A 56584-nucleotide genomic window follows, 5' to 3' on the forward strand; every position below is an offset into this window, starting at 1 on the left:
TTGCTTCTTAAATTCATCAGTAAAGTTACGGCGATTCCTTGGGGTCATGTTTAGTCTCCTTGATTGAAATATTTAGTAAAGTGTAACTGACCTTAACGAAACTGTCCAAACAAGTGTAACCTTTCCAATTTCTCGAAATCAAACCTCCTATAAAACCCCCATATTATTGAAGAATTCTTTAATGTAATAAATATTAATCATGTTTTCTTGAAACCATAAAAAAATGGCCCTCCAAATTTGTTGGAAGGCCATTTTTTATGCAGCGGACGAGTGGCGCAGTCGTTTCTGCTCAATCCACGGTCGCAGCTTAATGAATAAAGGAACAAATAGAATCCCTACAATTATTCCTTTTAAAGCATTAAACGGTAAAATACCTGCTAATACTGTAAAACTTTTGACTTCAGCAGTCATTGATTCCCATCCCATGAACCAGCTGTAGGCTGGAAGAATCAAGAAATAGTTCAAGACGCTCATTCCAACAGCCATAATCACGGCGCCAGACACCAACCCGGAAATCAACCCTTTTGTACTTTTGAATTTATGATAGAGAATAGATACTGGCACAATGAAAAGAACTCCCGCTGAAAAATTCGCTGCTACCCCTACCGGGTCACCCGCTCCGGTATAAATCAGGTACAAAATATTCTTTAAAGCCTCTACGGCAATGCCCGCAGCCGGAGTGAATAAAATAGCTGCCAGCAATGCAGGAACTTCACTGAAATCGACCTTTAAATAAGGAGGCAGCATAGGAAGCGGAAAATTCAAAAACATAAGCACCATGGAAATACTCCCGAACAGCGCTAAAATAATCAATTTTGACAGATTGGATACTCGACTTTGGTTCAATGTGGTTCCTCCTTCATCTTTTCTATCGATTCAGAATCCCAGATGAAGGTAAGCTTACTCAAAAAGGAAAAATTAAAACCCCTGAAGCAGATAAAACGCTCCAGGGGTTGTTTATGCACTCATTGAGAATTAAAGATAGTAATGTGCTACTACCTTTCTTGCGCTCATGATCTTCTCCCATCCAGACTTTAACTGTCGGTCCCGGAATCTCACCAGGTCAACCGCAAAGCTTTTACACAAAGCGGGTCACGGACTTAGAGTGTACTGACACACTCCTTACCGTCGGTCGGGAATTGCACCCTGCCCCGAAGATTTGAATCGATATCGAATTGTAATTTAATTCTATTCGATTCCATCCAATTGTTCAAGTTATTTAATCTTCTAAAGGGTTCAAATTTTCCTGACCACTCATGTTTTCGATCAGGTGGACTAGCAGTTCGATTTCTTCCTCAATATCTTGCAGACTGGCTGTTTCAACAGGCGAATGCATATACCTAAGCGGCAGAGAAACCAAACTGACCGGCACTCCTTTACCCGTGAGCCGCATACGGTCAGCATCAGTGCCTGTCGAACGTGAAGTCAACTCATATTGGACGTCCATATCCAGTGTTTTGGCACTTGTTTCTAACAATTTGTTGATCTTTCGGTTGATAGGAGCACCCTTCGCCAGCACTGGACCACCATCCAGGGTGATGTCTCCGTATTTATTCTTATTCACTCCGGGATAGTCTGTTGCAAAAGTCACATCACAGGCAATTGCCATAGTTGGTTCAACCCCTGCAGCGGCAAAATATGCCCCACCCATATTTGTTTCTTCGTTCACCGTGCTTGCCGCATAAAGTCCGACCTTCAATTCCTTTTTAGACAGCCTGCGCACTACTTCCCCTACTATGAATTGTCCTGTACGATTATCAAGTCCCCGACCTGAGATGTATCGATCCATAAGAATTTCAGGTTCTCTCTTATATACCGCCAAGTCCCCAATTTTTATGAATTCTGAGATTTCTTCTTTAGATTTAGCTCCGCAGTCTATAAAAAGATCGTCCAGGCCAAAATCACCCTTTAATCCCCCGTGGTGCTGGGCGTTCACACCGATCACTCCGGAGAAGTTTTTTTCTTCACCAAGTACGGTGACTTTCATCCCTACGGCTGCCTTAGGATTGATTCCACCCATTTTATCAAAATGCAAATATCCCTGTTCATCGATTCTGTTGATGACTAAAGCGATCTCATCACAATGTCCAGCTAACAGAACTTTGAATTCAGCTTCGGGATTCAGGACGGCTATTGCGTTACCAGCGTGATCTGTACGGATTTCATCAGCATAACTTTTCATTTCCTTCATCCAACGCTTTTGGATTTCCATTTCCATGCTTGAAGGTGACGGAATAGTTAATAGTTCCATAAGGAATTGCTTTGCTTCTTTTTCCATATGTAATAAACCTCCTCTTTATTTTCAACAATAAAATTATACCACCATTAGCAATCATTTTTAAAAACACGCTTAATCTAATATGATTTAGGGAACTCTCAATGAGTATGTAGTTATTGAGGAGGAGTTGCTATGGAACTAAACGAGTGGTTCGAAAAAGGAATTACCGCCCAGGAATATGTGGATTCTATGAGTCAGCATCAGCAGGGCTTCGTTTATATTTACGAACATTTTAAAGTACCAACAGAGGACGAACCTCTCCTTGCACAACTTAGAGGAAAGAACCTCAGGGCGATTATATTGACGGAAGACTGGTGCGGAGATGCAATGCTTAATATACCCGTTTTCCTTCGTATTGCAGAAATAAGCAGAATTGATACTCACTTTTTACTGAGAGATGAGAACTTAACGTTAATGGACCAATATTTAACTAATAAAACGTCAAGATCGATTCCGAAGATTATCATCATTGATCGTGAAGGGAACGAATTATTTAATTGGGGACCCCGTGCACCAGAGTTACAGCATTTTATAGAAAGCTCAAGCGCCAACTTACCTGCAGAGAGTGATGAGCAGTTTAAAGAGAAGCAAAACGAGATGTTCCAATTTATCACAAAAGCTTATCGTGACAATGAAGATTTTCGTTCCTACGTATACAACGACTTAAAGAAAGCCTTGACGTCATGATCAAAGTGCCTCTTTCATTTCTAAAGAGGCACTTTTTTTATGTTTGAAGCCGCTGTGTTAGAGACATACTAAGGAAAAAAAGAGGAGCTCTGTCATGCAGCAATGGCTTCGTCTATACTTTCAACTGCCCGTATTCTTGCGCTTATTAGGGACAGTCCTATTATTCATGGTTTTCTATGGAGTAGTCATCCATACGATTGAACCTGGCACTTTCCCTACCGTATTCGATGGAATCTGGTGGGCTTTTATTACTGGGGCAACAGTCGGTTATGGAGATTATGTCCCTTTAACTACGGCTGGCCGAATAATCACTATTTTATTGATATTGACTGGAGGCGGCCTTTTAACTTTTTATATGGCTACTTTATCTTCAGCTACCGTCCAGCACGAACGTGATTTATCTAGAGGAAGAGTCCAATATAAAGGTAAACACCATATTGTTATCATCGGCTGGAATGAACGCACGCGTCAACTGATCGATATGATGGAGGAGAATAACAGCGAAGAATATATAGTATTAATTGATCGATCCATGAAACGGCTTTATGAAAACCATTCTAACGTCCATTTCGTTCAAGGAGATGCGACAATGGAAGAGACTCTGGAAAAAGCTAACTTGAAAGAAGCTAAAACAGCTATCATAACAGCCGATCCTTCAAAAGCAGAACACTCTGCTGATCAGTCTGTAATCCACCAGACCGTAGCACTGAAAGGTCACCACCCCTCCCTCTTCATCATTGCCGAAGTGTTGACAGATAAGCAAAAGATTAATGCAGAGCGGGCAGGAGCAAATACCGTCATCCGATCGAATGATTTCATGAGCAGCTTGATATATCACGAACTATACCATACCGATCCTGTTGAGCCTTTCCAATTGTTGCTCGAATTACTGACATCAAGACAATTCCACGAAGAATCTGTCCCTTTAGTTCTTAAAGATCAATCTATGAAGGAGGCGGTGATCCATTATCTCGAACAAGGGTCGGTCATTGTAGGCTATCGCCAGAACAAAAAATTATATTTTGTGATCGACCATCTTATTCCATTAGAAAAAGTACAGTCGTTAATTTTGCTCATTCCGCTGCGCACGTAACGCCTGCTCAGCATCTAGTAAGGCTTGCATTCCTACAGGGATAAGATGTTCAGGAAATTCACCATCTTTATCTTTTGGTTCCTGGAACTGATCGAACGATGCTCTGAAGTTCCCCTCTCTTACATGGTCATCTATGCCATCCTGATAGTAATGTGCCAATAGATAGGGCTCTTTCACTTTTACTAAAGTAGCATCTGAAGGGTTATCCAGAAACTGTCCTTCTATAACTTCTACTGGAAGACGGAGAAATTGGTAACCTGAAGCTTCGTTATCAATTTTATAATCCAAATAACCATGATCGTACTCCCAGTTGTCTGCTAATTTAAAACCAAGCGGTTGAAGCGCCTGTTCCATTTCATGAAAAACAAACAACTTATTCGTTAGTTCTGACTCTAAAGTAATCATACTCAGCACCTCCTTTAGAGATTAGCTTACCCAAAAAAACCACCTCCGATTAACCAATAATTGGAGGTGGTTTTCATTTATCTTATAGACGTTTTTCTAATTCTTCTTTTTCTTTTTCAAAGCCAGGCTTGCCTAATAAGGCAAACATGTTCTTCTTATATGCTTCTACCCCTGGCTGATCGAAAGGATTTACTCCTAGGAGATAGCCACTGACAGCGCATGCTTTTTCAAAGAAATAGGCAAGATAACCGAAAGTATAAGCATCAAGCTTCGGTACGTGAACGATTAAGTTCGGAACTTGACCATCTGTGTGAGCAAGCATCGTTCCCTCATAGGCTTTCTCGTTGACGTAATCAACTGTTTCACCAGCCAAATAGTTGAGCCCGTCTAAGTTTTGTTGATCTTCTTCAATCGTGTAATCAGATTTAGGTGTTTCTACATGTAAAACTGTTTCGAATAAATCTCTTCGACCGTCCTGCACGTACTGTCCTAAGGAGTGTAAATCTGTTGAGAAATTCGCGGAAGACGGATAAATACCTTTTTGATCCTTTCCTTCACTTTCACCGAACAGCTGCTTCCACCATTCAGAAAAATATTGTAAGGAAGGTTCATAGTTGATCATCATCTCAATCGTTTTCCCTTTACTGTAAAGAGCGTTACGTACAGCAGCGTATTGATAAGCAGGATTCTCATCCAAATTGTCTGTACTCAAGTCTTTACGCGCTGCATTAGCACCTTCCATCATTGCTTCAATATCAACACCGCTTACGGCAATCGGAAGTAACCCTACCGCTGTTAGAACAGAATAACGTCCACCTACATCATCAGGCACGACAAAAGACTCGTAGCCCTGTTCATCAGCCAAAGTCTTTAAAGCTCCCTTGTTTTTATCTGTAGTGGCATAAATTCTCTTCTGTGCTTCTTCCTGACCGTACTTTTCCTCCAAAAACTTTCGGAAAGCACGGAAGGCGATCGCTGGTTCAGTTGTCGTTCCGCTTTTAGAAATTACATTGACGGAAACGTCCTTCCCTTTAAGCAGGTCAAATAAATCGTTTAAGTATGGAGCGCTAATGCTGTTCCCTACGAAAAACACTTGAGGAGTGCCGCGCTGTTCAGAAGATAGTTCATTGTAGAAGCTATGGTTAAGCATTTCAATTGCAGCTCGGGCGCCAAGGTAAGAACCACCGATTCCGATCACTAATAGAACATCAGAATCTTCTTTGATTTTAGCAGCTGACTTTTGAATTCGAGCAAATTCTTCTCGATCGTAGTCTTCCGGTAAGTCGATCCACCCTAGGAAATCGTTACCAGCGCCAGTTTTTTCATGCAGTGCTTTATGAGCAAGTGATACGGCTCCTTGCATATATTCAATTTCATGTTCGTTAAAGAACGGTAATGCTTTTTTATAGTCAAAGCGAACGTGTGTCATTCAAATTCCTCCAAGTCATTTTTTAATGAGCTATTTTCACTTTATCGGAACCTTCTTAGCAAATCAAGTAAGCATTTAATATGAAAGCGCTTCACATGAAAAAGAGACACAGCATACAACTGTGTCTCTGAAATTAATTATTTAGACATCTCTAATATTTTTGCTACATCTTCATCTTCCAACTTATTGAAATTGCCAAAAGCACCGCGTTTCATCGCACGATTGATAATTACATTAAATTGATCGTCATTGATGTCATAATCAGCCAGCGTCTCTGGAGCACCTAATGAAGACCAGAAATTCCTCAGTTCTTCAATTCCCTGCTCAGCTACTTCACGATCTGATTTGCCTTCTGGATCCACTTGGAAAACTTTTTCAGCAAATCGTGCAAATCGAGATACGTTAACTTCAACATTATGCTTCATCCAATTAGGGAAAAGGATGGCCAAACCTCCTGCATGAGGAATATCGTATACAGCTGAGACGGCGTGCTCGATATTGTGAGAAGCCCAGTCTCCGCGGTAACCCATCTGAAGCATTCCATTCAATGCAATTGTTCCAGCATATAGAATGGTTTCGCGGTGTTCATAAGACTCTAAATCGTCAAGTAATTTGGGTGCTGTATCGATGACCGTACGTAAGACCCCTTCTACCATCTCATCTTGCACGGGTGACTGCGTATTATTATGGAAATATTGTTCCATCAAATGACTCATCATATCCACGATCCCGTAAATGGTTTGATCTCGTGGTACTGTCATTGTATTCTGAGGATCAAGAATGGAAAAGGTTGGGTACGTATATGGTGCGAATCCCCATCCATACTTCTCATTCGTTTCCCAATTCGTAATAACAGCTCCGCCGTTCATTTCTGAACCTGTAGCCGCAAGCGTCAGAACCGTACCAAAAGGTATTGCACCCTCTGGAGTAGCTTGTCTTGTAACAAGGTCCCACGCATCTCCTTCATATTTAGCTCCAGCAGCTATAGTCTTCGTACAGTCAATGACACTTCCGCCTCCTACAGCCAAAATGAAATCAATGTTTTCTTTTTTACAAATATCCACGCCTTTTCTAACCGTAGTCAGCCTTGGATTTGGCTCAACACCTGACAGTTCGTGTACTTCTACTTCTAAACTATTCAGTTCTTTCATGACGTCATCATAAACGCCATTTTTCTTTATACTTCCGCCACCATACACGACTAACACTTTATTCGTATCATTTGGTATTTGCTCAGTTAATTGTTCCACTTGATTTCTACCAAAAATTAATTTGGTTGGATTATGGAAAGTAAATGCATCCATCTCAATATTCTCCTCTCAAAAGTGAGTATCTTTCGTACAATATCACATTATCCACTATCTCAAACAGATACTCAAAAGAAATGCGTTATGTATAAAATTTCTCACTTCGCTCAACCTATGACTAATTCAACGTAGTAAGGAGGGGAAAAGAATGAGCTGGATTCAAAGAACAGCCTTATTGCTTATCATCATTGGAGCTATTAACTGGGGACTTGTTGGTCTATTCCAGTATGACTTAGTTGCTGGTCTCTTCGGTGGTGGAGAACAGAGTGGTGCATTCGCACGTGTCATTTACACACTTGTAGGAATTAGCGGACTTATTGCCATATCTATATACTTTTCGCGTGCCGCTGAATATCATGACGCAACAGTAGACGCCACCGAAAAGTAAAAAGAAATGCGAAGAGGGGCGTTCAGGCCTGACATGCATAAGCAAGCTCCCGCATAGTGAAGCGATCTTCCTTCACGTAAGGAACTTGCTTATGTCGCGAGTGGCTAGACGCCTTAAAAGTGTTAAAGAACCGCTCAGGCCTAAAAGTATGTGAAGTGTAAAGCGGAGTTATGTCTTTCCATGAAATGTGAGAGTAAGACATAGCGATGAAGCTGATTAACAAAAAAAACCCGGCTGGCTCAGCCGGGTTTTGATTATTTACGAAACTTTTCGCGATCGTCAGACTGCTTAATCCAGTCTTCTAACTTGTCTTTTAACGTATTAAATCCTGCAGAAGCATCCTCCTGCTGGTATTGCTGCTGCTTAGGGGCAGCTTGCTTACGAGGACGGCGCTGTTCTTGCTTAGGTGCCTCCTGTGTCGCACGGATGGAAAGAGAATATTTATTCTTTTCTGCATCGATGTTAAGAATTTTAACTTGGACTTCATCACCTTCATTTAGGTGCTCGTTAATATCCTTCACGTAGCCATGAGTTACTTCGGAAATATGCACAAGACCTTGCACTTTTTCATCAAGGGCAACGAATGCACCATATGGCTGAATTCCTGTTACTTTACCATCTAAAACTTGACCTTCTTGAAACTTATCTGACATGCTATACAACTCCTGATTAAAATATTCGTTTCTTTTCACGCAATTATTGATTTTACCATACCTTCTAAGAATAATCAAAGAGTTCCTATAGTATCCTTTTTCCACTACATATTGGTATAATGTAGAAAAGGCAAGGAGGGGTACTTATGAGTGTTGGAGATAACATTAAAAAGTATCGTCAACTGAAAGAGTTCACTATTGAGGATTTGGCTATGAAATCAAGGATTGGCGTTCAGACATTAGAGTCTTACGAATCCAATTCTAGAGAACCTGAACTGGACACACTACTGAAAATTTCTACTGTGCTCGATATTCCGGCTTCTGAATTAGTCGAATACCAGACTGATCACACGATTGATGAAGAACTTCAAAACTTGATCGGTGAAGTAGGTGTGAAACGAGCCAAATTGCTGCTTAGAAAGTCCCTTGATTTCTCCGAAGAAGAAGTACTTAAAGCTATGAATCTACTTTATGAATTAAAAGAAAAATAATAATCAAAAAAAGAGGTTTAGAGTTTACGATTTATGGCTATATTGATTAACGTAAGACTTTCTCGTATTCCCCCTGTGAAAGCAAAGCGGAACGTTCGCTTTGCTTCTTTTTTTTTCATTATATGTAGTAGAAACACTGCAGTATCATCTGTTTGAGTTTTTCGGTATCATGTGAATGAGCGATCTTATTATTGGAGTGATACGAATGAGTAGATTTTCAAAAATAACTTCCCGCAAAGGAACAAGATCCGTTAAGTGGGATTACGCTGAAGAATTGTATCAGGATAAAGAAGTTCTCCCAATGTGGGTTGCAGATATGGACTTTGAAGCCCCTGAAGCCGTAATTAAAGCATTGAAGCACAGAGTTGAACACGGGATATTCGGATATACTATGCCGGATGATTTATTAAAAGATCAAATTAACACGTGGCTTAAAAAACGTCATGACTGGGAAATTGAAAATGAATGGATCACATACAGCCCAGGAGTTATTCCTAGTTTGCATATGATTGTACAGGCACTTACTGAAAAAGATGATTCGATTATCATCCAAACGCCAGTATATCCTCCTTTTTACAGCGTTATAAAAGACCATGGACGGAAGCTTGTAGAAAACCCTCTGAACTATATTGATGAATATTATTCCATTGACTTTGAGGATTTTGAAGAAAAAATTAAAAAAAATAACGTAAAGCTTTTTATATTATGTAATCCCCATAACCCTGTGGGAAGGGTTTGGACTAAAGATGAACTGCAAAAAATGAGTGACATTTGCCTGCGTCATGGCGTAAAAATCATTTCTGACGAGATCCATGCTGATCTTATATTTGATCAACGCGCCCATATTCCAATTGCTTCCCTTAGTAAAGAAACGAATGACCAGGTGATTACATTGATGTCTCCTACAAAAACTTTTAATTTGGCTGGATTACAGGCCTCCTATCTAGTTACAGCAAACGAAGAACTGCGTCAGACAGTTAAAAAGCAGTTTGATAATCAAGGCATTTTTATGTTAAATACTTTGGGGATGACAGCCATGGAGGCTGCCTATTCTGAAGGCGAAGAATGGCTTGAAGAGTTACTACAAACGTTAGAAGCTAATCGAGATTATGTCATGGAGAAGTTTCACTCGGAAACGAGTTCTATACGCGTAGTTCCTACCGAGGGTACCTATCTACTATGGTTGGACTGCCGTGCTTTAAATCTGACTCACACTGAATTAAAGTCCTTTATGCAAAAACAAGCCAAAGTCGGCTTAAATGACGGTGGTTCTTTTGGTGAAGAAGGCCAAGGGTTTATGCGCATTAACATTGCAGCTCCTCATGAATTAATAGAAGATGGTGTAAACAGAATTATTGAAGCGGTGCAAAAATTAAAGCTTCCCAGTTGAATCTGGGAAGCTTTTTGTTACTCTTTGTTTTGATCCGCTTCAGCAGGATCACTGGCCTCGTCCTGGTCCGCTTCTAACGTGATCACTCCGCAAGCTACCCGTTCACCTGAGTCGCCTGCAGGCTGGCTCATTCCATCATCTGCTTGACTGCTTATCACTATAGCCGTGCCTTCATCTCGCAATAGTGATGTTTGGGCGTCTTTTAATGTAGCTTCTGGTATCATTAACTCGACATCCACATATCCGCTTCCATCCGCTTCGATATTAGGAAGATCTCCAGTGTGAGCTCCCTTCTCATTCATTAATCCGTGCTCCATGTTTTTTGGATTGAAGTGGTTTCCCGCACTCTTGAAGTCAGGTCCTTCGCATTCAGGTCTCTCATGGACGTGAATTCCATGAATACCTGGAGTAAGACCTTCTGCGGTCACATTCAGCTTTACGCCGTCCGGCTGCTCGATAAATACCGCGGTGCCGATTCGATCATTCCCCTGGTTGTACAGAGCAGTTTCAACAGGGGACCGGGCATCGCTATTACATCCTATAAGAAATATGAGAACTGCAAACATTAATATTGATTTCATCCCTTAACTTCCCTTCAATTACATCAATGGTAATCATAGTTTCCCCTTATTGATGAACTTTATAAGTTAAAGCTCTGCTAAACGAAATTGATGTACATAACGATTTTTACAATATTGCAGTTATCAGGAATTCTCTATTTTGAGTTTTTGAGCGGTGAAAGATATGGAAGCGGAAGAGAAAATATTTTGATTAAGCAGCTGTAGAAAAGGATGGATACAGTAGGATAGCAGAGCAATTAATTATAATGTTTGTTAAACGTTCTTGCTGACTTTTCATAAAAAGTTATTCGACAAAATCGCAGGATCTTGGAAGACTTGATTTCGAGACATTGGGTAATGGGTCAGGGCTGCGGGGATTGACCCGCTTTCCGTGGCAGCGCTTTTAGCCTCCTCGAACTTCCATGGAAAGCGAGTGATTTTCCCGGACCTGCAAGCAACATTACGGAAACAGCCCGGACACCTCGAAACGGAGGCTTAAAGAATATGTAGCTTATATGAATATCAAGATTATAATTTCACAGAGCAAATAAAAAAAGACGAGAGGGTAACCTCATCGTCTTGTACTGTCTTCATTTGGCTGCTGCTTGTAAGCTGACGTTTTGTTCTTCGAACTTTGCTCCATCTTTTTTTCTTCTTTACGCGAAGACTTAATGATGAAATACATGGTGATCACAGCAAGAATCGTAAAAACGAGCAAAGTGAGAACTGCCGGTATATATTCGGATTTATCCTGTGGGAAATAAAGAAATTCCATCATAGGACGACCACACACCTTTCCAATCTCCACATATTATAACAAATTTATACTTAAGAAGAGAGGTGTTCACGATTTTTTCACAGTATTAGTTTTGTTACAATACTCTTAAGGAGGCGGTAGCCATGGCACAATTCACCTCAGGTGATCTAGTTAAAGCGCATTATAAAACCGGTATTTATATAGGTGAATTTTTGGAAGAACGGAACAACGCTCACTTAATCAAGGTTTTGGCAGTAGATAAACACCCGATGCAAGGGGATCTGCACAATCCTGGTCAAACGAGCGAGGTATTTTTTCATCAGCGAAAAGCGTTAAGTTTTCAGGAAAAGGCGAATATTAATAAGCAAGCCGTTGAATCTTATGATTCGAGGGAGCCACCTGATTATTACACCTCCCTTTTGGACTCTGTCGAAAAGCTGAAGAATAAATTGACTCGAAGAGAAACAGAATTCAACCAACAGGCACTGCATCAGCTCGAAGATTTAGAAAACCAGTATAAAAGACAGAACCGACCACGCTCATCTTAGGAGAAGCGTGGTTGATTACGTTAATCCCCAGGTACACGTAAGCTTTTTTTCTTTTTTACTGGCTTTCCATAAATTCGAGTAGTAAGTTTAGGAGCCTTTTCAAACAAAATCATGCCGATGAAGGCGGCGATTAAAATGTACAGACCACTGAAAGCTTTTAACGTTCCTGACGCGACACTTGCGATGACTACTGAGAATTCTCCTCTGGCACATAAAGATAAACCAGCTCGTAATGAAGCTCTCTTAGACAGACCATAAATCGGCCCCCCAACTAACCCCACTAAAAGTTTAGCGATAACCGACCAGGCTATAACAGAAACTAGAAGACCGGCCATCGGGATGCCGTCCCCAAGCTCTATGGTTGTACCGAAGTAGATAAAAAAGGTAGGAAGCATAAGGTCACGTACAGGGAGAACTGTCTGTTCGATTTTATCAATTTTACCGATTTCAGCCAGCATCATTCCGGCTAAAAAGGCTCCAAGCACCTCTGATAAACCTAGATAAAGGGCCAGACCACCATATGAAATAGCGATACCAATCAACAGCGCTGTTTTAAAGTCTTCATCTGTAATTTTATCGAGGAACGCTTCGAAATTTTTAAAAAGAGTTTTACCAAGAATAATCGCAAACAGCGTCATCCCAATAATTTTACCAATCAATATGAAAAAAGAGAGGGAGGTAAAACTTTCACCTGAGCTCACCCCAAACAAAATCGCTACAACGATAGGCGCAACTAAATCTTCAAATATCAAGATCCCTAATATGAATTCAGTCTCACTATTCGCCATTCTACCCCGGTCGTCCAATAGTTTAGCCGTAATTGAGGAACTGGTGGCATACGCAATTCCTCCTACGAGGAAACTGGAAAAGAGATCTAAGTTGAATAACAGGGCAATGACCGTAGTTACACCTAGACTTAAAGCTACATCCAGCAAGCCTGATGGCCATATTTTCTTCGCGATTCCCCCTAAACGTTTTACATTGAATTCCAAGCCTAATAAGAAGAACAAAAGAACAATGCCGATCTCACTTGCGAAATGAAGCAGTTCATTATCTGTTAAGGCATCAGCTAAAATGATGCCTAACAATATATATAAGATCACGTTCGGTATCTTTATTTTTATACTTAAATACCCTAAGTAAAAAATAAACAGCAGGATTAACCCTGCACCTAACAACTCGGGAAAATCTGTATGCAATTCAATCAGTCCCCTCCGTTACACAAGGCGATCATACTATCGATTTGATCCTGCTTTCCTATAGACATGATTACATCACCAGGCTGTAATTTCGTATCGGCATCTGGGATGGCTATCGTTTCATCTCCTTTTACAATCCCGATAATCGTAACACCTGTTTTGTTACGGACTTCTGATTCTTCAATCGTCTTAAATACGATTGGAGAGTTATTTTTAAGTTCAATCCAATCAATGACAATCTGATTTTTAAACATTTTCAATTGATCTGCATTTACTGGCTGATAGGTAGCCCCCAGCAGCTGCGCCCCCAGTTCCCTCGTCTCATCGGACGTAAGATCCATAGCAAAATCAGCTTCTTCACTGTCTGCTTCATCAAAAAAATACAGTTCTCTTTTTCCTGTATGGTGAACAATTAAAACAAGCATGCTGTCTTCGGCCGTTTTTAATGAAATTTTTTGACCGATGCCTGGCAGCTGAGATATCGAGATGTTCATCCTTACCATCCCTTTCATTAAACTGTTAGACAGTTTCATCAAGTAATTTAAACGAAGTAAAATCATGTGGTTAAAATGCAGATGAGGAGTAAATCGTTTCTGTCCGTTACCCCTCGTTAAGGAGAGTCGGCCATGCCGCCTCCTTAATTTCTCTTCGTACTATTAAGTTTATTCTACCAGTACTCAATTGGTCATTCCACTTGTTTATTTGTTTTCCTAAGCAGGTTGTGGTAATTTTAGAACGAAAGAAAAGTTAAGAGGAGGTCCGGCCGATGAGTGTACATATTGGTGCAAACCCCGGAGACATTGCTGACAAAATATTATTACCTGGAGATCCTTTGCGTGCAAAATATATTGCAGAGAATTTTCTTGAGGATGTAACTTGCTATAATGAAGTTCGTGGAATGTACGGATATACAGGAACTTATAAAGGAGAACGAATTTCTGTTCAAGGAACTGGAATGGGAGTCCCTTCTATTTCTATTTATATCAATGAACTCATGGAAAGCTATGATGTGCAGAAGCTGATCCGTGTAGGAACGTGCGGAGCATTGCAGAAAGACGTAAAAGTTCGGGATGTTATCCTTGCTTCAACGGCAACTACAGATTCCCAAATGAACCGTATGGTATTCGGAGGAATCGATTATGCGCCTACAGCTGATTTCGATTTATTGAAAAAGGCTTATGATGCTGGAATTGAAAAAGGATTAAAGCTTCGTGTAGGTAATGTCTTCACAAGTGATAGTTTTTATCGTGACAATGCGATGGACGTTTTCAACTTACTGGCCAAATACAACGTTTTAGCTGTAGAAATGGAAACGACCGCACTTTATACACTGGCTGCCAAATATGATAGAGAAGCATTATCTGTCCTAACAGTAAGCGACCATATCCTTACAGGAGAAGAAACTTCATCTGAAGAACGCCAATCCACATTTAACGAAATGATTGAAGTCGCTCTCGAAGCAGCAATACAAGATTAAAAAAAAGGCCGTAAAGGCCTTTTTTTTATGAATGAATAGCAAATGAAGCTAATGTACGTGCCATCACTCCAGAGGGTCCTTTTGGCCCTAATTCATGACTTTGTTCATTTATAGAGGTTCCTGCTATATCCAAATGAACCCACGGTGTATCTTCAGCAAATTCCCCTACAAAAGCGCCCCCCATAATCGCATGAGCTTTTCTTGTGGGAGAGTTATTTAAATCGGCGATGTTACTTTTTTTAATCTGGGCGCGATAATCCTCATTGTATGGCAGCTGCCATACCGGCTCTCCCATTTGACCGGCAATAGCACTGACCTTAGTAAATAGAGAAGTATTATTCGTCATGGCTCCTGTCATCCATGAACCTAAAGCCGTTACGACACCTCCTGTCAGAGTAGCCACATCGATGATCCTATCAGCTTTTAAATGTTTGGCATACGTGATGGCATCCGCTAGAGCAAGACGACCTTCCGCATCAGTATTCAACACTTCGATCGTGCGTCCGCTCATAGAAGTGATGACATCATCGGGTTTAAATGCGGACCCTGAGATCATATTGTCCGTAGAAGGAATAACCGCCAGGACATTGCACTTCGGCTGAACGCGACCGATGGTTTCCATCGCTCCAAGAACAGCCGCTGCCCCTCCCATATCCCCTTTCATACCAGGCATACCAGTCTTAGGTTTGATGGAATAACCACCCGTATCATAAGTAATTCCTTTGCCTACGAATGCCGTGACATCCTTCCATTCAGGCAACCCTTGATATTTTAGGACAATCATCGCCGGAGGCTCCTCAGAACCCTGATTGACCGCTAAAAGTGCACCCATCCCCATTTGTTCCATATCATCCTTTTCTAATATTTCTACAGAGAAATCGTGCATCAATGCTAATTCCCTTGCAAACTCTGCCATTTCAGCAGCTGTAAGCAGGTTGGCCGGTGAATGAACAAGGTGCCTGGCAGTATTTACTCCTTTACTTAATGCGTAACCTAAAGCTGATGAATAATAAAGGTCTTCTTCTGTCTCTTTTGTAACGAAGGTCAAATACTTTACATAAGGGAGTTCTTCTTTAGTTTTCGTTTTGAAATGGGCCAGCTGATAGGTCGCCATCCCCATACTCTCTGTGATTAATGATGCACACTCCTTAGGAGATAATTCAGATGGTACAAGTCCATCCAATTCGATAGAAACTTTTGTTATTCCTTCTCCCTGAAGTTTTTTGAACAAGGCTCCAAAAGCTTTTCGAAATCGATCGCGGGTCAGATTGTTTTCATCTCCTAAACCTACAAAGTAAACCCTTTTCGGCTGTGCTTGCTTGTGGGTCAAAAGCTTTGAGATTACCTGATAGTCACTTGATATATCTCCTGCGTTGGCATATTCCGATACCGATCCGTTCATAACATCATTTAAACTTTCGAAAGACTTGCATACTTTTCCGGAAAATAAACCAATCACTAACGCTTCTTCTTCGCAAAACAGTTCTTTCCTAAATTGAAACATCGAAACTCCACCTCCAATTGTCAGTATACTAGACTTTGCACATGATTTCGCAGCTAAGTTCTTAAACGACAATTTGATCTCAAATATGATATGATACTTAAGAAACACTTTTAAAAAGACACTCACTTTAGGGTCAGAAAGGATGTCAAACGAGACATGGAGTTACTACAAAACTTTCCTTTGTGGGCAGCCATTGCAGCGATTTTTTTTGCACAAGTGGTCAAAATCCCCATTCAATTCATCGCTTCAAGGAATCTGGATCCCGGACTAGCGTTCAGTACAGGGGGAATGCCTAGTAGTCACTCCGCCGCAGTCACCGCCTTGTCCACAGCTGTAGGGATAGAGCATGGCTTCAACTCATCCATATTCGCTATCGCTGCTGTTTTCACAATCATAGTGATGTTCGACTCAACTGGAGTCAGACGGCAAACTGGTGAACAGGCCATCATGCTGAATATCCTGCTTAACGACTTTCAACGTTTCGTTGGAGAAGCAAGAGAATGGGCAAACAAAGAAGATTTCCAAAAACGAGAAGAATTAAAAGAATTATTAGGTCATAAACCTATTGAAGTTTTCTTTGGTGGCCTTACGGGAATTTTACTGACTGCATTTTTACATTCGCTTTTATAAATATCCTTCAAAAATATCATGTAACAGAGACTTATAGCATAAACAAGCCGGTATCGAGGATACCGGCTTGTTTATGCTATTCAGCTAATATTTGCTCCCGAAACACTTCCAATGTTTCGTTATTATTGTAATGAATGAGTTCTTCTTCGGCTAATGTGCCATCGCCCTCTTCGATCACATATACTTGTGTTTCTTTTTTGCCCCAGTGATCGTATACGTCATCGACACTCGGATAATACAGATCTATCTTATCCCCTTTAATCGCTGACCCTGTATCAGCCACCACTCCATAACCGTACCCTGGAATGAATAAAACGGTTCCGATGGGGAAGATCTCTATATCAGCAGCAATTGTAGAATATAAATCTCTTTTTACTTCCACTCCCGAATACGTGATCCCAAAAGCCGGATGGTCTTCATTCTTACCTGTTGACTCATACCCTGCCGTATAACCTGTAGCCGTAACTGTACGTGCAGGATATTGGGAGAGATTCAATAGTTCTACTACATCTTCTTCTGTGGCAGAATAAGATGCAGCAGGTTGGCTTGACGGATTTGTGATTTTATGATTATTTTCACTCTCGGATGTCTGTTGTTTTAAAGCCAGCCAATCATCGACATCTTTTATAGATAGATTCGATATATTCGCCCACGTGCTGTACATTGCCCCAATAAAAAGGAGGATGAATAGTAATCTCTTGACTATATTAAACATGATGATCACCTCACGATGTTCATCATGTCCAACGTCGACCTTTTTTATTCAAAAACGCTACTCATTCCTCGACTTAACCATAATAAGACAGCCTTAATTTAGGCCTTCAAGAAAAGGAACTTACATAAAAACACCGACACCCTGTATTTTATAAAGGCTAATAAAAAAACCTTAACAAAGAGCAGAGTGAACTCGTTAAGGTTCATTAATTGTTATAAATCAAAACATTTGATATCCATTTTTCCTCAGCCATTTGATCACTAAACCTGCAGCAATGGTTCCGACGAAACCACTCGTTAGAATAACAATATCCACCACTTTCAAATTTACAAGCCTTTCAAAAACAGTTGAAAAAGCATATACCGTATCAGTAAAATAACGGCTCATTGCAAAGTTATCAACTATTAATAAGACAACAATCGGATAAACGATGGCCATGATCCAGGATGAGCGAAGAATCATATTCAATAAAAAGCCTATACCAAAGAAAAGCACAAAGAACAAAACCATAGATACTGCAAATTGTACAATATTCAAAGAAAGATCCCCCTACTTGTAAAAAAGCAAAGGCAAAATTGCCTTTGCTTTACATGTGACCCTTATTTAAAGAAGTTTAACTTCCCTTTTTTCAGAAGAAGACTTGGACCGCCTAATTTTAGCAAGTAACGATTGTCAATGACCTTCTTCATAGCTGTAGCTGACCATCCAAATAACTTCTTATCATCAAACACTACACCAATAGCATCGTCATGGCCTAAAGAAGCTACTGTACCTTTAAGGTCAGGTTTGAATGGTTCAAGGTGTTTGTCACCATCCACTAGTTTCTTAAGGTTAGCCGCAGTATTCTCTGCCATTTGAATAGCAATCTGAGCTGTCGGTGGGTACGGACGTTCTGTCTCTTCGTTGAAAATCAATGCACAGTCCCCTACGATAAATACTTCAGGATACTGCTTACTGGTCAAATCAGCTTCAACCGGCATGCGGCCGCGGTTTGCTTCAAACCCTGACTCTTCAACTAGAGAATTCCCGCGTACGCCTGCAGCCCATACAACTGTGTTCGTAGCAATTTCTTCACGCTGCTCGTCTTTTTCGAATACAAGCTTGTTTTCTGTAACTTCCTTGATCATTGCACCAATCTTAAATTCAACGCCTTTAGCTTCCAGCGAGTTCATCGCATATTCAACTAATTCAGGATCGAATCCTGGAAGAGCCGTAGGTGCAGCTTCAACGTTGATAATACGCACTTTGTCACGAGGGATATCATACTCTTTGCAAAGTTCAGGGATGCGGTTAGCTAATTCACCTACGAATTCAATACCAGTGAAACCAGCTCCACCAACGACAATGTTCAAACGTTCTTCTTTCGGATGTGCTTCATTGTTGTATTTAGCAAAGTTATACTCGATGTGCTGACGAATCAAACGTGCACTATTAATACTGTTAATCGTATAAGCATGTTCTTTTAATCCTGGGATACCGAATGTAGCAGCTTCAAATCCAAGCCCAATCACTAGATAATCGTAAGAAAGTTCTCCATTTTCGAGCACGACTTTCTTTTCTTCAGGAAGGATGCTTTTAACTGTATCCTGCACAAAGTTTATTTGACTCGTGTTCACAACTTCCTTGATCGGAATACGTGTTTTATCATGATGTAATGTTCCAGCAGCATTTTCATGAAGCCAGGTCGTTTGGTAATGATAGCTGTGTTTATTGACTAAGGACACATTTGCATCATTAGGTCCAAGAAGTTTTTGCAATTTGACAGCTGTCATAATTCCGCCGTAACCCGCGCCCAATATAACAATATTTGGTTTTTTCATACTTATCACTTCCATCTTTGAATTTTTGATACTCTTCGGTGCTTGTGACTCGTTTCACACAGCCACCCATAAAAAAAAACCTGTCAGTACGTATATAGTTCTGTCACAAAATCGTAAATGTTTTCTATCACCATATTAGACCTTTTTTGTCGTGTTTTCAACCCTTTCATCATTTATCCGAAAAGTGTAAAAATTATAATAATTTGAAAAGGCTTACAACAGGACATAGGTGCTTCCACACTATTATTTATGATAGAATAGAAAAAGTGTAATTTGATTTTGAACAGGGGGACAACTACTATGAGTGATAAAGTTTATGATATAACGGTAATCGGCGGAGGACCAACTGGGTTATTTACAGCCTTTTACGGGGGGATGCGCCAGGCAAGTGTAAAGATCATTGAAAGTTTACCTCATTTGGGTGGTCAGCTATCTGCTCTTTACCCTGAGAAATATATATTTGACGTTGCAGGTTTCCCTAGAGTGGGAGCCCAGGAGCTTGTAGATAACCTGAAAGAACAAGCGTTAGCCTTTGATCCAACGATCTCACTCGAACAATCGGTAGACACGATTGAAAGATTAGAAGACGATACTTTAAAGCTTACAACAAATAAAGAAGTCCATTATACAAGAACCATCATTGTCACAGCAGGTAACGGTGCATTTCAGCCACGACGATTAAAAATTGATGATACAGAAAAGTTTGAAGATACAAACCTTCATTACTATGTAGATGATATGAATAAATTCGCTGATAAAAACGTGATGATTTGCGGCGGAGGAGATTCTGCTGTCGATTGGGCGCTCATGCTTGAACCGATCGCTAAACAGGTGAATCTTGTCCACCGTCGTGATAAATTCAGAGCTCACGAACATAGTGTCGAGCAGTTGAATAACTCCAAAGTAAACCTACTGACACCTTACACACCCGAAAAAATGATTGGAAAAGATCGTATTGAACAAGTAGTACTTCAAAAGGTAAAAAGTGAAGAAATAAAAACCATCGATGTTGATGAAGTAATCGTGAATTATGGTTTCATCTCATCGTTAGGTCCCATAAAAAATTGGGAGCTGGAAATCGAAAAAAACAGTATCGTTGTGAATTCTAAAATGGAAACGAACATCAAAGGGATTTACGCTGCTGGTGACATCTGTACGTATCCTGGTAAAGTAAAACTAATTGCTTCAGGATTTGGAGAAGGCCCGACAGCTGTCAATAATGCAAAAGCGTATATGGATCCGGATGCAAGAGTCCAGCCTAAACACTCAACAAGCATGTTTTCATAAAAAAAGCCGTCCCTAAGTGTCTATTTCCTAGACTCTTGGGACAGCTTTTTAAATGATTAACAGTTTGGATCTGGCGTACCAGCGTTTGTTGCCGTTTTAAAAGAAGAACCACAACCACAAGATACAATGGCATTCGGATTGTCGATTGTAAATCCGCCGCCCATCATATTTTGTTTGAAGTCGATTTTAGTTCCTTCGACAATTGGAATATCCTGCGTGCGAATGACAACAGAAATCCCATTGTATTCCTCTATAGTATCAAGTTCCTTGTTTACCTCATCTTCAAAACCCATGGCGTACGACAGCCCGCTGCATCCGCCGCCTTTTACTCCGAAGCGCAAATGCACATCTTTTGATTCTTCCTCTTTCAACATCTCATGAATCTGATGGTTTGCCGCTTCTGTGATATTAAGAATCATCATGGACTCCCCTTTCTTATCCTTATTTTCAGTATACTAACTGATATTTATTTTATCAAACGAACGCTACGGCTATTTATAGAAAAAAGCTTCTGCAAATGTCAGCAGAAGCTTTTATTTATAAGCGCGACACTGTATTAAAATAACGGGTTTTCCTCCAGGTGTTGATAAATATTAATTACAAGTTCTTCTGCAGTGTCCGCCATGACTCGTTCTCCATTAACTAAAGCAAAAAGTCCTTGAGAACAAATGCCGCAATGGCTGAGACAGCCGTATTCTACAACATCCAGATCCGGGTCTTTTTCTAATTTTTCCATTGCTTCATCAGACCCGCTGACTAAATTATTAACGCAAAATTCTATAATTGGATTCATCCGCTTCACCTCATTATCCTGGATGAAACCCCGATACTTTTTCATAGTACCATATTTCACAATTTATTTATATTGTCAGTTGGATGATTTATATGTCTTTCCGGTACTCTAAACCATATTCCTCCAATGCAGCATATACTTCTTTTAAACGAGGGTTTCCTTCACCGGCAATTTTTTCGTTGACTACCACTAGCGGGTAGAACAGCTCGTCTTCCATTATCCAATCAATATATTTTCGGTCCACTTCCTCAAGCTCTGTATCATGCAAATCTACATAGCGATACTTCAGAACATCTGTTTGAAATTTCCTGGCAATGGCAGCCTGAAGCCATTCATATGTTTCTTTTGATCCTGGAGCATTCACGCAACTGGCACATCTTTCTTCAGCTCCATAAACGGTAAGTGTTATTTTTTCTGCAGTCATCCCTTGTCCTCCTGTAACGTTTATTGGTAGGTACATACAGTTTACAAAACCTCGAAAAAAAGATAAAATGAAAATGGTTCTCAATTTAATTTTTTTAGTGAGACGATCATAGATTTTTATTGAAATTGGATTTATAATTAGATCAATGAAAGGGGAAGATTGAACATGGAAGCTCAAGTTCAAGAAGTACTGAATAAACTTCGCCCATTTTTACTTCGTGACGGAGGAGACGTTGAATTAGTAGACGTTGAAGACGGAATTGTACGTCTTCGTCTTATGGGTGCATGCGGGAACTGCCCAAGTTCTACAATCACTCTAAAAGCAGGAATTGAACGCGCCCTTGCACAAGAAGTTCCTGGAATCTACGAAGTAGAGCAGGTATTTTAATAAAGCGCCAGACTCCATTGAAATCCGTACACCTATGTGTGCGGATTTTTTGATGGCTGCTCTAAACTTTGCTGGTTTTTCATTACAGAGTTATTCAACAATATGGCAGGAATGTGGAAGACTTGATTTCGAGATATTTGATTAGAGAATCAGGGCGGCGGGGAATGGCTCGCTTTCCGTGGGAGCGCGGTGAGCTTCCTCGGACGTCCCTTCCTGTGGGATCTCACCAAGCACTCTCTTCCCACAGGAGTCTCCCCATTCCCCGCCGCCCTTACTAAGAATGTGCTTCTCAAAATCTTAAACTTCAATAGTATGGCTATAGCATTTTAGTTATAACACCTGCACCTTAAGGTAGTTCCAAACATTTTCTTGCATACCACATTCTCGCGGGTTATCACTCAAGAACAGTTATTTTTTAAGTGAAGCTGCAACAGTTGTTTCTGCTCTCCTCACAAAAGCAATAAGGTACGGGAAATTGAGTGACTCCTATGGGAGAACAGTACAGGGTGAGATCCCGGAGGGCGTTAGCCCGAGGAAGCTCACCGTACGCCCATGGAAAGCGAGTGATTTCCCGGACCTTCAAGCTCTATTTTTGTGGAGGAAACAGTCCGAACATCTTGAAACCGAGTCTTCCACTAAAGGGAGCTTATATGAAAAATTACTTTTAACGATGCCCTTTAATTAACGGGGGTCACTGCTTCCTTACCGCTCAGCACGTTTGACAGGTTTTCAAGGCACAATGTAATCATAGCTTCCCTCGTATCAATACTGGCCGAACCAATATGAGGCAGACAGACGACCTGTTTAAGGGACAGCAGCGGATGAGAAGAAGAAATAGGTTCATTTTCAAATACATCTAAACCGGCTCCTTTAATCTCCCCCGATTGAAGTGCAGCATATAAGTCATCTTCGTCTACTGTCGCTCCCCTGGAAACATTGATGAAAATAGAGCTGTGCTTCATTTTTTTAAACACTTCTTTGTTGAAAAGCTTAGTCGTTTCTTTCGTAAGCGGGACGAGACACATTACGAAATCACTGGATTCTATCAAATTATCGAAGGATTCATAACGAACACCAATTTCTTCTTCGGCTTCTATTTTTCTTGTCCGGTTATAGTATGCGACATCCATCTCGAAGCCTTTCGCTCGTTTGGCTACCGCTTCTCCAATCCTCCCCATTCCTACAATTCCTAATTTTTTGTGATGTACATCTGAACCTGCCAATAAAAAGGGAGACCACTTCCCCCACCGCCCCTCTTTAACATACTCTGCGGCTTCAACAACTCGTCTTGCTGCGGCTGTCAATAGAGTAAAGGCCAGGTCCGCCGTAGTATCCGTGAGAACATCGGGCGTATTCGTAACAATGACATTCCGTTTTTCAGCGCTATCTACATCAATGTTATCAAAGCCTACTGCCATATTGGCTACAACTTTTAAATGAGAGGAATGATCTAATAGTTGGTCATCCACTTGATCTGTGAGTGTCGTAAGAACTCCATCTGCTTTCTCGAGCTCCTGCTTGAGCACTTCAGGAGGCACAGGCTCCGTTTCGCTTTCCCACATATGAAGATCCAGATTTCCTTTAAAGCGGGTAAGTAATTCTTCTGGTAATTTTCTTGTAACGTAAACATAAGGTTTATTCATTTTATAATCACCTCTATCGTTATTATAATGGAAATGAAAGAGGACTACACATTTTTAAGATTATGTGTACGACCATCTGGTATAATACTACTAACGCTTTAACTTTTCATTAATAAGCTATAGGTAAGCAGCAACTGTTAACAGGGAGGTCTTTATCTTGAGAGAAGAAAACAGAAAAATTTCCGTATTAGAAAAAACAGCCAGAGATTGGCTTAGTGACCGAGGTGTCACGATTGATGATATGGCTGAACTTGTCCATTACCTTCAATCTAAATATCACCCCAATTTATCGATGGAGGACTGTCGCTTTAATGTTCACCAGGTGTTGAAAAAAAGAGAAGTTCAAAATGCGATATTAACCGGAATTCAGCTTGATAAACTGGCTGAGACAAAAGCGCTTGAGGAGCCGCTTCAAGCAACTATAGAAGCAGATGAAGGATTGTATGGCGTGGATGAAATCATCGCGCTTTCCATTGTAAACGTATATGGTTCAATCGGTTTTACAAATTACGGCTATATTGATAAACAAAAACCAGGAATTTTAAAGAAATTGAACGATAAATCTTCTGGTGATTGCCATACTTTTCTAGATGACATTGTTGGCGCCATTGCAGCCGCGGCATCAAGCCGGTTAGCCCATAGTGCAGTAGGCGAAGAATATTAAGCAGAACCTACTGAGAAACCGCTCCATTTTTTGGGGCGGTTTTTTACATCTTTTGAAACTTTATCCAAATCAATTCGTATAATCAAAGTGAACTACAAAACATTAGAAAGAGGTGTACAACAAGGCAATGAGAAAAAAATTGATTTGGCTTCTTCCATCGTTCATCATGCTGATGGGAATTGCATTATTATTTTATGAAAATTATCAGGAAGTCACGGAGCCTCCAAAACAAAACTGGAGCCGAGAAATTGAACTTGCCTCCACCCCTTCGACCGCGGACCCTGTCGTACAAAAAAAGGAAAGTGGTATGGATATTTCCTATTTAGATGAAAATGGAGTCACTAAACTTTCCCTTGATGAATCTTTCACTATTGAAAATGAACATACATACCAAATCCCTTACGACAAATGGACTCAGTTTTACCAGGATGAAGAGAATCTAATATATTCGGATTATTATGGATTGTATGATGGGGAAACCGATGAAAAAATCTCAGACATAACCCGTTTTTTCCCTTTACAAAAGCAGATTATTTATCAGGAAGAACTCGAAGTCATGCTCCTTGACCCCGACACCCATGAACCTACTCCTTTGATTACACTAGATGAAAAAGAAACTAAACTATCGGTCGTCGAAGACAACGACAGCATTTATATGCTCACCTATTACAATGGAGGCGGAAACAACCAACTCACTTTTTACGATATTACCTCTGATGGGGCTGAGGAACTCGGCACGAGCGAATTCACTGTCAGAAACTCTGAAGTAGTAGAAGATATTAATTTCTCCATTCAAGAAGACCAGTACTCCCTCCTGCTCACTACGAATCAAAAACAAACGATGTCGGGCTCTCCCGTCAATTTTTACTACTTCGCCCAGGAAAGCATGAATGAGAACCCTGAGCTGGAACTTCTGGAACTGCATGATCCAAATAGTAAAGGTAACCTGACTGACATATCGGATATTGAATTTTCATCCGCCGATGATCAAACTCAAATTACTTTTAAAGCATTAGGGTCTACAGAAACAATGTATAGAAATGAAAGGCAGTTTAACATATTTGAAGCGTCGATAAGCGAAGATGAAGCCGCAAACGTCTCCAGACTGAGCAATACTCCAGACTCTTCAGGTCACCCTTACTGGATCGATTCAGAAACTATCCTATGGTTTGACTTAAAAGGGGACGCCAACCGAATGCTTCTGGCCTCGTCAGATGAGCAAGTTATAAAACAGTCTAATCAAATGACAATGAATTATTTTTTAAATACGTTAGGCAAAACACTTGGTATGTTATCATACAGCTTCTTCACCTTACTTGTAGGCGTCATTTGGTTTATCTGGCCGATGTTATTTTTAGCATTTATCATGTTTGGACCTGGAAACGCGATTGATCACGACAAACCCTGGATATTCTTCTCAGGAGCTGGAATATATTTAGCTGCAGCTTTTATTTTTAACGATCGAGTGTTCACGTCGACCTTGATGGCCAGAGCACCTGATTATCTAAGCTTTTTAGCCAGCCCGTTCGTTTTCATCAGTATATTTGCACTTATCACCTATGCTATTATTGCGCTTAGTGCCAAGAAGCTCGATTGGTCCGTATCAATCAGACTCTCTTATTTCATAGGCATTCATTTATTGTTCATCACCATATTTTTCGGACCCTACTTATTATAAGCCTCTTCAATCTCAGTCTTGATATATTAAATAAACTTTCAATTTACTTTTACCTTACATTGCTCTTGTTATTGTGAATCCGGACTTTTCGAGAGGAAGATGGAAAATGCTGAAGTCAAAAAAAAATAGAAAATGACGCTATGGAACTCCATAGCGTCATTTTCTATCTAATTTCCACTTATATAAATCGGTGATTTTATAAGTAGGTTGTTCATCATAATGTTTAATACTTTCAAAAGTACTCACGCCTGTTTCCACCATTAGTGTATCTATACCCGAGTGGATACCCGCCAGAATATCTGTATCATAATTGTCCCCCACCATTAGCACATCTTTTTTTGAAAAACCTAACTTTTCGGTAGCTTGCTCCATGAGGATAGGTTCAGGCTTACCTGCAAAGACAGGTTCTATGCCCGTGCTTACAGATATAACTGAAGTGATGGCTCCATTACCGGGCACCATGCCTCTTTCAGTAGGAATAGCGACGTCCTTATTCGTACTTATTAACTTGGCTCCATTCCTAATTTGCAAACAAGCTTTTGCCAGTTTTTCATAAGTGAGACCGCGGTCGATGCCAATTACAACATAATCGGCATTATCGTCTACGATCTGAATGTTTTCGTTTTCAAGTGCAGAATGCAGTCCTTCTTCTCCTATGACATACGCCTTAGCATGATGTTCCATTAATCGTATATATTTGGCAGCCGCCATGCTTGAGTTGAATATTTGTTCTTCGCGAGCATTAATCCCCATTTTCATTAATTTCTCAGCGACTTTTTCGGGGACTGTAGCTGAATTATTCGTAACGAACAAATGGGGAATCCCTTCTTGGTTTAATTCATTAATAAACTCTGCGGCACCTGGGATCCTTTCATTTCCTCTGTACATTGTTCCATCCAAATCAATTAAATAAGCTTTATAGTGCACCATAACTGTCAGCTTCACTCCTCATTGCTTGAAAAAGCAGACACAGGCCCTAATTCTTCATCCAAATAAGTCCGGACCCGAACTGGAAATTTGAGCAGCGAATCTTTATTGACTTGCCACACTCTCATGACTGCTTCATGATCAATATTTGTATAATTTTGTACAACTTCTTTTCTAAGTCTTATGATGTCTTTGTGACCAGCTTTTTCGCTCTCAGGAAGAACTTTTTCATCCGTCAAAATATCAATAATATCCTCATAACTGCCGGGGTCTCTCATAATGAAGCCATCAATCATTTGATTTCCTACATCAATGATAGCTTCAACCGTTATATGAACCATTCTTTCAAAAGCAAGGCGTTCGGCGAAAGTTTGCGCTTGCTGCTTCTTAGATTCATCGAGAAGCCTTTCCATATATTCAAGAATTTGCTCGATTTTCCGTCTATCTACAAAATACATGATCCTGCCTCCTTTGACTTTCTGACCGTATAAATTCTTGCTTAGTCCAATTACCATTTTACTACAATGATATCCTTTTGCTAAAATGAAGTTAGATTAACGCGCCATAGCTATGAAAGGAGATGACAATTTGGGTGATATAAAAGTTTTAAAAGATCAAGAAGAACAAGCTCCATCACGCTTTGTCAGCTTTACCGCAGGAAATCGCCGGTACGAATTCATTTTTATGAAGGCTTCTTACTTTAAGAGTGACACACTAGTCATAGATCTTCTCGGCAACCATAATTTTTTACTTAATCATGAAACGCTTGATAAGAAAGGTCATATTGAGCACGTCTTTCACATCAATCAAATGGAAGCTGATCAACTCAGAAACTGTTTACACAAGTTCCTTTAATCGACATAGCTAATCCCTCTTTGGATACACTAAAGCCAAGGAGGGTTTTTAGTGGATAAAAAACAAAAAGATATTTACACTGATTTTGCCAATGTAGAGGCCGGGCGAAATTATCTGACTCCGGAACAATTGCCTGAAGGGCCTTATGGTTCCCCCCGTAATAAGGAAGAGCCTGTGTCTAATCGTAAAAGTGCTCCGTGGACAGAAAAACAGCGCTACTATAGTGCTTTCAACTATGAGTATAAGGGTCTCCATCACGACATTCCAAGAAAATTCCCAGGAGCCCACCCTACGCATGATGAAGAGCATACCAATATGAAACCGTCCGAAGAAAAAAACTAATAATAAACCGACGTGCTTATAATGGCACGTCGGTTTATTGTTCTACGCGTTTCAATACAAAATAGGCACACCCAAAGTTACAGTACTCATACAAATAATCTTCAAGGGTACTGATCTTCGTATCAAAAGTAGCCTTCGTATTCTGATCATCATAAAATCCTTTTAAACGAAGCTGACCGTAACCCCAGTCTCCGACAATAAAATCGTACTTGCTCAATATGTCACTGAAACGTCCCTCTAGATCTTCTTCATTGAATGCTTCTCTATAATCTTCAATGAGTTCATAATTTTTTCCGAATAATTCAATCAACTGCAATCACCTTACCTTATTGATTCAAGTGTACCATATTTGGTATATGACGAGGAAATAGATGATAAAAAATTGTATCATAATCAAATTTTCGTCCAAGCTAACTGTAAAGTATGAACTATAAAGGAAGATGAATAATGGACAATTTATTAAAGGGCTTTATCCTTTTCGGGTTAACTGCTGCCCTTTTAGCAGGCTGCAACACAGAAGAAAACGAGAACACTCAGCCAGATAAAGATCACTCGATCCCTGGAAATGCTATGGATAACTATAACGAAGAACCTGCAGACGGCCAGGTAGGCTATGTCCGGTTTCAGAAAGATCAGTTAGACCAGGAATCTGAACGCAACCATAAGATTAAGGTTAACCGCGAACAGATGGCTGATATGATCAGCCGAATGATCCTTCGTTACGAAGATTTCGATGATGTAGCTACGCTGGTCACTGATAACGAAATACTTGTGGCCTATAAAGGTCCGGAAGATAAAGATAAGAACCAGAATGCAGATATCGTAAAGAAAACGGCTTATTCTCTTGTCCCAAGCTTTTATCACGTATATGTTTCGGACGAGCCCACAGCTTATGGAGACATTCAAAGCTTAAGTAATTCCACTGTCTATGACGAAAATTACAATGAAGGCATTAGTCGAATTGTAGATAAAATGAAAAAATCCCCACAAGGTTCTACCACGAGTGAAAACGTCGAAGAAAGCTGAAATATCAACTCATCATTTTTTACAAGGAGGGTAAAACAATGAAATTAGGCTATGGTTTTCTGTTCATTCTATTTTCTCTTTGGTTTTTCCCTTCTATCAGTGGAGCCGTTTCGACTGAACAAGAAAGTGATATAGAGAGGATGGCTCTTTATAAAAAGACGGAAGCAGTCACGGGCATATCCTGGACATTTTTTGCCGCTATTGATCAATATGAGCGGCAAATTCATGAAGGAAAACCAGAAAACCGGGTGACCGCTTTTCGTCCTGACCCCCTATTCTGGGAAGGAATCAATGCTGAACCAGGTTTCTTCCCTAAAGGGTGGGGGGATAATGGGGACGGGAATAACGAAATAGATCAAACAAATGATGAAGATATACTATGGAGCTTAGGCAAGTATCTTCAGTCTTACGGTACAACAGATGATGATATCCGAATCGCCTTATGGAATTATTACAAACGTGATTTGACCGTACAAACCATTATGAACACTGAAAAAGTCTTCGATAAATTTCAAACCGTTATGTTAACAGACCGGGATTTCCCCTTACCGATTGAAGCGAACTTCAGTTATAACAATACTTGGGGGGACGCAAGGGGCTTTGGAGGAAGAAGGATGCATGAGGGTACAGATATCTTTGCCGATTACGGTGTTCCAGTTAAGTCGACAACGTATGGAGTAATAGAGATGAAGGGCTGGAATAAGTTCGGGGGATGGCGGGTAGGTATTAGGGATATTTACAATATTTATCACTATTACGCCCATCTTAGCGGTTTCAGTGAGGACATCAAAGTAGGAGATGTTGTGCAGCCTGGAGATGTTGTAGGCAGTGTAGGTTCATCAGGCTATGGCCCCCCTGGTACATCCGGCAAGTTCCCGCCACATCTTCATTATGGAATGTATCAAGACAATGGAAATAGAGAATGGTCCTTCGATCCGTATCCTTATTTGAAAAGGTGGGAAAATGAAGCAGAGAACAAATAAAATCCGCAGTGATTAGTTGATCACTGCGGATTTGTTTTTTACGAACTTTTCGACTTTCGTACAGCATGGGTGATACTAAGTGCCAGGCCACCCCATATGATTCCGATAGTAACAATAAACATTACAATGGCCATTAGCTTAGTCCCTCCTTATCGTCTTCGTCAAAATCCAGTTCATTATTAGGCCATTTTTTCACTGACATCAGTGCTCCAACTAAAATGGCACCAATCGCTACAAGCCAGCCGAAGTTGAATAGAAAGTCCATAGGATAGCCTGCATAGGCCTCAGATATTCTGTCATTCAAGTTTTGAAGCATCATATAACCAAGAACGATTGGAGTGATTACACCAAGGCTTATACGCCACCAGGCTCCTAGAGCGATGTCTGACACACTGTTCGCGTGAGACTGGTAGCTCTTAAGTCCTCTGGCGAACCATGCAAGGGCAACGACCTGGAAAAGTCCTGATAAAGCTATTCCAAAGTTGTTGATAAAATGGTCGACAGTGTCTAGTAAGTTCAATCCGCCTTGAGTAGCATAAGCCAGAGAAATCAGTGCTGCAAGTCCGCCACCAAATACTACAGATTTAACACGTGAAATATTAAACTTCTCTGAGACCGCCGCCACATATGTTTCGGTAATGGAAATCAATGATGATAAACCGGCTAATACCAGTGAAGCAAAGAATAAGAACCCAAAAAGTCCAGGAAGCACAGGAATTTGACTGACAATTTCCGGGAACACCATGAATGCCAGTCCGATACCGCCGACGCCTTTTTCAGCTGCAAGATCCGTTACAGAAGTATTATAAGTGAATGCCATGAAACCAACCGCTGCAAATACCCCAATACCAGCTAACACTTCAAAAGAGGAGTTAGCAAAGCCTGTAATGAAGGCATTGTTTGTGATGTCCGATTTTTTGGGCAAGTAAGATGCATACGTAATCATAATAGCGAAAGCGATAGACAGGCTGAAGAAGATTTGTCCATAAGCAGCTACCCAGACTTCAGCATCTCCTATCCTGGACCAGTCCGGTGTAAAGAATGAAGATAAACCATCCGCTGCCCCTTCAAGTGTCACTGCGCGGATAACAATAATCACAAATAGAACGACAAGCGTTGGTATAAAGATTTTGTTAGCAACCTCTATGCCTTTCTTAACTCCTTTTGAAAGCACGCCGAGTGTTATAACCCAAACAATGAGTAATGGTAACAATATTTTCGGTACGAAACCGCCGAACACACCAGGATCGGCAAGATTAAGAAAATCACCTACGAAGAAAGAAGTGGGGTCGTCCCCCCAAGTTAAGTTTATAGAATAATATGAATACATGATTGCCCAGGCAATAATCACCGAATAGTAAGTAGAGATGACAAATGCAATAGTAACCTGCCACCAGCCGATCCATTCAAACCCTTTACTGACTCGACCGAGTGATTTCGGAGCAGAGCCTCGATACTTATGACCGATGGTATACTCTAAAATCAGAATAGGTATCCCTGCCGTCAGCAAAGCGAATAGGTAGGGTACAATGAATGCTCCTCCCCCGCTTTCATAAGCGACTGCCGGAAAACGCCAAATATTACCTAGTCCAATTGCTGAACCCATTGCGGCTAATAAGAAACCGACTCTTGATCCCCATTGTGCACGATTCTCCATGTGAATAAGACCTCCCTTTAAAATCATTCTTTTCCTTATTAAAAATATGATGGGACAGGGAAAAGAATGTTTCTAATTATTACTTTTTTCTGATTATTGCTCTTAAATTATAACCATACCCTACAGGCTTGTCAAAGTAATATTATAAAATTATTAATTTTCCAATAATTTCAACAAAAAAGACAAAGAAGTACATTTGTCGCACTTCTTTGTCCTTTGTTTTAGTCCTTTATCGTTTTATCACGTAACACCATGTGGGTCAATAGACTTACTAAGGTTACAGTAGCTAATGTGACAATGAGCGGAAGCATGATTTGCCCCGTGAACCCTAGTACAATATATCCTACGGCAGCTGCAAACGCTGCAATCAAAGCATAAGGCAGCTGTGTCATTACGTGATCAATATGGTTTGAGCCTGCACCTGTCGAAGACAAGATCGTCGTGTCCGAAATAGGGGAACAATGATCTCCAAATACAGAGCCAGCCAGCACGGCAGATAATGCCGGTAAGATCAATGTAACATCAGTAACTGCAGCAATCTCTCCGGCTATTGGAAGCATAATACCAAAAGTACCCCATGATGTACCTGTGGATAAGGCCATGAATCCTGAAACAATAAATAGAAGTAGTGGCAGGTATGCGTTACTGATCGAAGAACGTTCCACTTGTTCTGCCAAATATTCTCCTGTTTCCAATTGCCCGATAACATCCCCGATCATCCAGGCGAAAATTAAAATATAAATAGCAGGAAGCATAGCTTTGAATCCTTCAAAAGTTACATGCCCCATACCGGATTTAGGCTTCGGCTGGTTAATATACAATCCAGCAGATACAAGGACAGCAACCAGACCACCGATAAATAAGGAAATATTGACATTGGTATTTTCAAATATGCTTAGAAGGCTTAGACTTCCTTCCGTGTTCTGCATACCACTGACGACCATTGATCCCACTGTTCCAAGAATCAGAGCGGCAATCGGCAGTACTAAGTGTGAAATTCGACCGTGATCATGCTCTTTAAATTCATTATTTAAATCTCCAGGAGCTACACCATTCTTCGGATTAGTCAACTCGCCAGTAGACACTGCTCTTCTTTCATGAGTACGCATAGCCCCGAGATCCAATTTTAAGAAAATAGTTAAGAAAACTAATAATAAAGCGGCAAAAACGTAGAGATTTGCAGGGATCATTTTGATAAAAGCTTCTAATGCTTGGTATTGCACAATTTCATTAGCTGCTAGTATACTTCCGATCGTACCGATGATATAGGCTCCCCAGCTCGAAATTGGGGATATGACCGTAATAGGAGCTGAAGTCGAATCAATATAATAAGCAAGCTTAGCCCGGGAGATTTTATAGCGGTCAGTTACAGGTCTAGCCACTTGGCCAACCGCTAACGCGTTAAAGTAATCATCTATAAAAATGATGATTCCTAATAAAGCCGGGACCAGCTTAGCTCCTCTGCGAGTTTGGATTCGTTGTACCGCCCAGCGGCCGAAAGCTCTGCTGCCTCCTGAGGCAGTCATAAATGCTGTCGTTACCCCTAACAAAAGTAAAAAGGTCAATAAATATAAGTTTCCAGTATTCAATGCACCTTCACTAATGAATATGGAGTAAAAATTAGACCAAATCGCTTGAGCTCCTTCTAATATATTGAACTGAGATAACATTAAGGCACCTAAAATAATACCGGCACCCAGTGATAAAATCACTTTTCTTGTAGCTATGACAAGAATAAGCATGAGTACTGCAGGAATAAGTGAATAAATCGTTCCTTCCATGTGGTTCCCCTCCGTAAAATCTAATGATGATGACGGGTCGTGTGGAATCTACTGTGAAAAAATGGGGAATGTTAAGTACAGCGGCGTGTCTTCATGAGACAGGGGCTAAACCTAATAGATAAAAATGCATACAAAAAGACAATGATAGAAAATAATCTACCATTGCCTTGTAAGCAATTGGATTATCCTCCATTTCGATCAGTAGCGCACCATGCACCCGAAAAGCTGCATGACAGTATATCTCTTCTTCAGACATATACCAGTTTATAAAAGCTGACGACTCCAATAAACTTCGGCAAGTCTTCCCTTTCTTCATGTGATCTTAGCTGCCCGCTCCCACTGAATACTAATGAAGCCCGCGCCTCTACCTCACCGATCTGATAAGGTCACGCATATTTAATTCTTAAACATTTTATCAGGTGAAACCCTTTATTGCAAGGGTTCCATTGGGTAGGAAAAAGTTGGTGACTTTCCAGTTTCTCCTGCATCATTAAAAAATTCAGGCACTTCTCCCATTATAGTACTAGAATCAATAGGAATATCATTATTTACCACTGTAGTTTCAGTGGAAAATGGTATGACCACTCTCAAACTGACTGTGAAATTAATGGATAGTTGAAAATGTGCGGAGTTTATACCATACTCCGTAATTTCATTTTTGAACTGAGACTGTACATCTCCAATGACTCTCAATTGTACGGGGATTTTAGGACCCAAGTTGGAGAGAATTGAATTATTTGTAGCAAGACCAACCGGAATCTCTATGAGAGTAGCCGGTTCTTCTCCCAATTCCTCACTCGTTTCCTCACCTGGAAACACGTCTGCATCCAAGGTGGTATCTTCAAGAGGCAGTTCATTCAGTTCCATACGCTTAAGGAAGTTCTGCACCCTCAGCGTCGTATTTCTCAAAGTTCTGTTTACGACCACTGAGTTCCAGCCCATATATACGATGTTTCCTTCATTATCTTTCTCCATCCTAACGAGGTCATCGAATTGTATTTCTTCAGAAATCTGTTTGCTGACCGCTTCATTAATCGCATCTCTAGCAAGCTGTTGAGCTTTCGTTTCTGCAATTTCTTCCAACGTCGGAGTAATGCCTCGATCAACAATAACTAAACAGACACCTGTGAACAATATAAAAAATATAAAGGTTAATAATAACCTTTTACCGAACGAAGGAGCACGCCCCCTATATTTGCTCATTAAACAACCCCTCCTGACCTATCTATATGATAAGTAAAAGGGGTTTACAACTAACGCTTGTGAAATTCGTTTTTCTCTAAATCTCTAAATTCTTATTACCTTTCCGATTCGTTTTGATAATCGGACAAAGCTTTGGCCAATACATCTCTTAACAACTCCGGCATATAATAAACTTTCTTTTTCGAGTAAGCGATTTCGGGAAACAGCCTTCCGAAAGTGAAAGTGTCCGCCGTTGCTAAAGTGTACATCTCCTTACGTTTCAGAGGCTGCCCACCGAGTGTTACTTTACGCACTCTGACTTCCCCGTCTGTCGAAGCGATTGTCTCTATATCTACTCCAGTAAATATCATCGAACCGATCACTTCTCCACGGAAACCTAGCCCTTTTAACCGTATTTCTGTCAATTTTTTTGTATGACCAACTCTTATGATTTCTAGAAGCTCTTCTCCGGTAACTTCCACTTTACATGGATTCATGGGATGTGGACATATGCGATGGACATCTTCGTAAGTGACTTCTCCCTCACCAAGATTATCAAGCAGAACACCGGCATTTAACATTCCGATGTCTGCGCCCGTCCATCGCTGCAATTCTTCAGTCAAGCTTTTCATGAGCGGTGTTTGTTTGAACCAGGCAACGTGCAGCGGACTCGATAAAGTCGTTACAACTTCCTGTAGATGTTTTACGGCTCTGTCCTTCATCATTTCAACGTCTTTCGTCACCTTAAGATCCTTTGATAAGCTTTCCGTAGATACGGCGTAAGCTTCTTTTTTTGTAAGCTTTTGGTCAATATGATCCCATTCAAGGATTACTTCTCCTAGGTGAGTTCCATACTTTCCAGCAGCGGTGAGGATCGAGTCGCCATAATGTTCACCATTTTGAAAAAGGTGATGAGTATGTCCCCCTATAATGACATCGATTCCTGGGTAGGTCTGTGCAATATTTTCATCATCGTGGATTCCTAAGTGGGAAAGCAGCACAAAAATATCCGCTTGCTCAAGAATCTCTTTATAATAGCGCTCCAGAGCTTCAAGGGGCGGCTCTATCGACCAGCCAAGCATTTTATAAAACGTTTCAAATGGAGCAGTGAGTCCAAGCACACCTACTTTTGTGCCTTTTGCTGTTTCTTTTATTACATAAGGTTTCAGCCAATTTGGTTTTTCTCCTTGCAGCATATGGAGGTTTGAGCAAACGACATCAAAATCAGCTTCGTCATATAAGTGGTATAGATCCTCATGAGAGAGTGTGATTCCTTCATTGTTTCCAAGGTTTGCAAAGCTATAGCCTGCCTCATTCAATAACTCTACATTTCCTTTTCCCATGAGTCCTTCAGTAATAGGATGAAAACGGTCGGCATGATCCCCATTATCGAGGAGCCAGTACGTTTCATTCTGTTCTTCGTGCTTGCTCTTTTTCTTGTTAAAATAACCTACAATCTGCGGCCAATTTTCAAAATGGCTGTGCAGGTCACTTGTGTAGTATAAAAAGATTTTTTCTTTCATATTCATTTCTCCTTATCCAATTCCCTGCCAAATTAACCGAATTCCTATTAAGATAAGTAACACTCTTAAAAACCATTCCACTGCATTACTATTTAACTTTCTATTCAGCATTGCCCCTGCAGTCCCCCCGAGGTAAGCACCTGGAATAAATAACAAAGTATTTAACCAATCTACATGCCCTAAAAACACATGGGTTGCTGAACTTGTAATACTTGAGAAAAATATAATGAACATGGATGTAGCTGTGGCGATATGCGGAGGGATTTGGAACATGAGAATCAAAGCAGGTACAATAAGCGATCCTCCCCCTATACCAAGTAAGCCTGAAAGTATTCCTACTCCAAAGGCAAATACTATGCTTAAGGTTAGAGGAAAGCTATACTGGAAAGTCTGTCCATCAATCACTTTTTTTCTTGAAAATCCGCCCATTTCACCTGCAGCTTCAGGCTCCTTCCTTGGCAGAAAGAAAACGAGGGATACCCCAATCATAACGGCTCCGAAAAGTAAAGCAAACAAGTCAGTTTTGAAAAACTGGTTCAGCCAGGATCCCGCTATCCCGCCTGGAATACTTCCCAACATTAGAATAAATCCTAATTTCAAATCCACTCGATTATGTTTAAGGTAGGAAAGCGCCGAAGACAGTCCCGTAAATACCATCACGACTAGAGACACCCCGACTATAGTCTGCGGAGTTGCCCAGTGAAATGATTCTAAATGATCTGCAAGGAATAGCAGTATAGGAACTAAAATAACTCCGCCGCCTAAACCTGCAACACTTCCTATGAATGCTGATATAAATCCTATGAGTAATGAAAGTGCAATTAACATACATAACCTTCTATCTATATTTAAGATATTATTATAGTATCACGTTTTCTATGACGAAAACATCCTTGTAATATGAAGTACTATGCTCATCTTCAGGTATTTCAGGATCCTTGTTTTTTAACAGCTCAGTAAGGCCTCTTCGATATTTTTTAATTTGGCTCTGGTAAATTTCCGTGTTGTTATTCATATAAGCTCTCTTTAGTGGAAGACTCAGTTTCGAGACATCCGTCCTGTTTTCGCCATAAAAATAGTGCTTGAACGTCCGGGAAATCACTCGCTTTCCATGGGCGTACGGTGAGCTTCCTCGGGCTAACGCCCTGTGGGATCTCACCCTGTACTGTCATCCCATAGGAGTCTCGCAATTTCCCGGACCTTCTTGCGTTTGTGGTGCTTCATATAGTAAATAACTGCTTTTGAGTGATAACTAGCGAGACTGTGTAAGTGAGAAGATGCTTGAAACTATCTTAAAGTGCAGTAATTTTAAAACTAAAATTTAATAACTATAGAACTGGAGTTTAATGTTCCCAATATAAGTAAGAAAGTTCTTATACAGGCGTTTTCGAGAAGCACATCTATAGTGAGGGGCGGCGGAAACGTTGGTACAAGAGAGTTTTTTGCTTCTCTTTTCTTAGTTCCGTCTCTTAATATAAGTTAGGTGGTTTTAGGAATGGGCGAGACTCCTGTGGGATGAGAGTGATTGGTGAGATCCCGGAAGGCGGCAGCCTGAGGAAGCTCACTGCACTCCCACGGAAAGCGAGTCCATTCCTAAAACCACTTTCTACTCGTCATGATGACGGAACAGCAGATATCCCACAGCCCGAGGAGGCTCACTGCACTCCCACGAACGAGCCATTTCCCGCCGCTCTGATCCACTCACCCAATGTCTCGAAATCAAGTCTTGCACTATCCTGCCATATTAATGAATAACTCTCTTATGACCATCAACAACCAGCTTTAACATAGCATTTAATTTAAAATACATATTATTGAAAGACGATTCTGGGACATAAAAACCACCCAAAACATAGTATTTCGATTAAGAAACAAGAAGAAACCGTACAGGCTAAGTGCACCTGTACGGTTCTTTTAAAGAAAAATTATCCGATAGAACCTTCCATTTCGAACTTGATCAGGCGGTTCATTTCTACAGCGTATTCCATTGGAAGCTCTTTCGTAAATGGTTCGATGAAGCCCATTACGATCATTTCGGTAGCTTCCTCTTCTGAAAGTCCGCGGCTCATCAAGTAGAAGAGCTGCTCTTCAGAAACCTTCGATACTTTCGCTTCGTGCTCCAGTGAAATATTTTCATTCATGATTTCATTGTAAGGAATTGTATCAGAAGTAGACTTGTTATCCATAATCAGAGTATCACACTCAATATTGGATCTTGCTCCTTCTGCTTTACGTCCGAATTGAACAATTCCCCGGTACGTCACTTTACCGCCATGCTTAGAAATAGATTTCGAGACAATGGTGGATGAAGTGTTAGGTGCTAAGTGGTGCATTTTAGCTCCCGCATCCTGGTGCTGGCCTTTTCCGGCAAGTGCAATGGATAAAGTCATTCCACGTGCACCTTCGCCTTTAAGGATGACGGCAGGATACTTCATCGTCAATTTGGAACCAAGGTTGCCATCTACCCATTCCATTGTCGCATTCTCATCAGCCACAGCACGCTTCGTTACAAGGTTATACACATTGTTTGCCCAGTTCTGAATAGTGGTGTAACGGCAATAAGCATTTTTCTTAACAAAAATTTCAACAACTGCACTGTGCAGAGAACTTGAAGAATAAGTCGGTGCTGTACAACCCTCAACATAGTGTACAGAAGAACCTTCATCAGCGATAATCAGGGTTCTTTCAAACTGTCCCATATTCTCTGAGTTAATGCGGAAATAAGCCTGTAGCGGTGTTGCTACTTTTGTATCCTTTGGCACATATATGAAAGAACCGCCGGACCAAACTGCAGAGTTTAATGCAGAAAACTTATTATCTGAAGCTGGAATGACTTTCGCGAAATATTCTTTAAAGATATCTTCGTTCTCTTTAAGTGCAGAATCCGTATCTTTAAAAATAACACCTAAATCTTCCAGGTCCTTCTCCATATTATGATAAACTACCTCAGATTCGTATTGCGCAGAAACACCTGAAAGATATTTTTGCTCGGCTTCTGGTATGCCTAGACGATCAAACGTATTTTTGATTTCCTCAGGTACTTCATCCCAGGAACGTTCAGAACGTTCCGATGGTTTGACATAGTACGTGATATCATCAAAATTAAGTTCAGACAAATCGCCGCCCCACTGAGGCATAGGCATTTTGTAAAATTGCTCGAGTGCTTTCAAACGAAAGTCGAGCATCCATTTAGGTTCTTCTTTATAGTCAGAAATTTGTTTAACAACTTCTTTAGTCAAGCCTTTTTGAGTACGGAAAATGGAAACATCTCTTTCATGGAAACCATATTGATACTCACCGACTTCTGGCGCTTTCTTAGCCATGGTTAAATACCTCCTTTTGGTATATCAAGCAATTAAGCTTCCTCTTCGTCGACACCTTTTTCCATTGCCTTCCATGCTAATGTTGCACATTTAATCCTCGCAGGGAATTTTGCCACACCTTGGAGGGCTTCAATATCCCCTAAGTCAAGATTATCATTCTCTACATCATTTCCCAACATCATTTCAGAAAAAACATGTGACATTTTCAAGGCGTCATCAACGGATTTTCCTTTTATCGCCTGTGTCATCATTGATGCTGAAGACATACTTATTGAGCATCCTTCACCATCAAACTTGGCATCTTCAACGATACCGTCTTCAACTTGCAGCTGCAATTGAATTCGGTCACCGCACGTAGGATTGTTCATATCTACGGTCAAATGATCCCCCTCAACTGCACCGCGGTTACGAGGATTTTTATAATGATCCATTATAACTTGGCGGTATAGCGTATCTAGATTATTAAAAGACATCGCCAAAATACTCCTTTGTTGTTTGTAATCCCTGCACAAGGCGATCGACATCTTCTTCCGTGTTATACAGATAGAAGCTCGCTCTCGCTGTCGCTGTTACATCGAGCCATCTCATAAGAGGCTGAGCGCAATGGTGACCAGCCCTTACGGCGATACCTTCTGCATCAAGGACCGTAGCTAAATCATGAGGATGGACATCTGATATATTGAACGTCACTAGTCCAGCTCTTTGCTCAGGACCATAAATGGTCAATCCCTCTATGGTGCTCATTTGCTTTTGAGCATATTGAACAAGTTTATGCTCATGTTCTTCAATTTCATCAAGTCCGATTTCGTTAAGAAAGTCAATTGCTGCGCCAAGTCCAACAGCACCAGCTATAATCGGTGTCCCTCCTTCAAATTTCCAAGGGAGCTCTTTCCAAGTAGAATCATACAAATTGACGAAATCAATCATTTCACCGCCGAATTCGACGGGCTCCATTTCTTTCAGAAGCTCTTTCTTTCCATAAAGAACACCTATTCCAGTAGGACCGCACATCTTATGACCAGAAAAAGCATAAAAGTCACAGTCTAAGTCCTGCACATCAATTTTCATATGCGGAGCTCCTTGAGCTCCATCAACTAACATGACTGCGTCGTTTTTATGGGCGATCGCTGCAAGTTCTTTGACAGGGTTAATAGTTCCAAGCACGTTAGATACGTGCATGATAGCAACTATTTTTGTTTTTTCGGTAATAGTTGTCTCGGCATCCTCTAAAGAAATAGTACCATCTGGCCGTAATGGAATATATTTAAGGGAAGCTCCCGTTTCCTTCGCTATCTGCTGCCATGGTATGATATTGCTGTGATGCTCCATTGGGGTAATGACGATTTCATCACCCTCCTGGAGGTTTGCACGCCCATAGCTGGCTGCAACTGTATTAATGGAAGTAGTCGTTCCCCTTGTGAAAATGACTTGCTGAGTACTATGAGCGTTAATGAATTTACGCACTTTTTCACGTGCGCCTTCATATTCGTCAGTTGCAATAGTACCTAAGGTGTGTACACCTCTGTGAACATTGGAATTATATCCACGATAATATTCAGAGATTTTATCAATGACGCTTGCAGGCTTCTGAGAAGTCGCAGAGGAATCAAGGTATACTAGCGGATGTCCATTCACTTCCTGATGTAGAATCGGGAAAGCATCACGAACGGCTTTTACATCCATATCAATATACTTTCCTTTCAATCAACTGTTTCATCTGCTGCTTTACAGCTTCTACAGGAAGTTGGTTAACAACGGGAGCAAGGAAACCATGAATGATCAAACGTTCAGCTTCAAACTTAGAAATTCCTCTACTCATCAAATAGTAAAGCTGCATTGGATCTACACGTCCTACAGAAGCAGCATGGCCAGCCGTCACATCATCTTCGTCAATGAGCAAAATCGGATTCGCATCGCCGCGTGCATCTTTACTAAGCATTAGTACACGAGATTCTTGCTCTGCATTTGATTTTGAAGCACCGTGTTCAATTTTTCCGATGCCATTGAAGATGCCTGAAGATTTATCTCTCATAACGCCGTGCTGCAGAATATAACCGTCAGAACCTTTACCGAAATGAGTAATGTTCGCCGTGAAATTCTGTTTTTGAGTACCTCTGCCAATGGCTACGGTTTTGGCGTTAGAGTGAGAGTTATCACCAAGTAGGTGGGTAATATTCTCTGAGACAGTATCTCCCTCGTTCATTTGGCCAAGAGCCCATTCAATCGTCGCATCACGCTCAGCAAGTCCACGTCTATTCGTGTATACCGTAGTACCCGCTTCAAAATTGTCGACTGCACCGAATGAAACCTTGGCGCCTGCTTTTGCAATCACTTCTGTAACGTTGTTCGCAGACGATTTTACATCCTTATTATTAGAAGTATAGTTCTCAACATAAGTCACTGAACTATTTTCTTCAGCTACAACAAGGACATGGTTGATCAATGCCGCCTCTGGATCTTCCTGCCAGAAAATCGTTTGCAAAGGTTCTGAAATGTTCACGTTTTTAGGGACGTAAACAAATACTCCTCCGTTCATCAGGGCAGCATGGAGTGCTGTTAATCTATGCTCATCCACATGAACAGCATCAGTCATGTAGTACTTTTCCACTAAATCGCCGTGGTTACGAATGGCAGATTGTATATCAGTGAAAATGACACCTTGCTCCTCAAGTTTCTTATCAAAGCTTGAGAAAGCTACTGTATGGTTCCGCTGAATGATCAAGTTCTGCTGTTCTTTTTCATGATCAAGCAGGTTCAGCAATTCAAAAGGTAAATCATGAATGGATTCAATCTTTTCACCTTCTGCATGGTGTTTGAATTCAGTGAAGTTCCAATCTTTGATATTCGTTTTATCAGGCTTAGGCATTTCTAAAGACTCTGCTTTATCGAATGCATTCAGACGAAGGGTTTTCATCCAGTCTGGTTCATTTAAGCCTTGAGAGAATTGTGTTACATAATCTTTGTCGAATGGTAGTGAGACTTTTACAGTCATTGTATCCCTCCTATCTTAATTACGCTTTTTGACCGATTGTTTCGTCCTCAATGCCTAGCTCTTGCTTAATCCAGTCATAGCCTTCCGCTTCCAGACGCTGAGCCAGTTCGGGTCCGCCAGTCTTCACTATACGACCTTGCATCATAACGTGAACCTTATCTGGAGTAATGTAGTTCAATAGGCGCTGGTAGTGAGTGATAGTTAAGCAGCCAAAGTTCTCATTACGCATTTCATTGATCCCTTTTGCTACTACTTTAAGTGCGTCAATATCAAGACCAGAATCAATTTCATCCAAGATGGCAATCGCTGGTTTGATCATCATTAATTGTAAAATTTCATTACGCTTTTTCTCACCGCCTGAGAAACCTTCATTCAAGTAACGCTGAGCCATGTTTTTGTCCATATCCAAAGTATCCATAGCTTCATCCATCTCTTTGATGAATTTCATTAATGAAATTTCATCACCTTCTTCGCGGCGGGCGTTAATGGAGGATCTCAAAAAATCAGAGTTAGTGACTCCGCTGATCTCACTTGGATATTGCATTGCTAAGAATAGACCAGCTTGCGCACGTTCATCAACTTCCATTTCGAGCACGTTTTCCCCGTCCAAGAAAACTTGACCTTGAGTTACTTCATACTTAGGGTGCCCCATAACTGCTGATGCTAGTGTAGATTTACCAGTTCCGTTCGGTCCCATAACAGCGTGAAATTCTCCGCCGTTCACTGTTAAATTTACACCTTTTAAAATTTCCTGACCTTCGATTTCTACGTGAAGATCTTTAATTTCTAGAGTTGATCCTGCCATAAATATTACCTCCAGTATCTATTTTGATTGTTACAGTTGTTGATATTGATCAAAAACCATTCTCAATTTATTCTCATTACAATCTTATATCATTTCGAAAGTGATATCAACTCATTTCCATTGATTTCACGACCTTAGTTATATGATTCGACAAGAAAATCAGTACGATTTTACTGCTGATTTTCTACCTTATTATGATAACAAATATTATGGAATTAAAAAAATCAGGAGCCCTTATAGACTTCCTGATTTTTCTACAATTTATTTATGCAATTGACGATCGAGACTGGCAATGATTTTCTGACTTTGTTCGAATTCTTTTTGGCGTTTCTTTTCTACATTCATCATGTAATCTATGCTGCTTCCGTATTCTGCATAACTCATATTATGCGTTTGGTGCATCGCCTTTTCCATATCCGGAGTATAATTCAAACTTAATGGGTCAGTAATAATAAATCAATCCTTTCAGAATTTTTACATTATTTAGCATACCATAGTAAATACCCCAAACCAAAAAGCAAATAAACCTGAATGACTTTATTTTTAGTTATTTCTTTTAATGTAAGCGCTTATTTCAATCGATTAATTCTGATTAATTCAATTTGCGTTAATTTTCTATCTATTTGTTAGTGTTGCTTTAAATCATTAAAGGTGTCCTGAACAATGGTTGCTGCTTGGCTAAGGGCTGCACCTCCACCAAATGCTGCTGCCACACTGCAAGCTTCCATCACTTCGCGCTCTGTAGCCCCTTGATCAATACAACCTTTTGTATGATAAATCATACAGTACTCATCTTGAGCAACGATACTAATCCCTAGTGCTATCAATTGTTTGGATTTTTTTGAAAGCTCACCCTCTTTAAAACACGCTTCCGAAAACTCACTGAACGCGTGAGCAACTTCAGGCATTTTTTCTGAAAATACCCCGATACCATGCTTGTACTCCTGTAAGTATGCTTGTGAAAGATTTACGTCATGATTCGTTTCATGATGATTCATTTTATAACTACCCCTTTCATAAAAGAAAAATGCGTTCTGAAGTTAGTATCAACTGCAGAACGCATTTCATTCATAATTATTCGTTTACCGGGACAACTGCTCCATCATATTCTTCTTCAATGAAAGACTGAATTTCTTCGGAACGAAGTACTTCAACTAACGTATTTAATGCTTCATTATCTTCGTCTTCACTGTTTGCAGCGATCACATTAACATAAGGAGATTCTGATCCTTCTAAGATAAGAGCGTCTTCACTTGGATTCAAGTCAGCTTCAATTGCATAGTTCGTGTTAATAGCCACTAACACGTTATCTTCGCGATCATAGTTCTCTGGAAGAAGTGCCGCATCAATACCGGCATCAAATTCAAGATTTTTCGGGTTTTCAGCAATATCGTCTACTGTCGCTTCTACTTTTTCTACGTCTTCATCTAACGTAATCAAACCTTCAGTTTCAAGAAGTGACAAAATACGGCCATGATCGGCTACTGAATTACTCATTAAGACAGTCGTACCATCTTCCACTTCATCAATGCTTTCAAAATCTTTAGAATAGATGCCCATCGGCTCAATGTGGATACCACCTAAGTTGACGAAATCATAGTCTTCATTTTCTGCTTGCTGATCTTCTAGATATGGAATGTGCTGAAAGTAGTTAGCATCTATCGTTCCCTCGTTCAGATCCTGGTTTGGAAAGATATAATCTTGATACTGTTCAATTTCCAATGTTACGCCCTCTTCTTCAAGTAGAGGCTGTGCTTCTTGTAATATTTCAGCGTGTGGTGTACTGGAGGCACCTACTGTAATTTCTGACTGTTCTCCTTCACTTTCCTCCTCCGAAGAGTTTCCTTCATCGGAAGACCCACAAGCGGCTAGCACTAAAACTAAAGCAGTGAATAATAAGCTTGTCCATATTTTTTTCATTGTTGATTTACCCCTTTTTATAATTATTTTATCTTTTGTCCAATTTACGTGAGAGGAAGTCTCCGATGAATTGGAAAACAAATACAATTATGATGATAAGAATTGTACAGAACGCTACGACATCGAACGCTCTTCGCTGGAAGCCATAGAAATAAGCAAAGTCGCCAAGTCCGCCTGCGCCAATTACGCCAGCAACTGCCGTGTAACTGATTAATGCAATAGCAGTCACTGTTATCCCTGAGATAAGTGCTGGCATAGACTCAGGAAGCAATACTTTAAATATAATTGTTCGGTTCCTGGCTCCCATAGATTTAGCTGCTTCTATCACACCTTTGTCCACTTCTTTCAGTGCAATCTCCACTAACCTTGCATAGAAAGGGGCTCCCCCTATTATTAAAGCAGGCAAGGCCGCTCCTGGCCCACGTATCGTTCCCATAAGGAAGTCCGTAAAAGGAAATAATAGCAAAATCAATATAATAAATGGTATAGCACGGAACACGTTAACGAAAGCGGCAGTAACCCAATTGAGAGGTTTATTCTGCCAGATGCCACCTGGTCCGGATAAGTAGAGAAGAAGTCCGAGTAAAAGTCCTAGAATAAACGTTCCGGCTACGGATATAGAGGTCATATACAATGTCTCATTTGTAGCTTCCACCATATCTTCCATTTCTACGTTAGGAAATAACTGCTCAAACATGCGGACTCACCTCCACTTCTACTGAGGTTGCTTTCATATATTCGACAGCTTGTTTGACTTCAGCTTCTTCTCCATCAAGCTGTACTAACATAGTACCGTATGCACCTTTTTGAGTCTGGGTGATTTTACCATGCAGTATATTTACATCTACAGCAAATTTGCGTGATACATCACTGATTAACGCTTGATTAGTATTCTCCCCGACAAAATGAAGTTGTATGACTTCACCCGCTTGATAATTTTCATGAATCACGTCAAGAGAGTTCTCTCGGTCCGGATCGCCCATCACCTGATCGACAAACCGTTTCGTGACTTTTTCTTTAGGATGAAGGAAAACATCAAGAACATCGCCGGATTCTACCACTTTACCACTTTCCATGACGGCCACACGATGACATATTTTTCGAATAACATGCATTTCATGAGTGATCAGGACGATGGTTAAGCCTAGCTTTTCATTGATGTCTACTAACAGATCCAATATAGAATCAGTTGTTTCCGGGTCCAAGGCTGAGGTGGCCTCATCACAAAGCAGAACCTTGGGATTATTAGCAAGTGCCCTTGCAATACCTACACGCTGCTTTTGCCCTCCACTTAATTGTGATGGGTAGGACTTTCCGCGTCCGCTCAGTCCTACAAGATCAATCAGCTCATTGACACGCGCCTCTCGCTTTTGTTTAGGAACACCCGCAATTTCTAACGGAAAAGCGATATTATCAAAAACTGTACGAGACCATAATAAATTAAAGTGCTGAAAAATCATGCCGATTTCCTGTCTTGCCACTCTTAATTTACTTTTGCTTAATCCGGTCAAATTTTGATCATTAAGCTCGATCTCACCGCTGGTAGGCTCTTCTAAGCGGTTAAGAAGGCGTATGAACGTACTCTTTCCAGCACCACTGTAACCGATGACCCCATAAATTTCACCTTTGTCTATGGAAAGATTCAACTTGTCGACAGCAAGTACGTCTTGATCTTTTGTTTTAAATACCTTAGTTAAATCTTTAATCGATATCATAAGCTTTTCCTCCTAACTAAAAAAGCTTTTCTGCATAAGAACAGAAAAGCTTTTATACTTTCGAATCTGTTCTCTCATCTGCCAAAGTCGAATCTTTGCAGGAATTGGCACCTATTCAAATGAACAAATCAAATGACGGTTGCCGGGCATCAACGGGCCAGTCCCTCCGCCTCTCTAGATAAGAGGATATATTTTTTAACAGTTTAATATACTAAACCATTTAAGGTCCAAAATGGATTCTAGCACCGACTATATCTAACTGTCAACTGAGAAGTCTATTTTCATCCATAAAAAAACTCTTCACAAATTGAAGAGACAGTTTTGGTTCCTCTTCTCATCTCTCAAAGCTCTCGCTTTGCTGGAAGTAGCACCGTATTTAAAAAAATCGGTTGCCGGGCTTCATTGGGCCAGTCCCCTCTGCCACTCTGGATAAGTGAAGATGTCGCTATGAAATTAGAATTTATGTTAGCATGGTTATCGTAATACGTCAAATCAAAAATAGGAGGGCAAAAAAATGAGAAAAGCGCCCGGTTTTCAACTTCCTTATATTCAATCTGAAGAATTATACCATTTAAAACAAGACTTAGGAAAAGTTGTCATTCTTACATTTTGGACTTCCTGGTGTCCGGACTGCGGAGTTGACCTTCCAAAGAAAGAACAACTTTATCGAACTATGGATAATCAAAAGGTTTCCATGCTCACGATAAACGTAACAGGCCGTGAAAGAAATGAAGAAGACGCTAAACAATATGTGGAGAAATTTTTAAAACAACCGACACTTTCTGATAGTGGCGTTGAGACTTACAACCTATACAAAGCTCAAGGGGTGCCTTCGACAATCATTATTAACCAGGAAGGCAATATAGCTTATCAATTCGGTGATCAAGCCTCATTTATGGAAATCGTACAAGCTATAGGAGAACTTATCTAGCTAATAGGAATAAGGACTCTACGTACAAAAGATCTCTGAGCTTTCCTTCCACATGGACATTGGCAGAGGGAAGTGAGGTCAGCTTTACTTCCCCCTCGATAATTTGCTCCATGATTTCAGGGTCGGCATCAATATGAACCTGACAGTGGAAATCATAATCAAAATCGATACGCACCTGCTGAGAATCTATGGTAACGGGGATCCTATCTTCATTATCATAAATAAATAACACAATAGGTCGCTCTTTCCACTTTTTTAATAAATCTTTGCGAGTATTAACTTGTCTCATCCAGTGAGTTATGCTTTCCATAAAAAACCCCCCTTTGTGCCTTACTTAACTTTTCGGCAGCAAAGGAGGCATTCCCTTTTAAAAACCAGGAAAATCTCTCGTCAATTCACGGGGGAACCCGCTATTTTTTTACATAAGTTCTCACTTTATCATACATATATGGAACGGAATGAAAAGCGTAGACCTTTTCTTTAATTTCCCCATTATTAGTAATTATTAGACAGGGAACACTTTTTATTTGATACTTTTGCATAAACTTTGGATGCAGAGAAGCATTCAATTCCCAAAACATCTGCTCTTCCATAGTGTGCTCAATTGTTTCCAGCATGGTATGGGCCAGATGACAAGTCGCACAGAAAGGCGAATAAATGTAAATGAATCCTAAATCCATTGAATTTAATTTTTCTGGGAGATTAATCCCCTCTAAACCACGCAAGGTAATCCTCCTACAATCAGATAAGATAGACAGGCTTCACTTGAAAATGATGACTTAATAAAGCCCTGGCCAACTCGTGTTCTGGAGTAGCAGCGACTTCTCGAAATGCTTTATCCACGTAAATATGGGCTGCATGAGGCAGCTCTGAAGTGAGTTGTTTTCTCAATTTGTTACCTGAGTCATCCTCATCTACTAAGATAAAGACAGGCCGATGGTCGAGGTTATGATCCAGTATTAGTTCTTCCATACGCTCCACTCCGAGAGTCCCATGAGTGCACAGAATTTCAACGGGTGTTTTTAAAACTTTGTTGATTTTCTTTTTATCCGTAATGCCCTCTACAATCAATATTCGCTCATTCAAGTCAGTCACCTACTATATAGAAACAGACCATGCTGAGAAGCACGGCCTGTACATGATTAATATAAAGCTGTGATCATGTAAGCCATGTACCTATGTAAACAGGGCATGACTATGGCTTTGCTTAGTCTTCGTCAATCATTTCTTCGTAATCTGCCGCAGACATAAGCTCGTCTAATTCAGAAGTATCATTAGGCTCCACGACGATCATCCACGCTTTCTCATATGGAGACTCGTTAACAAATTCTGGACTGTCTTCCAGTTCTTCGTTAACTTCCACTACTTTACCAGTAACGGGTGCATAAAGTTCTGAGACAGTTTTTACGGATTCTACACTGCCGAATGGCTCGTCTGCTTCAACCGTATCGCCTTCTTCCGGTAGTTCAACAAATACAATGTCGCCTAACTCGGATTGAGCAAAATCTGTAATCCCTATACGGACTTTCTCGCCCTCTTTTTTAACCCATTCGTGTTCTTCAGAATAAAGTAAGTCTTTTGGTAAACTCATGGTAACCCCTCCAGATTAAAATTAATATAATTAATAACAATATAAACATAAAAGCTTTGTGCTTTTATTGCCAACGTTCTGCTCATCAATTCCAAATTTGCTCGAATTGATCCTCTTTAAAACCTACAGTGACACACTCCCCATCTGTGACAATGGGTCTCTTGATCAACATGCCATCAGTTGCAAGCCATTTGATCATGTCATCTTCAGATGCATTTTTCAGCTTTTCTTTCATATTCAGTTCTCTGTATTTTTTTCCGCTCGTATTGAAAAATTTCCTTGCGGGCAAGTCACTGGTACGAATGATAGAAGCTAATTCATCTTCACTTGGTGTCTCTTCAACGATATGTACAGCGTTATAACCCACACTATGATCGTCTAACCATCTTTTTGCCTTCTTACATGTCCCGCAATTCGGGTACCAATAAAAAGTCACTGGCATTCCTATCATTCCCCCTTCCTCACTTATTGATTCTTATTCTACCATACTCCGCTCTTACTTATCATTCATTAATGGTGAAGAATTTTCATAAAGGTTCTGCCTAATAATGACTTTACTAAAAAACAGCCGCGATCATTAGATCACGGCTTGTTATGATTTAAACGATATACTTTTGAGAAGTAATAAGCGTTTTAGCCACTTCGCGTTTCTTAGCAATAACGTTTGTAGGTGTGTGACGCGTTAGCTTACGAAGAGCCCCAAGCATCATTCGAAGTGAATCACCGGATTCTGCAGCAATCAGAGTTTCTTTCGCATGAGCTTCAATTCGATTGAAAGCTTCTTGAGTATAAACCTGGGTGTAGAGAAGTTTTTGATAATTCTTTTCTTCCCCGCCTTTTTGAATAGCTTTATCAGTTCTCAGGATAGCGGATTCCATATTGTAAATTTCGCCGGTGATATCAGCAATGTTGACAAGGATTTCTTGCTCGTTTTCTAATTTCTCACCGAATTTTTGTGCTGCTAAACCTGCTGCTAACAAAGCAATTTTCTTAGCATTTTTCAGTAAATACTTTTCTTGTTCCAGGGCACCATCCCCTGGCTCCTCAGGCATAAGCGTCATGATTTCTTCTTGCAGGGCTTGAGCTTTTTGCAACAGAGGAAGTTCACCCTTCATTGCTTTCTTAAGCAGAGTTCCTGGAACAATCATACGATTGATTTCATTCGTCCCCTCAAAAATGCGATTAATTCTGGAGTCACGATAGATACGTTCTACTTCATATTCCTGCATAAAACCGTAACCACCATGGATTTGAACGGCTTCATCCACTGCAAAATCTAATAGCTCAGTACCGAAGACTTTATTGAGCGAGCACTCGATAGCATATTCAGCAATAACTTTAGCTACAGCTTTCCCGTCTTTTAATTCTTCTTCAGTAAGTTTCCCCATACTCTGTTCAAACAATCCTACTGTACGATATACAGAGCTCTCATTCGCATACGTATTAGCAGCAATAGTAGCCATTTTTTCTTGAATTAACGGAAATTGAGAGATCGGTGTTTTGAACTGTTTGCGTTCGTTTGCATATTTAACAGCTAATTCAAGCGCACGTTTTGAACCTCCAACTCCACCAATCGCTAATTTATATCGTCCGACATTCAATATGTTAAATGCGATCACGTGTCCTTTTCCTATTTCCCCAAGCACATTATCAACGGGTACCTCAGCATCTTCGAGAACTAGTGTACGAGTAGAAGAACTCTTAATTCCCATCTTCTTCTCTTCCGGTCCTGTGGAGACGCCATTATAATCTCTCTCTACAATAAATGCTGTGAACTTATCCCCATCAATTTTAGCGTAAACGACAAATACGTCAGCAAAAGCAGAGTTCGTGATCCATTGTTTCTCTCCGTTTAACACATAGTGAGTACCTGCTTCGTTCAGTTTGGCGGTAGTTTTCGCACCTAAAGCATCTGAACCTGACCCTGGTTCTGTTAGAGCGTATGCAGCTATTTTTTCACCAGTTGCCAATACAGGAAGGTATTTTTGCTTCTGTTCTTCATTACCGAAGAAGACAATGGGAAGAGAACCGATGCCTACGTGAGCTCCATGTGTGACAGAGAAACCACCAGCCCTGGAAAACTTTTCAGTAATGAGAGATGAGCTGATCTTATCGAGCTGGAGACCGCCGTATTCTTCTGGAACATCCGCTCCCAACAATCCTAATTCGCCAGCCTTTTTCAAAAGTTCTACCGAATGTTCGAACTCATGGTTTTCCAGGTTATCGATTTTAGGTACAACCTCACCTAACACGAAGTCTTCGGTCGTTTTGGCAATCATCAAATGCTCATCAGTGAAATCTTCAGGTGTAATGACATCAGCCGCAGTTAAATCCTCTACTAAAAACCCTCCACCTTTAATCATTTCTTTTAATTCACTCATTATTGTTCCTCCTCTAATTTATAAGTTCAAAAACTCCTGCTGCGCCCATTCCGCCGCCAATACACATGGTGACTACACCGAACTGTTCATTTCTTCTTTTCATTTCATGAATCAAACTTAACGTAAGCTTAGTTCCTGTACATCCAAGTGGGTGACCTAAAGCAATTGCGCCCCCATTGACATTTACTTTATCGATATCAAGACCTAGTTCGCGAATGACTTTCAAAGATTGAGAAGCGAACGCTTCATTCAATTCAAAAAGGCCAATGTCTGATAATTGTAATCCAGCTTGTTTTAAAGCTTTAGGAACCGCTTCGATCGGACCTACTCCCATAACTTCAGGCTCCACACCAGCAACAGCAAAGGAACGGAATTTAACAAGAGGGGTCAACCCCTCTGCCTCGGCTTTTCCACGGTCCATCACGAGAACCGAAGCTGCTCCGTCACTCATTTGGGAAGAGTTCCCTGCCGTAACGGACCCTCTTACAGAAAACGCCGGTTTCAGCTTCGCCAGCACTTCTGCTGTAGTGCCTGGACGTACACCTTCGTCCACTGAAAAAGTTCTCGTATGTTCCTTTATTTTGTGGTCTGCTCCCAGAGTGCGATCTGTTACTTCTACAGATACAATTTCATCCTGGAACTTCCCTTCTTTGATAGCTGCCTCGGCGCGCCTATGACTGACAGCCGCAAAAACATCCTGGTCCTCTCTCGAAATACCGAATCGATTGGCTACTTCTTCAGCTGTATGGCCCATTGACATATAGTATTCTGGGGCCTGTTCAACTAGCTGCACATTCGGTTTAATGACGTGACCGCCCATCGGTATCAGACTCATTGATTCTGCTCCGCCTGCTAATGCCGCATGGCTATGACCAAGCATGATCTTCTCTGCTGCATAAGCAATACTTTGCAGACCTGAAGAACAATATCGGTTAATCGTAATGGCTGGAACCTTATGATGAAGTCCAGCCAAACCCGCGATATTCCGAGCCATATTCATTCCCTGTTCGGCTTCAGGCATGGCACATCCAATGATTACGTCATCGATGTTTCCTTCATAATTTCCAGCTCTTTTAAAAGTCTCTTTTATTGTTAACGCAGCTAGATCGTCAGGCCGAGTATGGGCAAGCGCCCCTTTTTTCGCTCGGCCAACAGGTGTCCTGGCTCCAGCTACAATGACAGCTTCCTTCACGTGATCTCCCCCTTTTAATTACGCAATGGTTTCCCTTTCATCAGCATGTGCTGCATGCGCTGCTGTGATTTCGCTTCCCCGACGAGGCTTAAGAACGCTTCTCGTTCAAGGTCTAACAAATACTGTTCATCTACTAATGTTCCTTCTTTTACACGACCTCCCGCTAACACAAAGGCAAGCTTTTCAGCGATTTTCAAGTCATGCTCACTGGCATAACCGCTTAGAAGAAGTGATTTTGCACCTAGAAGCATAGTGGCATATCCTTGTTCACCTACGACAGGGACCTTTGCCCTTTTAGGAGCCTGGTAACCCGACCTCGATAAACCCAGGACTTTTTGTTTGGCATCATGAAGCAAGTGATCCCCATTCACACTTATAGCATCAAGGCTATCTAAAAACCCATTTTCTTTAGCTTCTTCTCCAGATGTGGATACTTTAGCCATTGCAATCTTTTCAAATACACTGATGGCTACCTTCTGAAGGTCGAAATCCACACCCTCCGGAATGTTTCTCAAATGTTTAATGTAAAGCTCTTTGTTGCCTCCTCCGCCAGGAATCAAACCGACCCCCGGTTCCACTAATCCCATATATGTCTCTGCAGAAGCCTGGGTTGCCGCAGCAGGCAGGCACACTTCGGCTCCTCCTCCTAATGTCATCCCGAAAGGTGCAGCGACGACAGGTTTATCTGCATATTTAATTTTCATCATGGCATCCTGGAAGTGTTTGACCACCATTTCGATTTCAAAGAAATTGAAGTCTTGAGCTTCCATTAAAATCATTCCTAAATTCGCGCCTACACAGAAGTTTTTTCCCTGGTTACCAATAACAAGCCCTTCAAAATTCTGATCCACTTCATCCACTGCGTAGTTCATCATTTGAATGATGTCCAACCCGATTGCGTTGCTTTGAGAATGAAATTCAAGCCCGGCCACTCCGTCCCCGAGATCAATTAAACTCGCGCCGGCATTCTTTTTGATGACTTCATTTGTTTCTTTTAACCTTTTCAGATGAATAGCTTTTGGGTTGAAAGATTGAGTTTCGTACTGACCTTTATGAATATAGTAAACGTTTCCATTTTCTCGCTTGTAGAACTGTTCATTGCCCAATTCAAGCATTTCTTCAATCCATGCCGGGATTGTTTCCCCCTCTTCTTTCATTCTGGCAACCGATTCTTTCACTCCGATGGCATCCCACATTTCAAAAGGACCTAACTCCCAGCCAAAGCCCCAGCGCATCGCTTCATCAATGGATGGCACATCATCAGCTATCTCTCCATAAAGTTCAGCCGAATAAATAAGTACAGGTTTGACGACAGACCATACGAAGTCCCCGGCTCGATCTCCTTTAGCCGTAACTAATGCTTTCAGTTTTCTTTTACTTCCTTTTTCCTGTTTAGCTAATTCCGTCGCTTTTGTCGTCAATTTCTGACGGGGTTCATAATCTAAAGTTTCAGGATTAAGCTGGAGGATTTCACTGCCTTTCTCCCCTTTTTTCTTCAAGAAAAATCCTTGACCGCTTTTCGCCCCCAACCAACCTTTATCCAGCATCGATTTCATAAAGGGTGGGACTTCAAAAGCATCTTTCTCAGAACCTTCCACCTGATCGTATACGTTGTTAGCTACATGTATAAATGTATCTAACCCTACAACATCGAGTGTCCTGAATGTTGCGCTTTTTGGTCTTCCGATGAGCGGACCGCTTACTGAATCCACCTCACCAACACTAAAACCGCCTTTCAACATTTCCTGGACAGTAATAAGCAGACCATAGGTACCTATTCGATTAGCAATGAAGTTGGGCGTATCCTTTGCCTCTACTACCCCTTTGCCGAGAACGTCTTCTCCAAATTTCTTCATGAATTGTAAAACTTCAGGAGAAGTACGCTTAGCAGGTATGACTTCCAATAGCTTTAAGTAACGTGGCGGGTTGAAAAAATGCGTTCCAAGAAAGTGAGAACGAAAATCTTCGCTGCAGTCTTCTGACATAGCTTCTATTGATATTCCTGAAGTATTGGAACTTATGATGCTTCCTGCTTTCCTGTACTGATCGACCTGGGCAAAGACTTTCTTTTTCACTTCAAGATTTTCAACCACGACTTCGATGACCCAGTCAACTTCACTGAGTTTTTCCATATCGTCAGTGAAATTACCTGTTTCAATGAGATCCAGACTTGCTTTACTACTTATAGGTGATGGTTTTTGTTTTTTTAATGCCGCTTTATTAGCAGCAGCAATTCGGTTCCTTACAACTCCATCCTCCAGCGTCAAACCTTTATGTTTTTCTTCGTCAGTCAGTTCACGAGGTACAATGTCCAGCATTATTGTTGGTATCCCGACATTCGCCAAGTGAGCAGCAATTCCAGCCCCCATAACGCCAGAGCCTAAAACCGCGGCACGCTTGATTCTTCGATTCATATATTTATCCCCCTATCACTTTTGAATGAATGCTCATTCATTTTACATGTAAAAAAATATTGCTGTGCAATATTTGGTATCTATACTTACTATAAAATATATTCAGATATTTCGCAATCGTTTTCAAAAATAAATTAGAAACTTAAAATCGCCGTCAATAAAACTGTAAGCCGGAGAATTAATCTCCAGCCCTCTTATTTGCCGACTACACCTTTTAAAACAAAAGCCACGTTTGCCGGTCTTTCAGCCAAACGGCGCATGAAATAACCGTACCAATCATCTCCATAAGGTACATACACTCGCATTTTATAGCCTTCCTTCACTAACTCTTCCTGACGCTCAACACGGATACCGTACAACATTTGAAATTCGAATTGCTCCAGTGGTATATCATTTTCTTTCACAATATTCATGGTGTACTCGATCATCGCATCGTCATGGGTAGCTACTGCTGTATAATTCCCATTTAACAGGTGCATCTTTATAATTTTCTTGTAATTCTCATCTACATCTTTTTTATCAGGGAAAGCGACCTTTGGTGATTCCTTATAAGCGCCTTTTACTAATCTTAGATTGGGACTATATTGGTTTAGATCTTCAATATCTTCAGCTGCGCGGTATAAATAAGATTGAATGACAGTCCCTATATTTTCATAGTCCTTACGTAATTCTTTAAATAGGTCTAATGTCGTTTGACAACGTTCATGATCTTCCATATCTATTGTAATGAATACATTTTTCTGTTCAGCTACCTTAAGAATTCTCCTCATATTATCCAGGGCAAGGTTATATGAGATATCCAGCCCCATCGAAGTCAATTTAAGTGAAAGCTGGGAA

63 protein-coding genes and 4 riboswitches (1 of these 67 cut by a window edge) are annotated in these 56584 nt (G+C 40.7%); of the genes, 17 read left to right on the top strand and 46 right to left on the bottom strand.

What is annotated here, in order from left to right:
• Positions 1-255 precede the first annotated feature (255 nt).
• Both LF817_RS15635 and LF817_RS15640 read right to left on the bottom strand, forming a co-directional pair.
• The gene (locus tag LF817_RS15635) at positions 256-846 is read right to left on the bottom strand and encodes an ECF transporter S component (RefSeq protein WP_256558340.1); all 591 of its coding nucleotides are present in this window, start codon (positions 844-846) and stop codon (positions 256-258) included.
• Positions 847-1011: 165 nt separating this feature from the next.
• A riboswitch (FMN riboswitch) is annotated at positions 1012-1163 on the bottom strand.
• Positions 1164-1219: 56 nt separating this feature from the next.
• The gene (locus LF817_RS15640) at positions 1220-2278 is read right to left on the bottom strand and encodes a M20/M25/M40 family metallo-hydrolase (protein ID WP_253936746.1); all 1059 of its coding nucleotides are present in this window, start codon (positions 2276-2278) and stop codon (positions 1220-1222) included.
• Positions 2279-2410: 132 nt separating this feature from the next.
• Here LF817_RS15640 and LF817_RS15645 point away from each other — a divergent pair, with 132 nt between their 5' ends.
• Both LF817_RS15645 and LF817_RS15650 read left to right on the top strand, forming a co-directional pair.
• Positions 2411-2965, top strand: coding sequence for a thioredoxin family protein (locus LF817_RS15645; RefSeq protein ID WP_253936747.1), 555 nt, complete (start codon positions 2411-2413; stop codon positions 2963-2965).
• 94 nt (positions 2966-3059) lie between these two features.
• Positions 3060-4058, top strand: a complete 999-nt coding sequence (locus LF817_RS15650; RefSeq protein ID WP_253936748.1) for a potassium channel family protein — start codon at positions 3060-3062, stop codon at positions 4056-4058.
• On the opposite strand, the gene LF817_RS15655 is transcribed toward LF817_RS15650, so the two are convergent.
• The 3 genes from LF817_RS15655 to LF817_RS15665 all read right to left on the bottom strand — a co-directional run bounded on the left by LF817_RS15655 (position 4029) and on the right by LF817_RS15665 (position 7196).
• Positions 4029-4463 (bottom strand): YugN family protein, encoded by a 435-nt coding sequence (locus LF817_RS15655; protein ID WP_253936749.1) that lies wholly within the window; start codon positions 4461-4463, stop codon positions 4029-4031. The genes LF817_RS15650 and LF817_RS15655 overlap by 30 nt on opposite strands.
• A gap of 82 nt (positions 4464-4545) precedes the next feature.
• Positions 4546-5892 carry a glucose-6-phosphate isomerase gene (locus LF817_RS15660; RefSeq protein WP_253936750.1) on the bottom strand — a complete coding sequence of 449 codons (1347 nt, stop codon included), beginning with the start codon at positions 5890-5892 and terminating at the stop codon, positions 4546-4548.
• A gap of 137 nt (positions 5893-6029) precedes the next feature.
• Positions 6030-7196 carry an iron-containing alcohol dehydrogenase gene (locus LF817_RS15665; RefSeq protein WP_253936751.1) on the bottom strand — a complete coding sequence of 389 codons (1167 nt, stop codon included), beginning with the start codon at positions 7194-7196 and terminating at the stop codon, positions 6030-6032.
• A 151-nt stretch (positions 7197-7347) separates the two neighbouring features.
• On the opposite strand from LF817_RS15665, the gene LF817_RS15670 reads away from it, so the two are divergent.
• A complete protein-coding gene (locus LF817_RS15670) occupies positions 7348-7587 on the top strand; it encodes a DUF378 domain-containing protein (protein WP_253936752.1) in 240 nt (79 codons plus the stop codon).
• A gap of 254 nt (positions 7588-7841) precedes the next feature.
• Here the strand turns inward: LF817_RS15670 and yugI are convergent, their stop codons facing one another.
• Positions 7842-8240: a S1 domain-containing post-transcriptional regulator GSP13 gene (yugI, locus tag LF817_RS15675; RefSeq protein ID WP_253936753.1), complete on the bottom strand. Its 399-nt coding sequence runs from the start codon at positions 8238-8240 to the stop codon at positions 7842-7844.
• A 146-nt stretch (positions 8241-8386) separates the two neighbouring features.
• Here yugI and LF817_RS15680 point away from each other — a divergent pair, with 146 nt between their 5' ends.
• Positions 8387-8731, top strand: a complete 345-nt coding sequence (locus tag LF817_RS15680; protein WP_253936754.1) for a helix-turn-helix domain-containing protein — start codon at positions 8387-8389, stop codon at positions 8729-8731.
• 205 nt (positions 8732-8936) lie between these two features.
• Complete coding sequence (locus LF817_RS15685; RefSeq protein ID WP_253936755.1) at positions 8937-10121, top strand: MalY/PatB family protein; 1185 nt, start codon at positions 8937-8939, stop codon at positions 10119-10121.
• A 17-nt stretch (positions 10122-10138) separates the two neighbouring features.
• Here LF817_RS15685 and LF817_RS15690 read toward each other — a convergent pair whose 3' ends face one another.
• Together LF817_RS15690 and LF817_RS15695 are read right to left on the bottom strand one after the other, a co-directional pair.
• Positions 10139-10702 carry a superoxide dismutase family protein gene (locus tag LF817_RS15690; RefSeq protein ID WP_253936756.1) on the bottom strand — a complete coding sequence of 188 codons (564 nt, stop codon included), beginning with the start codon at positions 10700-10702 and terminating at the stop codon, positions 10139-10141.
• Between the two features lie 550 nt (positions 10703-11252).
• Positions 11253-11459, bottom strand: a complete 207-nt coding sequence (locus LF817_RS15695; RefSeq protein ID WP_253936757.1) for a hypothetical protein — start codon at positions 11457-11459, stop codon at positions 11253-11255.
• A 122-nt stretch (positions 11460-11581) separates the two neighbouring features.
• Here LF817_RS15695 and kapB point away from each other — a divergent pair, with 122 nt between their 5' ends.
• Complete coding sequence (gene kapB / locus LF817_RS15700) at positions 11582-11986, top strand: kinase-associated lipoprotein KapB (RefSeq protein ID WP_253936758.1); 405 nt, start codon at positions 11582-11584, stop codon at positions 11984-11986.
• A gap of 20 nt (positions 11987-12006) precedes the next feature.
• Here the strand turns inward: kapB and LF817_RS15705 are convergent, their stop codons facing one another.
• Positions 12007-13185 (bottom strand): cation:proton antiporter, encoded by a 1179-nt coding sequence (locus LF817_RS15705; RefSeq protein ID WP_253936759.1) that lies wholly within the window; start codon positions 13183-13185, stop codon positions 12007-12009.
• 5 nt (positions 13186-13190) lie between these two features.
• Complete coding sequence (locus LF817_RS15710) at positions 13191-13679, bottom strand: cation:proton antiporter regulatory subunit (protein WP_253936760.1); 489 nt, start codon at positions 13677-13679, stop codon at positions 13191-13193.
• A gap of 272 nt (positions 13680-13951) precedes the next feature.
• Here LF817_RS15710 and deoD point away from each other — a divergent pair, with 272 nt between their 5' ends.
• On the top strand, positions 13952-14662 hold the full coding sequence (gene deoD / locus LF817_RS15715; protein ID WP_253936761.1) for a purine-nucleoside phosphorylase: 711 nt from the start codon (positions 13952-13954) through the stop codon (positions 14660-14662).
• A 25-nt stretch (positions 14663-14687) separates the two neighbouring features.
• On the opposite strand, the gene LF817_RS15720 is transcribed toward deoD, so the two are convergent.
• Positions 14688-16166 carry a leucyl aminopeptidase gene (locus LF817_RS15720; protein WP_253936762.1) on the bottom strand — a complete coding sequence of 493 codons (1479 nt, stop codon included), beginning with the start codon at positions 16164-16166 and terminating at the stop codon, positions 14688-14690.
• A gap of 156 nt (positions 16167-16322) precedes the next feature.
• Here LF817_RS15720 and LF817_RS15725 point away from each other — a divergent pair, with 156 nt between their 5' ends.
• Positions 16323-16796, top strand: a complete 474-nt coding sequence (locus LF817_RS15725) for a divergent PAP2 family protein (protein WP_253936763.1) — start codon at positions 16323-16325, stop codon at positions 16794-16796.
• Between the two features lie 76 nt (positions 16797-16872).
• Here the strand turns inward: LF817_RS15725 and LF817_RS15730 are convergent, their stop codons facing one another.
• The 3 genes from LF817_RS15730 to LF817_RS15740 form a co-directional block, all read right to left on the bottom strand.
• Entirely contained in the window at positions 16873-17511 is a 639-nt protein-coding gene (locus tag LF817_RS15730; protein WP_253936764.1) for a 3D domain-containing protein, read from the bottom strand.
• A gap of 219 nt (positions 17512-17730) precedes the next feature.
• Positions 17731-18048 (bottom strand): YuiB family protein, encoded by a 318-nt coding sequence (locus LF817_RS15735; RefSeq protein WP_253936765.1) that lies wholly within the window; start codon positions 18046-18048, stop codon positions 17731-17733.
• A gap of 62 nt (positions 18049-18110) precedes the next feature.
• Positions 18111-19331: an NAD(P)/FAD-dependent oxidoreductase gene (locus tag LF817_RS15740; RefSeq protein ID WP_253936766.1), complete on the bottom strand. Its 1221-nt coding sequence runs from the start codon at positions 19329-19331 to the stop codon at positions 18111-18113.
• A gap of 300 nt (positions 19332-19631) precedes the next feature.
• Here LF817_RS15740 and LF817_RS15745 point away from each other — a divergent pair, with 300 nt between their 5' ends.
• On the top strand, positions 19632-20618 hold the full coding sequence (locus LF817_RS15745) for an NAD(P)/FAD-dependent oxidoreductase (RefSeq protein ID WP_253936767.1): 987 nt from the start codon (positions 19632-19634) through the stop codon (positions 20616-20618).
• 56 nt (positions 20619-20674) lie between these two features.
• On the opposite strand, the gene LF817_RS15750 is transcribed toward LF817_RS15745, so the two are convergent.
• From LF817_RS15750 to LF817_RS15760, 3 genes are all read right to left on the bottom strand, one after another.
• Complete coding sequence (locus LF817_RS15750; RefSeq protein ID WP_253936768.1) at positions 20675-21037, bottom strand: HesB/IscA family protein; 363 nt, start codon at positions 21035-21037, stop codon at positions 20675-20677.
• A 137-nt stretch (positions 21038-21174) separates the two neighbouring features.
• Positions 21175-21411 carry a YuzB family protein gene (locus LF817_RS15755; protein ID WP_253936769.1) on the bottom strand — a complete coding sequence of 79 codons (237 nt, stop codon included), beginning with the start codon at positions 21409-21411 and terminating at the stop codon, positions 21175-21177.
• A gap of 88 nt (positions 21412-21499) precedes the next feature.
• A complete protein-coding gene (locus LF817_RS15760) occupies positions 21500-21835 on the bottom strand; it encodes a YuzD family protein (protein ID WP_253936770.1) in 336 nt (111 codons plus the stop codon).
• Positions 21836-22000: 165 nt separating this feature from the next.
• Here LF817_RS15760 and LF817_RS15765 point away from each other — a divergent pair, with 165 nt between their 5' ends.
• Positions 22001-22222, top strand: a complete 222-nt coding sequence (locus tag LF817_RS15765) for a NifU family protein (protein ID WP_101843185.1) — start codon at positions 22001-22003, stop codon at positions 22220-22222.
• 677 nt (positions 22223-22899) lie between these two features.
• On the opposite strand, the gene LF817_RS15770 is transcribed toward LF817_RS15765, so the two are convergent.
• On the bottom strand, positions 22900-23865 hold the full coding sequence (locus tag LF817_RS15770; protein ID WP_253936771.1) for a 2-hydroxyacid dehydrogenase: 966 nt from the start codon (positions 23863-23865) through the stop codon (positions 22900-22902).
• 157 nt (positions 23866-24022) lie between these two features.
• On the opposite strand from LF817_RS15770, the gene LF817_RS15775 reads away from it, so the two are divergent.
• On the top strand, positions 24023-24529 hold the full coding sequence (locus tag LF817_RS15775) for a phosphatidylglycerophosphatase A family protein (RefSeq protein WP_256558341.1): 507 nt from the start codon (positions 24023-24025) through the stop codon (positions 24527-24529).
• Between the two features lie 127 nt (positions 24530-24656).
• Positions 24657-26207, top strand: coding sequence for a hypothetical protein (locus LF817_RS15780; RefSeq protein WP_253936772.1), 1551 nt, complete (start codon positions 24657-24659; stop codon positions 26205-26207).
• Positions 26208-26363: 156 nt separating this feature from the next.
• On the opposite strand, the gene LF817_RS15785 is transcribed toward LF817_RS15780, so the two are convergent.
• Positions 26364-27137 (bottom strand): TIGR01457 family HAD-type hydrolase, encoded by a 774-nt coding sequence (locus LF817_RS15785; protein ID WP_253936773.1) that lies wholly within the window; start codon positions 27135-27137, stop codon positions 26364-26366.
• An 11-nt stretch (positions 27138-27148) separates the two neighbouring features.
• Positions 27149-27592 (bottom strand): DUF86 domain-containing protein, encoded by a 444-nt coding sequence (locus LF817_RS15790; RefSeq protein WP_253936774.1) that lies wholly within the window; start codon positions 27590-27592, stop codon positions 27149-27151.
• A gap of 130 nt (positions 27593-27722) precedes the next feature.
• Here LF817_RS15790 and LF817_RS15795 point away from each other — a divergent pair, with 130 nt between their 5' ends.
• On the top strand, positions 27723-27989 hold the full coding sequence (locus tag LF817_RS15795; protein WP_253936775.1) for an SAV0927 family protein: 267 nt from the start codon (positions 27723-27725) through the stop codon (positions 27987-27989).
• A gap of 51 nt (positions 27990-28040) precedes the next feature.
• Positions 28041-28331: a cytosolic protein gene (locus LF817_RS15800; RefSeq protein ID WP_253936776.1), complete on the top strand. Its 291-nt coding sequence runs from the start codon at positions 28041-28043 to the stop codon at positions 28329-28331.
• Positions 28332-28365: 34 nt separating this feature from the next.
• On the opposite strand, the gene LF817_RS15805 is transcribed toward LF817_RS15800, so the two are convergent.
• Positions 28366-28641, bottom strand: a complete 276-nt coding sequence (locus tag LF817_RS15805; RefSeq protein WP_253936777.1) for a YutD family protein — start codon at positions 28639-28641, stop codon at positions 28366-28368.
• A gap of 137 nt (positions 28642-28778) precedes the next feature.
• Here LF817_RS15805 and LF817_RS15810 point away from each other — a divergent pair, with 137 nt between their 5' ends.
• Positions 28779-29357, top strand: a complete 579-nt coding sequence (locus LF817_RS15810) for a YhcN/YlaJ family sporulation lipoprotein (protein ID WP_253936778.1) — start codon at positions 28779-28781, stop codon at positions 29355-29357.
• A 38-nt stretch (positions 29358-29395) separates the two neighbouring features.
• Positions 29396-30340, top strand: a complete 945-nt coding sequence (locus LF817_RS15815; RefSeq protein WP_253936779.1) for a M23 family metallopeptidase — start codon at positions 29396-29398, stop codon at positions 30338-30340.
• Between the two features lie 38 nt (positions 30341-30378).
• Here the strand turns inward: LF817_RS15815 and LF817_RS15820 are convergent, their stop codons facing one another.
• From LF817_RS15820 to LF817_RS15895, 16 genes are all read right to left on the bottom strand, one after another.
• Positions 30379-30474, bottom strand: a complete 96-nt coding sequence (locus LF817_RS15820; protein ID WP_253936780.1) for a MetS family NSS transporter small subunit — start codon at positions 30472-30474, stop codon at positions 30379-30381.
• Entirely contained in the window at positions 30474-31997 is a 1524-nt protein-coding gene (locus LF817_RS15825; RefSeq protein WP_253936781.1) for a sodium-dependent transporter, read from the bottom strand. Before LF817_RS15825 ends, LF817_RS15820 begins: the two co-directional genes overlap by 1 nt.
• A 221-nt stretch (positions 31998-32218) precedes the next feature.
• Positions 32219-33778 carry a Na+/H+ antiporter NhaC family protein gene (locus LF817_RS15830; protein WP_253936782.1) on the bottom strand — a complete coding sequence of 520 codons (1560 nt, stop codon included), beginning with the start codon at positions 33776-33778 and terminating at the stop codon, positions 32219-32221.
• Between the two features lie 194 nt (positions 33779-33972).
• Positions 33973-34153: riboswitch (Lysine riboswitch) on the bottom strand.
• A 54-nt stretch (positions 34154-34207) separates the two neighbouring features.
• Complete coding sequence (yunB, locus tag LF817_RS15835) at positions 34208-34981, bottom strand: sporulation protein YunB (RefSeq protein ID WP_253936783.1); 774 nt, start codon at positions 34979-34981, stop codon at positions 34208-34210.
• Positions 34982-35076: 95 nt separating this feature from the next.
• On the bottom strand, positions 35077-36483 hold the full coding sequence (locus tag LF817_RS15840; RefSeq protein ID WP_253936784.1) for a bifunctional metallophosphatase/5'-nucleotidase: 1407 nt from the start codon (positions 36481-36483) through the stop codon (positions 35077-35079).
• Positions 36484-36495: 12 nt separating this feature from the next.
• The gene (locus LF817_RS15845) at positions 36496-37311 is read right to left on the bottom strand and encodes a sulfite exporter TauE/SafE family protein (RefSeq protein ID WP_253936785.1); all 816 of its coding nucleotides are present in this window, start codon (positions 37309-37311) and stop codon (positions 36496-36498) included.
• A 1097-nt stretch (positions 37312-38408) separates the two neighbouring features.
• The gene (gene sufB / locus LF817_RS15850) at positions 38409-39806 is read right to left on the bottom strand and encodes a Fe-S cluster assembly protein SufB (RefSeq protein ID WP_253936786.1); all 1398 of its coding nucleotides are present in this window, start codon (positions 39804-39806) and stop codon (positions 38409-38411) included.
• A 32-nt stretch (positions 39807-39838) separates the two neighbouring features.
• Complete coding sequence (gene sufU, locus LF817_RS15855; protein ID WP_253936787.1) at positions 39839-40279, bottom strand: Fe-S cluster assembly sulfur transfer protein SufU; 441 nt, start codon at positions 40277-40279, stop codon at positions 39839-39841.
• The gene (locus LF817_RS15860) at positions 40269-41489 is read right to left on the bottom strand and encodes a cysteine desulfurase (RefSeq protein ID WP_253936788.1); all 1221 of its coding nucleotides are present in this window, start codon (positions 41487-41489) and stop codon (positions 40269-40271) included. The genes sufU and LF817_RS15860 overlap by 11 nt, the downstream gene beginning before the upstream one ends.
• Before the next feature lies 1 nt (position 41490).
• On the bottom strand, positions 41491-42798 hold the full coding sequence (gene sufD / locus LF817_RS15865) for a Fe-S cluster assembly protein SufD (RefSeq protein ID WP_253936789.1): 1308 nt from the start codon (positions 42796-42798) through the stop codon (positions 41491-41493).
• Between the two features lie 19 nt (positions 42799-42817).
• Positions 42818-43603, bottom strand: coding sequence for a Fe-S cluster assembly ATPase SufC (sufC, locus tag LF817_RS15870; RefSeq protein ID WP_253936790.1), 786 nt, complete (start codon positions 43601-43603; stop codon positions 42818-42820).
• Positions 43604-43864: 261 nt separating this feature from the next.
• The gene (locus LF817_RS15875; RefSeq protein WP_253936791.1) at positions 43865-44005 is read right to left on the bottom strand and encodes a YuzK family famiily protein; all 141 of its coding nucleotides are present in this window, start codon (positions 44003-44005) and stop codon (positions 43865-43867) included.
• A 224-nt stretch (positions 44006-44229) separates the two neighbouring features.
• Positions 44230-44601, bottom strand: coding sequence for a carboxymuconolactone decarboxylase family protein (locus LF817_RS15880; protein WP_253936792.1), 372 nt, complete (start codon positions 44599-44601; stop codon positions 44230-44232).
• Between the two features lie 76 nt (positions 44602-44677).
• Positions 44678-45523: a MetQ/NlpA family ABC transporter substrate-binding protein gene (locus LF817_RS15885; protein ID WP_253936793.1), complete on the bottom strand. Its 846-nt coding sequence runs from the start codon at positions 45521-45523 to the stop codon at positions 44678-44680.
• A gap of 28 nt (positions 45524-45551) precedes the next feature.
• Positions 45552-46220 carry a methionine ABC transporter permease gene (locus LF817_RS15890; protein ID WP_253936794.1) on the bottom strand — a complete coding sequence of 223 codons (669 nt, stop codon included), beginning with the start codon at positions 46218-46220 and terminating at the stop codon, positions 45552-45554.
• Entirely contained in the window at positions 46213-47238 is a 1026-nt protein-coding gene (locus tag LF817_RS15895; RefSeq protein WP_253936795.1) for a methionine ABC transporter ATP-binding protein, read from the bottom strand. Before LF817_RS15895 ends, LF817_RS15890 begins: the two co-directional genes overlap by 8 nt.
• 71 nt (positions 47239-47309) lie before the next feature.
• A riboswitch (SAM riboswitch) is annotated at positions 47310-47423 on the bottom strand.
• 146 nt (positions 47424-47569) lie between these two features.
• Positions 47570-47674, bottom strand: a riboswitch (SAM riboswitch).
• A gap of 78 nt (positions 47675-47752) precedes the next feature.
• On the opposite strand from LF817_RS15895, the gene LF817_RS15900 reads away from it, so the two are divergent.
• Positions 47753-48169: a TlpA family protein disulfide reductase gene (locus LF817_RS15900; RefSeq protein WP_253936796.1), complete on the top strand. Its 417-nt coding sequence runs from the start codon at positions 47753-47755 to the stop codon at positions 48167-48169.
• Here LF817_RS15900 and LF817_RS15905 read toward each other — a convergent pair.
• The 9 genes from LF817_RS15905 to LF817_RS15945 form a co-directional block, all read right to left on the bottom strand.
• Positions 48162-48479, bottom strand: coding sequence for a hypothetical protein (locus tag LF817_RS15905; protein WP_253936797.1), 318 nt, complete (start codon positions 48477-48479; stop codon positions 48162-48164). The genes LF817_RS15900 and LF817_RS15905 overlap by 8 nt on opposite strands.
• A gap of 100 nt (positions 48480-48579) precedes the next feature.
• A complete protein-coding gene (locus LF817_RS15910; protein WP_253936798.1) occupies positions 48580-48894 on the bottom strand; it encodes a thioredoxin family protein in 315 nt (104 codons plus the stop codon).
• A 16-nt stretch (positions 48895-48910) separates the two neighbouring features.
• Positions 48911-49255 (bottom strand): toprim domain-containing protein, encoded by a 345-nt coding sequence (locus LF817_RS15915; RefSeq protein WP_253936799.1) that lies wholly within the window; start codon positions 49253-49255, stop codon positions 48911-48913.
• A 121-nt stretch (positions 49256-49376) separates the two neighbouring features.
• Positions 49377-49760, bottom strand: coding sequence for a glycine cleavage system protein GcvH (gcvH, locus tag LF817_RS15920; protein WP_253936800.1), 384 nt, complete (start codon positions 49758-49760; stop codon positions 49377-49379).
• Between the two features lie 85 nt (positions 49761-49845).
• Entirely contained in the window at positions 49846-50202 is a 357-nt protein-coding gene (locus tag LF817_RS15925) for an arsenate reductase family protein (RefSeq protein ID WP_253936801.1), read from the bottom strand.
• A 157-nt stretch (positions 50203-50359) separates the two neighbouring features.
• Positions 50360-52141 (bottom strand): acyl-CoA dehydrogenase family protein, encoded by a 1782-nt coding sequence (locus tag LF817_RS15930; RefSeq protein ID WP_253936802.1) that lies wholly within the window; start codon positions 52139-52141, stop codon positions 50360-50362.
• A gap of 13 nt (positions 52142-52154) precedes the next feature.
• Positions 52155-53333 (bottom strand): acetyl-CoA C-acetyltransferase, encoded by a 1179-nt coding sequence (locus LF817_RS15935; RefSeq protein WP_253936803.1) that lies wholly within the window; start codon positions 53331-53333, stop codon positions 52155-52157.
• A 14-nt stretch (positions 53334-53347) separates the two neighbouring features.
• On the bottom strand, positions 53348-55747 hold the full coding sequence (locus tag LF817_RS15940) for a 3-hydroxyacyl-CoA dehydrogenase/enoyl-CoA hydratase family protein (protein ID WP_253936804.1): 2400 nt from the start codon (positions 55745-55747) through the stop codon (positions 53348-53350).
• 194 nt (positions 55748-55941) lie between these two features.
• On the bottom strand, positions 55942-56584 hold the 3' portion of the coding sequence (locus tag LF817_RS15945) for a proline dehydrogenase family protein (protein WP_253936805.1). The gene runs 275 nt beyond the window's last position; the window shows 643 of its 918 coding nt (coding positions 276-918); the start codon falls outside the window, past its right edge — the gene reads right to left on this strand; it ends in the stop codon at positions 55942-55944.

Source organism: Halobacillus sp. A1 (genome assembly GCF_024189295.1).
GTDB lineage: Bacteria > Bacillota > Bacilli > Bacillales > Halobacillaceae > Halobacillus_A.

Bases quoted from the DNA above. Each gene is read 5' to 3' on its own strand.
- LF817_RS15640 (WP_253936746.1), bottom strand. From the start codon at position 2,278: ATGGAAAAAGAAGCAAAGCAATTCCTTATGGAACTATTAACTATTCCG.
- LF817_RS15645 (WP_253936747.1), top strand. From the start codon at position 2,411: ATGGAACTAAACGAGTGGTTCGAAAAAGGAATTACCGCCCAGGAATAT.
- LF817_RS15650 (WP_253936748.1), top strand. From the start codon at position 3,060: ATGCAGCAATGGCTTCGTCTATACTTTCAACTGCCCGTATTCTTGCGC.
- LF817_RS15655 (WP_253936749.1), bottom strand. From the start codon at position 4,463: ATGATTACTTTAGAGTCAGAACTAACGAATAAGTTGTTTGTTTTTCAT.
- LF817_RS15660 (WP_253936750.1), bottom strand. From the start codon at position 5,892: ATGACACACGTTCGCTTTGACTATAAAAAAGCATTACCGTTCTTTAAC.
- LF817_RS15665 (WP_253936751.1), bottom strand. From the start codon at position 7,196: ATGGATGCATTTACTTTCCATAATCCAACCAAATTAATTTTTGGTAGA.
- LF817_RS15670 (WP_253936752.1), top strand. From the start codon at position 7,348: ATGAGCTGGATTCAAAGAACAGCCTTATTGCTTATCATCATTGGAGCT.
- yugI (WP_253936753.1), bottom strand. From the start codon at position 8,240: ATGTCAGATAAGTTTCAAGAAGGTCAAGTTTTAGATGGTAAAGTAACA.
- LF817_RS15680 (WP_253936754.1), top strand. From the start codon at position 8,387: ATGAGTGTTGGAGATAACATTAAAAAGTATCGTCAACTGAAAGAGTTC.
- LF817_RS15685 (WP_253936755.1), top strand. From the start codon at position 8,937: ATGAGTAGATTTTCAAAAATAACTTCCCGCAAAGGAACAAGATCCGTT.
- LF817_RS15690 (WP_253936756.1), bottom strand. From the start codon at position 10,702: ATGAAATCAATATTAATGTTTGCAGTTCTCATATTTCTTATAGGATGT.
- LF817_RS15695 (WP_253936757.1), bottom strand. From the start codon at position 11,459: ATGATGGAATTTCTTTATTTCCCACAGGATAAATCCGAATATATACCG.
- kapB (WP_253936758.1), top strand. From the start codon at position 11,582: ATGGCACAATTCACCTCAGGTGATCTAGTTAAAGCGCATTATAAAACC.
- LF817_RS15710 (WP_253936760.1), bottom strand. From the start codon at position 13,679: ATGAACATCTCGATATCTCAGCTGCCAGGCATCGGTCAAAAAATTTCA.
- deoD (WP_253936761.1), top strand. From the start codon at position 13,952: ATGAGTGTACATATTGGTGCAAACCCCGGAGACATTGCTGACAAAATA.
- LF817_RS15720 (WP_253936762.1), bottom strand. From the start codon at position 16,166: ATGTTTCAATTTAGGAAAGAACTGTTTTGCGAAGAAGAAGCGTTAGTG.
- LF817_RS15725 (WP_253936763.1), top strand. From the start codon at position 16,323: ATGGAGTTACTACAAAACTTTCCTTTGTGGGCAGCCATTGCAGCGATT.
- LF817_RS15730 (WP_253936764.1), bottom strand. From the start codon at position 17,511: ATGTTTAATATAGTCAAGAGATTACTATTCATCCTCCTTTTTATTGGG.
- LF817_RS15740 (WP_253936766.1), bottom strand. From the start codon at position 19,331: ATGAAAAAACCAAATATTGTTATATTGGGCGCGGGTTACGGCGGAATT.
- LF817_RS15745 (WP_253936767.1), top strand. From the start codon at position 19,632: ATGAGTGATAAAGTTTATGATATAACGGTAATCGGCGGAGGACCAACT.
- LF817_RS15750 (WP_253936768.1), bottom strand. From the start codon at position 21,037: ATGATTCTTAATATCACAGAAGCGGCAAACCATCAGATTCATGAGATG.
- LF817_RS15755 (WP_253936769.1), bottom strand. From the start codon at position 21,411: ATGAATCCAATTATAGAATTTTGCGTTAATAATTTAGTCAGCGGGTCT.
- LF817_RS15760 (WP_253936770.1), bottom strand. From the start codon at position 21,835: ATGACTGCAGAAAAAATAACACTTACCGTTTATGGAGCTGAAGAAAGA.
- LF817_RS15765 (WP_101843185.1), top strand. From the start codon at position 22,001: ATGGAAGCTCAAGTTCAAGAAGTACTGAATAAACTTCGCCCATTTTTA.
- LF817_RS15770 (WP_253936771.1), bottom strand. From the start codon at position 23,865: ATGAATAAACCTTATGTTTACGTTACAAGAAAATTACCAGAAGAATTA.
- LF817_RS15780 (WP_253936772.1), top strand. From the start codon at position 24,657: ATGAGAAAAAAATTGATTTGGCTTCTTCCATCGTTCATCATGCTGATG.
- LF817_RS15785 (WP_253936773.1), bottom strand. From the start codon at position 27,137: ATGGTGCACTATAAAGCTTATTTAATTGATTTGGATGGAACAATGTAC.
- LF817_RS15790 (WP_253936774.1), bottom strand. From the start codon at position 27,592: ATGTATTTTGTAGATAGACGGAAAATCGAGCAAATTCTTGAATATATG.
- LF817_RS15810 (WP_253936778.1), top strand. From the start codon at position 28,779: ATGGACAATTTATTAAAGGGCTTTATCCTTTTCGGGTTAACTGCTGCC.
- LF817_RS15815 (WP_253936779.1), top strand. From the start codon at position 29,396: ATGAAATTAGGCTATGGTTTTCTGTTCATTCTATTTTCTCTTTGGTTT.
- LF817_RS15820 (WP_253936780.1), bottom strand. From the start codon at position 30,474: ATGGCCATTGTAATGTTTATTGTTACTATCGGAATCATATGGGGTGGC.
- LF817_RS15825 (WP_253936781.1), bottom strand. From the start codon at position 31,997: ATGGAGAATCGTGCACAATGGGGATCAAGAGTCGGTTTCTTATTAGCC.
- LF817_RS15830 (WP_253936782.1), bottom strand. From the start codon at position 33,778: ATGGAAGGAACGATTTATTCACTTATTCCTGCAGTACTCATGCTTATT.
- yunB (WP_253936783.1), bottom strand. From the start codon at position 34,981: ATGAGCAAATATAGGGGGCGTGCTCCTTCGTTCGGTAAAAGGTTATTA.
- LF817_RS15840 (WP_253936784.1), bottom strand. From the start codon at position 36,483: ATGAAAGAAAAAATCTTTTTATACTACACAAGTGACCTGCACAGCCAT.
- LF817_RS15845 (WP_253936785.1), bottom strand. From the start codon at position 37,311: ATGTTAATTGCACTTTCATTACTCATAGGATTTATATCAGCATTCATA.
- sufB (WP_253936786.1), bottom strand. From the start codon at position 39,806: ATGGCTAAGAAAGCGCCAGAAGTCGGTGAGTATCAATATGGTTTCCAT.
- sufU (WP_253936787.1), bottom strand. From the start codon at position 40,279: ATGTCTTTTAATAATCTAGATACGCTATACCGCCAAGTTATAATGGAT.
- LF817_RS15860 (WP_253936788.1), bottom strand. From the start codon at position 41,489: ATGGATGTAAAAGCCGTTCGTGATGCTTTCCCGATTCTACATCAGGAA.
- sufD (WP_253936789.1), bottom strand. From the start codon at position 42,798: ATGACTGTAAAAGTCTCACTACCATTCGACAAAGATTATGTAACACAA.
- sufC (WP_253936790.1), bottom strand. From the start codon at position 43,603: ATGGCAGGATCAACTCTAGAAATTAAAGATCTTCACGTAGAAATCGAA.
- LF817_RS15875 (WP_253936791.1), bottom strand. From the start codon at position 44,005: ATGCACCAAACGCATAATATGAGTTATGCAGAATACGGAAGCAGCATA.
- LF817_RS15880 (WP_253936792.1), bottom strand. From the start codon at position 44,601: ATGAATCATCATGAAACGAATCATGACGTAAATCTTTCACAAGCATAC.
- LF817_RS15885 (WP_253936793.1), bottom strand. From the start codon at position 45,523: ATGAAAAAAATATGGACAAGCTTATTATTCACTGCTTTAGTTTTAGTG.
- LF817_RS15890 (WP_253936794.1), bottom strand. From the start codon at position 46,220: ATGTTTGAGCAGTTATTTCCTAACGTAGAAATGGAAGATATGGTGGAA.
- LF817_RS15895 (WP_253936795.1), bottom strand. From the start codon at position 47,238: ATGATATCGATTAAAGATTTAACTAAGGTATTTAAAACAAAAGATCAA.
- LF817_RS15900 (WP_253936796.1), top strand. From the start codon at position 47,753: ATGAGAAAAGCGCCCGGTTTTCAACTTCCTTATATTCAATCTGAAGAA.
- LF817_RS15905 (WP_253936797.1), bottom strand. From the start codon at position 48,479: ATGGAAAGCATAACTCACTGGATGAGACAAGTTAATACTCGCAAAGAT.
- gcvH (WP_253936800.1), bottom strand. From the start codon at position 49,760: ATGAGTTTACCAAAAGACTTACTTTATTCTGAAGAACACGAATGGGTT.
- LF817_RS15925 (WP_253936801.1), bottom strand. From the start codon at position 50,202: ATGCCAGTGACTTTTTATTGGTACCCGAATTGCGGGACATGTAAGAAG.
- LF817_RS15930 (WP_253936802.1), bottom strand. From the start codon at position 52,141: ATGAGTGAATTAAAAGAAATGATTAAAGGTGGAGGGTTTTTAGTAGAG.
- LF817_RS15940 (WP_253936804.1), bottom strand. From the start codon at position 55,747: ATGAATCGAAGAATCAAGCGTGCCGCGGTTTTAGGCTCTGGCGTTATG.